We start from the raw sequence: 54,368 nt of genomic DNA on the forward strand, positions 1-54,368 counted from the left end.
GCCAGCGGCGCGGACAGGTCGCCGTAGTCGTGCATGCTGACGTACAGCCAGTAAAGACCGATGCTGAAATACACCGTGGCGTACCACCAGCCGCGCAGCAAGGCCTGACGGGCGCCTGCGCTGTGCAGTGTGACGCGTGCGAGCACGGCCAGCGTCAGGATCTGCACTAGCGCCAGTACGCTGTCGGGCAGCGGGTCGGGGGCGAAGGTCAGGGCCTGTGCCGCGCCCGCCAGCGTCACGACGACCGGCAGGGTCACGTTCCGGCGCGACGCCACGGCGTTCATGCGGCGGGCGTGTCGGATGCCGGAGGGCGCGCCTGAGGCATGCGGCGGGCACGCAGCCACAGGGCACGGCGCGCGTCGGCGCGGATGACGTCGATGCGCAGCTCGCCGTAGGTGGCGCTGTCGCCGCGCTTGGGAATGCGTCCGAGCTGGCCGCCCAGCCATCCGCCGACACTGTCGTACTCGTCGTCGGGCAGGTCGGTGTGAAAGGTTTCGTTGAAGTGGTCGATCTGGGTCGAGGCCATCAGGCGCCACTGGTTCTCGCCTTCGGGGAAGATGGATTCTTCCTCGTCGTCGTCGAATTCGTCTTCGATGTCGCCGACGATTTCCTCGAGCACGTCTTCCATGGTGACCAGGCCCGAGATGCCGCCGTGCTCGTCGATGACGATGGCCTGGTGGATGCTGCCCTGCTGGAAGTCGTGCAGCAGCACGTTCAGGCGCTTGGCCTCGGGGATGAACATGGCCGGGCGCAGCAGCGCGCGGATGTCGAGATCGGCTTCGAGCATGCAGCGCAGCAGATCCTTGGCCAGCAGGATGCCCAGGATATTGTCGCGGTCGTCTTCGTAGACCGGAAAGCGCGAGTGGCCGGTCTCGATAATGGTGGCCACCAATTGCGGCAGGGGCTGCGCGATGTCGAGCAGGTCCATGCGCGGACGCGGCACCATGATGTCGGCCACAGTACGTTCGGAGACCGCCAGGGCGCCCTTGATCATGCTGTAGGCTTCGGCGTCGAGCAGGTTGCGCTCATGGGCCGCTTCGAGAAAGGATTTGATGCCTTCGCGGTCTTCGGGCTCGCGGCGCACGAGCGCCAGTACGCGGTCGATCAGGGATTTGCCGGAGGCTTTGGCGGGACGCGCGGTCGCGTCGGCAGCAGGGTAGGGGTCTGACATCGTCCGGAGGACAAGTTGCGGAGCGGACAGCATAACCGAAGGAGGTTGCCGGCTTGTGTCCGTGTTTATGCGAGGGTGTAGGGATCGGCGATGCCCATGCGCGCCAGGGCCTGGATTTCCAGCGCTTCCATGCGCCTCGCATCGCGTGTGTTCAGGTGATCGTAACCCAGGGCGTGCAGAACGCCGTGAACGGTCAGGTGCGCGGCATGGTGCAGAAAGGGCTTGCGCTGTTCGCGCGCCTCGCGCGCCAGCACCGGCGCGCAGATGATGATGTCGCCGCGCGCGGTGCCTTGCGGGTCGACGCCGTATTCGAAGGTGAGCACATTGGTAGCGTAGTCGCGCCCGCGAAAGCCGTGGTTGAGTTTGCGGCCTTCGGCCAGGCCGACCAGGCGCAGGCTGAATTCCGCGCGGGCGAATTCGGCCAGGCCGTCGGCCGCCGCCACTTGCAGGGCGTAGCCGGCCCAGCGGCGCAGGCGCCAGCGCGGCAGGCGCGGCTCGGCGGCGGCGTATTGCACGGAAAGCGACAGCGCCACGGTTGCCTGCACGGGCGCGGCGCGCTTACTGCTCATCGGCCGCAGCCTGGTCGTAGGCGTCGACGATGCGCGCCACCAGGGGGTGACGCACCACGTCGCGGCTGGTGAAGCGGGTGGAGGCGATGCCCTGCACGTCTTCCAGCACGTGCAGCGCGTGCGCGAGGCCGCTCTGCTGGCCGCGCGGCAAATCGACTTGCGACGGGTCGCCTGTGATCACCGCCTTGCTGCCGAAGCCGATGCGGGTGAGGAACATCTTCATCTGCTCGGGCGTGGTGTTCTGCGCTTCGTCGAGAATGACGAAAGCGTGATTGAGCGTGCGGCCGCGCATATAGGCCAGCGGCGCGATCTCGATGGTCTGCTTCTCGAACAGCTTCTGCACCTTGTCGAAGCCCATCAGGTCGTAGAGCGCGTCGTACAGCGGGCGCAGATAAGGATCGACCTTTTGCGCCAGGTCGCCGGGCAGAAATCCCAGGCGTTCGCCGGCTTCGACCGCCGGGCGCGTGAGCACGAGACGCTGCACGGTTTCGCGCTCGAGCGCGTCGATGGCGCAGGCCACCGCCAGCCAGGTCTTGCCCGTGCCTGCCGGGCCTACGCCGAAAGTGATGTCGTGCTTGAGGATGTGATTGAGATAGTCGCGCTGGCGCGGCGTACGCGGGCGCAAGTCGCTGCGCCGCGTGCGCAGAGCGAAGCCCAGGTCTTCGCCGGCGGGCGGCAGATCCAAACCGTTGGCGCCACTCGCGCCGGGCCCATGGGAATCGGTCCCGTCGGTCGCGGGCGTTTCGGCCGAGCCGTTGCCCGGTGCCTGCGCCGGGCGGGTGACGCCTATCTCCACCAGGCCGTGTTGTATGTCGTCGATGGACAGGGCGCGGTGCGTGGCCTGGTCGAAAAAGCGCCGTAGCGCGCGCGCCGCCAGCGCCGCCTGCTCGCCTTCGAAGGTGACGCGGCTGCCGCGGCGCGCCAGGTGCACGCCCATGCCGTCGGCCAGCTGGCGCAGGTTCTCGTCCAGCGGGCCGCACAGGTTGGCCAGGTGCGTGTTGTCGCCGTCCAGGTTGACCACGACGGGCATGGAGCGGGCTTTTTTCGCGGATGCGCGGGCCGTGCTCATCGGGCCGCTTCCACATCGGCCACGCTGGCGCGCAGCGAATTGGGATAGGCATGCGTGATGACAACGTCGACCATCTGGCCGATCAGGCGGGCCGGCCCTGCGAAATTGACGATGCGGTTGTTCTCGGTGCGGCCCATGAGTTCATTGTCGTCGCGGCGCGAGAGGCCTTCGACCAGGATGCGCTGGCGCGTGCCGACCATGCCCTGCGCGATGGCGGCAGCCTGTTCGTTGATGAGTGCCTGCAGGCGCTGCAGGCGCTTGAGTTTCACGTCTTGCGGCGTGTCGTCGTGCAGGTCGGCCGCGGGGGTGCCCGGGCGGCGCGAATAGACGAACGAGAACGACGTATCGAAACCCACGTCTTCGATGAGCTTCATGGTCTTTTCGAAATCTTCTTCGGTCTCGCCGGGAAAGCCCACGATGAAGTCGGAGGACAGCGTCAGGTTGGGCCGCGCGGCGCGCAGCTTGCGCACCACCGACTTGAATTCCAGCGCGGTGTAGCCGCGCTTCATTGCGGACAGCACGCGGTCGCTGCCGGCCTGCACCGGCAGGTGCAGGAAAGACACCAGCTTGGGCAGACGGGCGTAGGCCTCGACCATGCGCTGGGTCATTTCCTTGGGATGCGAGGTGGTGTAGCGGATGCGCTCGAGACCGGGGATCTCGTGCACGTATTCGAGCAGCGTGGCGAAGTCGGCGATCTCGTCCGTGTCGGCCATCTTGCCGCGATAGGCGTTGACGTTCTGGCCCAGCAGCGTGACTTCCTTGACGCCCTGATCGGCCAGGTCGGCCACCTCGACCAGCACGTCGTCGAAGGGGCGAGAAACTTCCTCGCCGCGGGTATAGGGCACCACGCAGAAGCTGCAGTACTTGCTGCAGCCTTCCATGATCGAGACGAAAGCCGTCGAGCCTTCGACGCGCGAGGGCGGCATGTTGTCGAACTTTTCGATTTCGGGAAAGCTGATGTCCACCTGCGAAGCGCCCGAGGCGCGGCGCTTGTCGATGAGCTCGGGCAGTCGGTGCAGGGTCTGCGGGCCGAACACCACGTCGACATAAGGCGCGCGCTTGACGATGGCCTCGCCTTCCTGGCTGGCCACGCAGCCGCCCACGCCGATCACCAGGCTGGGATTGACCTTCTTGAGCTGATTGGCTCGGCCCAGGTCGGAAAAGACTTTTTCCTGGGCTTTCTCGCGCACCGAGCAGGTGTTAAAGAGAATGACATCGGCTTCTTCCGGCGTCTGGGTCACCTCCAGGCCGTGCTCGGCGTGCAGCACGTCGAGCATCTTGTCCGAGTCGTACTCGTTCATCTGGCAGCCGAAGGTGCGGATGTAGACCTTTTTGGGCGCGCCGCCCGAGGCGGTGGATGCGGTGGAAACGATGGGCTCGCCGTGCTTGCCCTGGATGGATTTGGTCTTGTCGCCGGCGCGTTTTGCGGTGGAACCGGCGGCGCCGGGACGCGAGAGGGTGGTTTCTTGCATGATGTGCGCCGTGGCGGGTGTTGATCCCGGGGGCGATAGAAGTAAACCTCTATTTTAACGCGTCGCAGCAGAATGCCGTGCGTCGGCAGCCCCGGCGCTGTCTCGGCTGCGGCACGGCGCCCGCGCGGCGGCAGGCGCCGAGCCGCGCCGGACCTCGGCCGGATCGGCAGGCGGTCACGCCTGTCGCGCGTGTCGGCAGGAAACGACGGTTTAGAAGCTGATCGATCGGCTCGGCGCCGTTTTGTAGTGGGTGGTGTAGAGCGTGGCGCCCACAAAAGTCAGTCCACCGACCAGATTGCCGAGCACGGTCGGAATCTCGTTCCAGATGAAATAGTCTGCGATGGTGAATTTCCCGCCCATCATCAGCGCCAGCGGGAACAAGAACATATTCACCACGGAATGCTCGAACCCCATGTAGAAAAAGACCAGGATGGGCATCCACATTGCGATGACCTTGCCGGACACCTGGGTCGACATCATGGCTGCCACGACGCCGGTCGAGACCATCCAGTTGCACATCATGCCGCGAATAAAGAGCGTTAGCATGCCGGCCCCGCCGTGCGCCGCATAGCCCAGCGTTCTGGCCACACCGATGTCTCCCAGTTTGAGGCCGATGGCGTTGGGCGCTTCGCTGAAACCGAAGGTGGAGATGATGGCCATGAACAGAGCGACCGTCAGCGCCCCGGCAAAATTGCCGACAAAGACGAGAAACCAGTTTCTCAGCACGCCGCCCCAGCTTGCCCCGGGCCGCTTGTCGATGACCGCCAGCGGGGCCAGGGTGAATACGCCCGTCAGCAGATCGAACCCCATGAGATACAGCATGACGAAACCCACGGGAAAGAGCAGCGATCCCACCAGGACGTTGCCGGTATTCACGTTGATCGTGACGGCGAAGGCAGCCGCCAGGGCCAGTATGGCCCCCGCCATGTAGGCGCGGATCAGCGTGTCTCGCGTGGACATTACGAGCTTGGACTCGCCCGCGTCCACCATTTTGGTGACAAATTCGCGAGGTGCTAGGTAGGCCATGAGATCCCCTGGAAAATGGAAGACGCACCGCTTTCGTGTCCAATCCCCCCTGGATTGGTGATCGCGTGCACCGGTTGTGTGCAGTAAGGCGTGACGCGCGGCGGGCAAACGCCCTTCAGGTAATCAATACGTTTTGTAGGGCAGGAACTTTCCGGACAGGGCCATGTGGACCCGATCCCCCTTGGGATCCGGCTCGCGGGTGATATCCATGGAAAAATCGATGGCACTCATGATGCCGTCGCCGAATTCTTCATGAATGAGCTCCTTGATCGAGGTGCCGTAAACGTTCACGATTTCGTACAGCCGATAGATCAGGGGATCGGTCGGTACGCCGGTAGACAGCGAACCCTTGCTGGGCACGACCTGCAGCCATTTCTGGTCGTCCTCGCCGAGGTCGAACAAGCGGGCCAGCGTTTTGGCCTGCTCGGCGGTGGCGGTCATCTGGCCCAGGCATAGTGCGGTGACCCACTCCTTGGAGTGCCCCACAGCTTCGGCGATCTCGCCCCATTTCAGCCCCTTGGATACTTTCGCTGCGATGATTTTCTCGGTAACGGCAAGTCGGCTCATAGAAAGTCCTCCGTGATGAACCCGTCGGCGTGCTCGGCGTCGGGTTATCTCAGATGCGAGCAAAAACGATGCCAGCGCGGTCGATGGCCGGCGGATCCGGATTTTGCGCAGAGGGAACTGCGATGGCCGCGGACGGGCTCGGTGCGTGATCAGCGCGCCTGCGCGGCGATGTCCTGGCCTTTCCTGGCTTTTTCCAGCAGAAATTCGATGCAGGTGCGCACCGCCCGGGTCTGGTGCCGGTTGGGCATGTACATGAGATACATGCGCATGCCGAAGATGCTGAGGCGGTATTCGTCCAGCGTGGTCGCGACCTCGCCCGTGGCTATCTTGTCGCGCACCACGTAGTCGGGCACCAGGCCCACGCCCAGGCTGGCCAGGATGCCCTGACGCAGAAAGGGGAAGTGCTCGGAGATCAGCGTCGGTTCGAGCATGATCTCCTGACGCGCTTGCCCCTGGTAGGCCGACAGGCGCAAGTGCCGGCCGATGACGCCGGCGGTGATCACCGGCGAGTCACGCAGCGCCTGGAGGGTGCGCGGCAGCCCGTGCTGGCGGGCATAGTCCCGCGAGGCGCAGGCCACATAGCGCATTTCGCCCAGGCTGCGCGCGATCAGAGAGGGGGGCGGTTCGGAGATGACGCGGATGGCGATGTCCACTTCGTCGCGCAGGTTGTCGGCCCGGTTCTCGAACAGCACGTCCAGTACGATGCCGGGATAGCTGCGTTTGAATTCGATGAGCCAGTCGCTCATCACCATCTGCCCGTAGCCGCTGGGTACGCTGATGCCCACGCGGCCCTGTAGGCCCTGGCTGAGGTCTGCGATGGTTTCGCGCGCGGCGCGCATCTCGTTCTGGATGGACAGGCCGTGCTGGTACAGGCGCATGCCCACCTCCGTCGGCTCGACGCGGCGGGTGGTGCGATGCACGAGCTGCACGCCCGCGGCCTTTTCCAGTTGAGCGAGGTGATAGCTGACGTTGGCGCGCGTCATTTTCAGCTTGCGCGCGGCTTGGCTCAGGTTGCCGCTGTCGATGATCTCCACCAGCAGGGTCAAGGCAGCGAGGTCCATGGTATTTGTCAAATAATTTTGTACGGATTGTCAATATTTCATGGAATTGTAAAGTCTATTTATCGTTGGCAAAATTTCTTGCCAAGACAAAATCCAGAATCAAGGCCGCGCGATGTCCGGCACGGTCAGCCCAACTACGGAGACGCGCAAGCCATGTCCACCCCCGATACCGATTCCGTGGTCACCACCCGCCGCGAAGGCGACGTGCTGGTGGTCGCCATCGACAATCCTCCCGTCAATGCGCTGGGCGTGGCCGTGCGCCGCGGCTTGAAAGACGCGATCGAGCGGGCCGGCGCGGATGCCGCGGTGAAGGCCGTGCTCATCGTGGGCGCGGGCAAGGCTTTCATCGCCGGCGCCGATATCCGCGAATTCGGCAAACCGCCGCAGCCGCCGTCGCTGCCCGAGGTGTGCAACCTGATCGAGGCCTGCGCCAAGCCCGTGGTGGTCGCAATACATGGTCCTGCACTCGGGGGCGGACTGGAGGTCGCCATGTCCGCGCACTATCGCCTGGCGTTGCCCGCGGCCAGGCTGGGCCTGCCCGAAGTGACGCTGGGGCTGCTGCCCGGCGCGGGCGGCACCCAGCGCGCGCCGCGCCTGATGGGCGTGAAGGCGGCCACCGAACTCATGCTGAGCGGCAAGCCCCTGTCGGGCAAGGCTGCGCAGGCCGCCGGCCTGATCGATCGGCTGGCCGAGGGCGAGGATTCCGTGCAGGCGGGCCTGGCCTATGTGCGCGAGCTGCTGGCAAATCAGGCGCCGGTGCGTCGCACCCGCGATCTGGCCATTGCCGACACGGCGGCCGCGCTGGCCGAACTGGACGCGCTGGCCGCCGAGACCGCCAGAAAATCGCGCGGCCTGTTCTCGCCGCTGAAGATCGTCGAGTGCGTGCGCAATGCCGTCGAGCAGCCTTTCGACGAAGGCCTGGCCCGCGAGCGCGCCCTGTTCCTGCAGTGCGTGGACAGCCCGCAGCGCGCCGGCCTCGTCCATGCCTTCTTCGCCGAACGCGAGACGGCCAAGGTGCCCGAGTCCAAAGCCGCGCAGCCGCGCGTCGTCAATACGGTCGCCGTGATCGGCGGGGGCACCATGGGCGCGGGCATCGCGGTGTCCGTCCTGGATGCCGGACTGCCCGTGACCATGATCGAACGCGATGCCGAATCCCTTGCGCGCGGCCGCGCCAACGTGGAAAAAGTCTATGACGGCCTCATCGCCAAAGGCCGCATGACGCCCGACGCCAAGGCGGCTGTCATGGCGCGCTATGCGGGCAGCACGTCCTACGACGACATCGCAGGCATCGATCTGGTAATCGAGGCCGTGTTCGAGGACCTGCACGTGAAGCAGGCCGTGTTCGAGGAGCTGGACCGCGTCTGCAAGCCGGGCGCGGTGCTGGCGACCAACACCTCGTATCTGGACATCGACGCCATCGCGGGCGCGACGTCGCGCCCGCAGGACGTGGTCGGCCTGCATTTCTTCAGCCCGGCCAACATCATGAAGCTGCTGGAGATCGTGGTGCCGGCCAAGGTGTCGGCCGACGTGGTCGCCACGGCCTTCGAGCTGGCCAGGAAGCTCAAGAAAACCCCGGTGCGCGCGGGCGTGTGCGACGGTTTCATCGGCAATCGCATTCTGGCCGTGTACCGCCAGGCTGCCGACTACATCATGGAAGACGGTGCCACGCCTTACGAGGTGGACGAAGCCGTGCGCGACTTCGGCTTCGCCATGGGGCCCTATCAGGTGGTCGATCTGGCGGGCGGCGACATCGGCTGGGCCACGCGCAAGCGCCGCGCCGCCACGCGCGACCCTAGAGCGCGCTATGTGGAAATATCCGACCGCCTCTGCGAGCGCGGCTGGTTCGGCCAGAAGACCCGGCGCGGCTATTACCTGTACCCCGAGGGCGCGCGCGCGGGCCAGCCTGATCCCGAGGTGCTGGCCATCGTCGAAGCCGAGCGCGCGAAAAAAGGCATCGCGCCGCGCAAGTTCACGCAGAGCGAGATCATGCGCCGCTATATGGCCGCCATGATCAACGAAGGCGCCAACGTCGTGCATGAAGGCATTGCCTTGCGGCCGCTGGATGTGGACGTGGTGTACCTGTCGGGTTACGGCTTTCCGCGGCATCGCGGGGGGCCGATGAAATACGCCGACATGGTGGGGCTGGACCAGGTGCTCGCCGATATCCGCGAGTTCGCCAAGGAAGACGCCCTGTTCTGGAAGCCGTCGCCGCTCATCGAGAAGCTGGTGGCCGAGGGCAGAAACTTCGATAGTCTCAACAAGGGGGCATGATGCGCCAAGCCGTCATCGTATCGACCGCACGCACACCGCTGACCAAGGCGCACCGCGGCGAATTCAACATCACGTCGGGCCCCGCGCTCGCCTCGTTCGCCGTGCGCGCCGCGGTGGACCGCGCGGGCATCGACCCGGAATGGATCGAGGACGCGATCCTGGGCTGCGGCTATCCTGAGGGCATCACCGGCCGCAACGTTGCCCGCCAGGCGATCATTCGTTCGGGCCTGCCGGTGTCGATCGCGGGCGCCACGATCAACCGCTTCTGCGCGTCGGGCCTGCAGGCGATCGCCATGGCTGCCGGACACATCGTGGGCAACGGCGCGGACGCCATGATCGCGGGCGGCGTCGAAAGCATCTCCGGCATTCGCACGCGGGAGGACGGCGCCACCGGCCTGGATCCGTGGATCGTCGAGCACAAGCCCGAACTGTATATGGCGATGATCGACACCGCCGATATTGTGGCGCATCGCTACGGCATCAGCCGCGAGGCGCAGGACCGCTTTTCGCTCGAGAGCCAGCGCAGGACCGAGGCGGCGCAGCTGGCCGGCCGCCATGCCGACGAAATCGTTCCCGTCACGACCGTCATGGCCGTCACCGACAAGGAAACCGGCGCCGTCAGTCAACGCGAAGTGACGGTCGGGGGCGACACCTGCAACCGCCCGGGCACGACTTACGAGGCGCTCGCCAAACTCGCTGCGGTCAAAGGGCCGGGCCAGTTCGTCACCGCCGGCAATGCCTCGCAGCTGTCCGACGGCGCATCGGCCTGCGTGCTGATGGAGGCCAGGCAAGCCGAGCGCGCCGGCCTGGCGCCGCTGGGCGCGTTCCGCGGTTTTGCCGTGGCCGGCTGCGAGCCCGACGAAATGGGCATCGGTCCGGTGTTCGCAGTGCCCAAACTGCTCGAACGCCATGGCCTGAAGGTCGAAGACATCGATTTGTGGGAACTCAACGAGGCCTTCGCCTCGCAAGCGATCTACTGTCAGCAGCGTCTGGGCATTCCATCCGAGCGTCTGAACGTGAACGGCGGCGCGATCGCCATCGGCCATCCCTTCGGCATGACGGGTGCTCGACTGGCGGGGCACCTGCTGCTGGAAGGTTGCCGCCGCAAGGCCAGATGGGGCGTCGCCACGATGTGCATCGCCGGCGGCATGGGCGCGGCCGGGTTGTTCGAAATTTTTTGAAGGTGGGCTAATGGATCTGCAATTCACGGCCGAAGAGTCGGCTTTCCGCGACGAGGTCCGGGCCTTTCTGAAGGCCGAGCTGCCCGCCGCGCTGGCCCGCAAGGTCAGGCACAACTTGCATCTGTCCAAAGAAGACATGGAAGGCTGGCACGCCGTGCTGAACGAGCGCGGCTGGCTGGCGAATCACTGGCCTGTGCAGTACGGCGGACCGGGCTGGGGCGCGGTTCAGCGGTTCATCTTCGAGAACGAATGCGCGCTGGCCGACGCCCCGCGCCTGGTGCCGTTCGGCATCAATATGCTCGGCCCGGTGCTTATCAAGTACGGCAGCGAAGCGCAGAAGCAGCGCTGGCTGCCGCGCATTCTCGACGGCCGCGACTGGTGGTGCCAGGGTTATTCGGAGCCGGGCTCGGGCTCGGACCTGGCTTCGGTCAAGACCACGGCGGTGCGCGATGGTGATCACTACCTCGTCAACGGCCAGAAGACCTGGACTACGCTGGGGCAGCACGCCAACATGATCTTCTGCCTGGTGCGCACCGACAAGAACGTCAAACCCCAGCAGGGCATCAGCTTCCTGCTGGTGGACATGAAGACGCCGGGCGTGGAGGTGCGTCCCATCATCACGCTCGACGGCGAACACGAAGTCAACGAGGTGTTCTTCACCGACGTAAAGGTGCCCGTCGAAAATCTGGTCGGCGAAGAAAACAAGGGCTGGACTTACGCCAAGTATCTGCTGACCTATGAGCGCACCAATATCGCGGGCGTGGGTTTTTCGGTGGCGGGGCTGGAGCGGCTCAAGATCGCGGCCGATCGCATGCAGTACCGGGGCAGGCCGTTGTCGCAGGACCCGCTCTTCGCGGCCCGCATGGCCCGGGTCGAGATCGATCTGGAGAACCTGAAGACCACCAACTTGCGGGTGATTGCCGCGGCGGCCGATGCCGCGGCGGCCGGCGGCGGCGCGCCTGGCGCGGAAAGCTCCATGCTCAAGATCAAGGGCACGGAAATACGGCAGGAGATCTTTTCGCTGATGCGCCGCGCCATGGGGCCGTACGCCGCGCCCTATATCGAAGCAGCCCGCGATCCGGACTACGGCGAACCGCCGGTGGGGCCGCAGGAGGCCGTCTCGGCGGCTGCGGCCTATTTCAATCATCGCAAATTGTCCATCTTCGGCGGCTCCAACGAAATCCAGAAGAACATCATCTCCAAGATGATCCTGGGCTTGTGAGGCAAGGGATACGTTGTCATGAACTTTGAACACACCGAAGACCGCCGCATGCTGGCGGACACGCTGAACCGATTCGTTTCCGAGCAGTACGGCATCGAGGCCCGCAACGAGATCGCCTACGGCGCTTTGGGCCATCGTCCCGCGCTGTATGCGCAGTTCGCCGAGATCGGCGCCATCGGCGCGCTGTTCCCCGAAGAAGAGGGCGGGTTCGGCGGCAAGGGCTTCGACATCAGCGTCGTGTTCGAATGCCTGGGCCGCGGCTTGGTGGCCGAACCCATCCTGGGAGCGCTGGTGGTCGGTCAGGCCTTGATCCTGGCTGGCACGCCTGCGCAGAAAGCCGGGCTGGCGGGCATCGTGGCCGGCCGCTGCATTGCGGCCCTGGCTCACGACGAACCGGGCAGCCACTACGAGCTGGAGAACGTCTCGACCGCGGCGCGCAAGGATGGCGACGGCTGGATCATCAATGGCAGCAAGGGCGTGGTGCCCTTCGGCGAGAAGGCCGATCTGCTGCTGGTGTCGGCGCGCACGGCCGGGCGCGCGGGCGAGGCGGCCGGCATCAGCCTGTTCCTGGTGCCCGGCGACGCCGCCGGACTGACCGCGCGCGGCTACAACCGATTCGAAGGCGGCCGCGCGGCCGAGCTGACCTTCAACGATGTCAGGGTCGGCGCCGACGCGCTGCTGGGCAGGGAAGGCGAAGGCGTCGCCGTGCTGGAGCGCATCAGCGGCTATGCGGTCCTGGCCTTATGCGCCGAAGCGGTGGGCGCGATGGATGTGGCCAAGGACCAGACGCTGGAGTACCTGCGCACACGCAAGCAGTTCGGCGTGCCCATAGGCAGCTTCCAGGCTTTGCAGCACCGCATGGCCGAGCTGCTGCTGGAGGTCGAACAGGCCCGCTCCGCCGTGATCAACGCGGCGGCCGCCCTCGATCAGGACGATCGCGTGACGCGCGAACGCGCCCTGTCGGCGGCCAAGTACAGCACGGGCAGGATCGGCGCCCTGGTGGCCGAAGAAAGCATCCAGCTGCACGGCGGCATCGGCATGACCTGGGAGTTGCCCATGGCGCACTACGCCAAACGTCTGGTCATGATCGATCATCAGTTCGGCGACGAAGATCATCATCTGGCCCGCTACATCGAACTGGGCCGGCCGGCATGAGCGCCGAAGGGCAAGTGCTGATTTCGCGCCGCGAGGGCGCCGTCCAGGTGCTGAGCAACAACAATCCGCGGGCCCGCAACGCATTGTCGCCCGAGCTCTATGCGGCGCTTGCCCGGGCGCTCGCAGATGCCGCGGCCGATCCCGGCGTGGGCGCCGTGGTGCTCACCGGCGAGGGCGGGCACTTCTGCTCCGGCGGCGATCTGCGCCAGCTGGCCGGGCGGCGCGAACTTCCTCTCGAGGCGCGCCGCGCCAGGATCGAAGGGCTGCACGATCTCATCCGTGCTCTGGGCGATTTTCCCAAGCCGGTGATCGCGGCGGTGGAGGGCGCGGCAGCGGGAGCCGGCCTGTCGCTGGCGCTGGCCTGCGACATGCTGGTGGCGGCGCGCGACGCGGTGTTTTCCGTGGCTTACGTGAAGGTAGGGCTGACGCCGGACGGCGGCGCCACGGCCTTCCTGGCCGAGCATCTGTCGCGCCAGGTGCTCACCGAGCTGTGCCTGACGGGCGAACGCGTCAGCGGCGAGCGCATGCACGCGCTGGGCGCGGTGAACCGGCTGGCCGAGCCGGGCCAGGCGCTGGCACAGGCGCTTGCGCTGGCCGGACGCGTGGCCGCCGGGCCGGAGCAGGCCATGACGCGCATCAAGGCGCTGTGCCGTTCGGCCTACGCCAATACACTGGCGCGGCAGCTCGATGCTGAGGCCGAATGCATGGTGCGTTCGCAAGGCACCGAAGAGTCGCGCGAGGGCATCGGCGCCTTCCTGGAAAAGCGGCCGCCTGACTATGCCGGGCTGCGCGGTCGCGGCGGCTGAGCGGGACAGCGAGGAGACAAGACACAATGAATGCCGGAGCAGACGACATGTCGCGGCAGGGCAATATGGATTTGCCGCTCGAGGGCGTGCGCGTGCTGGATCTGTCGCGCGTTTTTGCCGGGCCGCTGTGCGGCCAGGTGCTGGCCGACTTCGGCGCCGACGTGATCAAGGTGGAGCACCCCGGCCGCGGCGACGACACGCGCGACTGGGGCATGCGCATCGGCAAGACCGAGACCACCTACTACTCGGCCATGAACCGCAACAAGCGCTCGGTCACGCTGGACCTGCAATCGCAGGAGGGCGCGCGGCTCGTGCGCGAGATGCTGCCGCGGTTCGACGTGGTGATCCACAATTTCAAGCATGGCGGGGCCGAGAAACTGGGGCTGGGCTACGAGCAGCTCAAGGCGGTCAAGCCGGATCTGATCTATTGCGCCATCGCCGGCTACGACATCTCCGGTCCGCAGGCTGCGCGGCCCGGCTACGATCTGGTCATCCAGGGCGAGACGGGGCTCATGGCGATCAACGGCGAGGCCGAGCAGCCGCCGTTGAAATTCGGCGTCGCCATCGTCGACATGATGACGGGCATGTACGCCGCACAGGCCGTGCTGGCGGCGTTGTTTCGCCGCGAACGCACGGGCCGGGGGCGCCTGATCGAGATGGCGCTGTACGACTGCGGGATCATGATCTCCAGTTATTACGCGCTGGACGCCATGCTGCTGGGCCGCGACCCCAGGCGCTACGGTAACGCCCACCCATCGATCGTGCCCTACGGCATGTTCGAATCGGCCGACGGTCCGCTCATCATCACCGTGGGCAACAACGCGCAGTTCGACAAGTTCTGCCGGCAGGTGCTGATGCGACCCGACATCGTCGAGGATCCGCGCTACGCCACCAACGTCGAACGGGGCAGGAACCGGGTGGCGCTGCTTGCCATGCTGACGGATCTGCTCAAGACCTACCCGCGCGACCTGCTGCTGCAGCGCATGCAGGCCGCGGGCATACCTTGCGGCAAGGTGCTGGGTCTGCACGAGGCGCTGACCAGCGAGGCCACGCGCCATGGCGGGCTGCTGCGCGAGATGCCGCATCCCGTGGCCGGCAAGATGCATACATTCGCGCCGCCCTATCGCCTTGACGGACAGCGCCTGCCTGTGCGCAATGCCCCGCCTATCCTGGGCGAGGGCACGCGCGACGTGCTGCGCGACCTGTTGAACCTGACCGACGCCGAACTGGCCGCCTTGCGCGACCGGGGCGTGCCGACCTTGCCCGACGCGTCTGCCGCCTCCGACTGAGGCGCGTCGAACGCTATACCGAGGAAGAACGCTCATGCCCCGAATGCCCGCCGCATTCCAGAATCTGAGGCTGCCGGTCATCGGTTCGCCGCTTTTCATCATCAGCACGCCTGCGCTGTTGATCGCCCAGTGCAAGGCCGGCATCGTCGGCGCCATGCCCGCGCTCAACGCCCGGCCCAGCTCGCAGCTCGACGACTGGCTGGCCGAGATCGGCGCCAGCCTGGACGGCGGCGAGCCCTATGCCGTCAACCTGATCGCGCACAAGAGCAATGCCCGCCTGGAGGAAGACCTGGCGGTATGCGAGAAGCACAAGGTACCCGTCATCATCACCAGCCTGGGCGCACGCGAGGAAATCAACCGCGCCGTGCACGCCTGGGGCGGCGTGACCTTGCACGACGTGATTCACAACGCGTTTGCGCACAAGGCTGTCGAGAAGGGCGCCGACGGGCTGATCGCCGTGGCGGCGGGCGCGGGCGGTCATGCGGGCACGCGCAGTCCTTTCGCGCTGGTGCAAGAGATTCGCCAGTGGTTCGACGGTCCGCTGGCGCTGTCAGGCGCCATCGCCACCGGCGACGCCATTCTGGCCGCGCAGGCCATGGGCGCCGAGCTGGACTATATCGGCTAGCCATTCATCGCCACGCGCGATGCCAATGCCTCGGACGCCTACAAACAGGCGATCGTGGACGCGACGTCCGACGACATCGTCTACAGCAATCTGTTCACCGGGGTGCACGGCAATTACCTGGCCGCCTCGATACGCAACGCCGGCCTGGATCCGCACGATCTGCCGTCGGATGCGCGCGACTATGCGGCCGGCGCGCCCAGGCCGTGGAAAGATATCTGGGGTTCGGGGCAAGGGGTGGGCGTCGTGGGCCGCGTGGCGCCCGCCGCCGCGTTCATCGACGGGCTGGCCGCGCAGTACCAGGCGGCCCGAGCGCGATTGCTGGGCTCATGACCGGAACCGGTTCGGCAAAAAAATCGGGGGCTCCGCGGAGCCCCCGATTTTTCGGCTGCCATGATCGGCAGGCACGTCGATCAGGAGAGCAATTCGCTTTCGTCCTTTTTGACCTGCTTGATCAGGTCCTCTCGCTTGACGCCCATCCACATGGCCAGGGCCGCGGCCACGAAGACCGACGAGTAGATGCCGAACCAGATGCCGATGGTCAGCGCCAGGGCGAAGTAGTGCAGGGTGGGGCCGCCCAGGAACAACATGGAGAGCACCATGATCTGCGTACAGGCGTGGGTGATGACGGTGCGGGAGATCGTCTGCGTGATGGCGCTGTTGATCACTTCGCGCACCGTCGCCTTGCGCATCTTGCGGAAGTTCTCGCGGATCCGGTCCATGATCACCACGGACTCGTTCACCGAATAGCCCAGCACCGCCAGCACGCCGGCCAGGACGGACAGCGAGAACTCCCACTGGAAGAAGGCGAAGAAGCCCAGGATGATGACCACGTCGTGCAGGTTGGCCAGCACCCCGGCCACGGCGAATTTCCACTCGAAGCGGAAGGCCAGGTAGACGACGATGCCGGCCACCACGACCAGCAGCGCCATCAGGCCGTTGTGGAACAGTTCTTTGCCCACCTGCGGACCGACGAACTCGACGCTGCGCAACTGCACCGACGCATCGGCGGCCTTGAGCGCGCCCAGCACGGCGTCGCTTTGCGCCGACGACGTCTGGCCGTGCACCAGCGGCAGGCGGATCATCACGTCGCGCGAGGTGCCGAAGCTCTGAACCTGGAAGTCGTTGGGGTTGTAGCCCAGCTTGGTCATGGCGCCGCGCACCTCTTCGAGCTGGACGGTTTGCGCGTAGTGGACTTCCATCACCGTGCCGCCGGTGAATTCGATGGACAGGTGAAAGCCCCGCGTCGCGATGAAGAACACCGCCGCCAGGAACGTGACCAGGCTGATGATGTTCAGCACCAGCGCGTGGCGCATGAAGGGGATGCTGCGATGAATCCGGAAAAATTCCATGGTTTTCTCATTCGGGGGGCTCGACGTCCCCCGCGGGCATCAATCTGGTTGGATCACTGTTTTGCGGTGGTTTTCTTGGCAGGTGCCTTGCCGTCGCCGGCCTTGCCCTCGACGGGCTTCCAGACCGTGCCGATCGAGATCCGGGTCAGTTTGCGTTGGCGGCCATACCAGAAGTTGGCCAGGGCGCGCACGCCCACCACCGCCGAGAACATCGACGTGACGATGCCCAGGCAGTGCACCACCGCGAAACCGCGTACCGGGCCCGAGCCGAAGGCCAGCAGCGCCAGGCCCACGATCAGCGTGGTGATGTTCGAGTCGAGGATGGTGCCCCAGGCGCGCTCGAAGCCCTGGGAGATGGCCTGTTGCGGCGTGGCACCGTTGCGCAGCTCTTCGCGTATGCGCTCGTTGATCAGTACGTTCGAGTCGATGGCCATGCCCAGCGTGAGCGCGATGGCCGCAATGCCGGGCAAGGTCAGCGTGGCCTGCAGCATCGATAGCACCGCCAGCAGCAGCAGCAGGTTGAACGACAGGCCCAGTGTCGAGAACAGGCCGAACACGTGGTAGTAAATGAGGATGAAGATCGCGATCGCGATGAAGCCGTAGAGCGTGGAGTGGAACCCCTTGGCGATGTTGTCGGCGCCCAGGCTGGGGCCGATGGTGCGCTCTTCGATGATGCTCATGGGCGCGGCGAGCGAGCCGGCGCGCAGCAGCAGCGCCGTGTCGGCGGCCTCTTCGGCCGTCATGCTGCCCGAGATCTGCACCTGGCCGCCGTCGATTTCGGTGCGGATGACCGGCGCGGTGACGACCTCGCCCTTGCCGTTTTCGAACAGCAGGATGGCCATGCGCTTGCCGATATTGTCGCGCGTGACGTCGCGGAAGATGCGCGTGCCCTTGTCGTCCAGCGTGAGGTTCACGGCGGGCTGCTGGGTCTGTTGATCTCTGCCTGCCTGCGCGTTCTGCAGGTTCTGGCCGGTGAGGATGACCTGGCGGCGCACCAGGATCGGACGGCCGTCGCGATCGGTGTAGCGCTCGAGGCCGAAGGGCACGGTGCCGCTGGCAAGCGCGGCCATGGCCGAAGCCGAGTCGTCGACCATGCGGATCTGCAGCGTGGCGGTGCGGCCCAGCATTTCCTTGGCCTTGGCGATGTCCTGCACGCCGGGCAGTTCGACCACGATGCGGTCCGAGCCCTGCTGCTGGATGACGGGTTCGGCCACGCCCAGCTCGTTGATGCGGTTATGCAGCGTGGCGATGTTCTGGGTGATGGCCGAGTTCTGCACCTGGGTGATGGCCGACGAGGACAGTTCTCCGGTCAGCAGGAACTTGCCGGCATCTTCGCTGGTGCTCAGCTGCAGGTCGGGCATGCGGCTGCGCAGGTCGTCGCGTGCCCTGCTGCGGTCGTCCGCGCTGGCGAAGGTCGCGGTGACGGACTGGCCGGTGCGTTCGACGTTGGTCACGGCGATCTTGTTGTCGCGCAGGGCGCTGCGGATGTCGCCGGCCAGCGCGTCGTAGCGCGCGGTCAGCGCACCCTTCATGTCGACCTGCAGCAGGAAGTGCACGCCGCCGCGCAGATCCAGGCCCAGGTACATGGGGCGGGGCTCGAAGAAGCCGAGCGAGCGCATCCAGGGAGGCGAGGCGGGAATCAGGTTGAGCGCGACGGTGTAGTGCGGGTCGGTGCGGTCGGTGTTGAGCGCATGATCCAGGGCGTCGCGCGCGGCCAGTTGCTGGTCGGTATTGGCATAGCGCACGCGGATGGTGCCGAGCGTGCCGCTTTGCGCGTAGTAGATGCTGACCGGCGGCAGTTTGGCGGCATCGAGGACTTGCCGGATCTGTTCCACCATGTCCGGCGTGACCTTGATGACGGCCTTGGCGCTGGACACCTGCACGGCAGGCGCTTCGCCGTAGAAATTGGGCAGCGTGTAGATCAGGCCGATCACGAGCGCGGCGAGCACCGTGATGTATTTCCAGAGAGGGTAGCGGTTCATTGCCAGCAGGGAGAATTGAGCGGCGCTTCGGGCCGGATGGCAAAGCCGCCGCGAAAAGGCGCGGCGGCGTTCGGTTTGCGGACCGTGACCGGGTCGGCGGTTCGGATCCGGTTCTTACAGGGCCTTGATGGTGCCTTTGGGCAGCACGCCGGTGACGGCGCTCTTTTGCAGGACGACTTCGATCGGCTTGTCGGCCAGTTCGGCCACTTCGGCGGTGATGTGGGTGTCGGTGACCTTGGTGACCTTGCCCAGCAGGCCGCCCGCGGTGACGATCTCGTCGCCCTTGGCCAGGGCCGAGATCATATTGCGGGTTTCTTTCTGGCGCTTCATCTGCGGACGGATCATCAGGAAATAGAGGATCACGAACATCAGCAGAATGGGCAGCATGCTCATGAGCGAATTGCCAGTGCCGGCGGCCTGGCCCAGGATGAGCGTTGCGGTGTTGAGGACGGACATGTCGGTGACTCCGGGTTGAATGTTTCTATTGTCTCTGTGCGTTCTGCTTTGTGGTCTGTCCCCCCGCGTCGGGTTTGGACAGAGCAAGCCGACTAGTATAGCGGGTCGATGTTTCGGATCCGGGCCCGCAATCTGGGGGACGGATCTCGCCGCGGAAAGAACCTAATCCCCTACGCCGCGGGCCCGGTCGGCGGCAAACTGTTCGCGCCAGGCCTGGAAGCGGCCTTCGGCGATGGCCTCGCGCATCTGGCCCATCAGGTCCAGGTAGAAGTGCAGGTTATGTAGCGTGTTGAGCCGGGCGCCGGAGATTTCGTTGGCGCGCTGCAGATGATGCAGGTAGGCGCGTGAAAAATGGGCGCAGGTGTGGCAGCGGCAGGTGGGGTCGAGCGGGCGCGTGTCGTCGCGGTAGCGGGCGTTGCGGATCTTGAGGTCGCCGTGGCGGGTGAATAGCCAGCCGTTGCGGGCGTTGCGGGTGGGCATGACGCAGTCGAACATGTCGACGCCGCGCGCCACGCCTTCCACCAGGTCTTCGGGCGTGCCCACGCCCATCAGGTAGCGCGGGCGGTCGGTCGGCAGGCGCGGCGTGACGTGCGCGAGGATGCGCATCATGTCTTCCTTGGGCTCGCCCACCGACAGGCCGCCGATGGCATAGCCGTGAAAGCCGATGTCCGCCAGGCCCGCCAGCGACTCGTCGCGCAGGGTTTCGAACATGCCGCCCTGCACGATGCCGAACAGCGCGTTGGGATTGCCCAGGCGTTCGAATTCGTCGCGCGAGCGGCGCGCCCAGCGCAGCGACATGCGCATCGACCTGGCGGCTTCGTCCACCGTGGCCGGCCGGCCCTTGATCTCGTAGGGCGTGCATTCGTCGAAGACCATGGCGATGTCGGAATTGAGCGACTTCTGGATGCGCATGGATTCCTCGGGCGTGAGAAAGAGCCGCGCGCCGTCGATGGGCGAGGCGAACTTGACGCCTTCTTCCGTGATCTTGCGCATGCCCTGCAGGCTGAAAACCTGAAAGCCCCCCGAATCGGTGAGGATAGGCTTGTTCCATTGCATGAAGCCGTGCAGGCCGCCGTGCTTGTCCAGCACCTGGGTGCCGGGGCGCAGCCACAGGTGGAAGGTATTGCCCAGCACGATCTGCGCGCCGATGTCCTTCAGTTCGTGCGGAAGCATGCCCTTGACGCTGCCGTACGTGCCCACCGGCATGAAGATGGGCGTTTCGACCACGCCGTGGTTCAGGGTCATGCGGCCGCGGCGCGCAGCGCCGTCGGTGGCCAGGAGTTCGAAGTTCAATCCGGTCATGTCAGCCTTCGCGCGGCCGCGAACATAGGGAGCGTAGAGGTTGTCATGTCAATTTTTGGCTGCAGGTTCGATGAACATGGCGTCTCCATAGCTGAAGAAGCGATATTTGCTGGCCACGGCATGGGCATAGGCGCGGCGGATGGGTTCGATGCCCGCCAGCGCCGATACGAGCATGAGCAGGGTCGATTGCGGCAGGTGGAAGTTGGTGAGCAGGGCGTCGACGACCCGGTATCGGTATCCCGGCGTGATAAACAGGCGCGTGTCGCCCTGTTCCGCCGCCAGGGGGCCATCGGGGTTCGCCGCGGCAGCCGATTCCAGAGCACGGACGCTGGTGGTGCCCACGGCGATCACGCGGCCGCCGTTCGCGCGCGCTTCGGCGATGGCATCCACGGCAGCCTGCGGCACGGTGTACCACTCGGAATGCATGATGTGGTCGGCCACGTTGTCCACGCGCACGGGCTGGAAGGTGCCGGCGCCGACGTGCAACGTGACGAAGGCGCGGCGCACGCCCTGGGACGCAAGCTGATCGAGCATGGCCTGATCGAAGTGCAGGCCGGCTGTGGGCGCGGCCACGGCCCCGGGCTGGCGGGCGTAGACGGTCTGGTAGCGGCTGTCGTCGTCGGACTGCGCGCTGTGCGCGATGTAGGGCGGCAGCGGCGTGGCGCCGTGGGCATCGAGCAGATCGAGCACCGGTTCGGGAAACTGCAGGTCGAAGAGTTCGCCCTGGCGGCCCAGCACTTGCACGTCGAAGGCGTCCGCCAGGCGCAGGGTCATGCCGGGGCCGGGGGATTTGCTGGCGCGCACGTGGGCCAGAGCCCGTGCGGGCTCGACGATGCGTTCGACCAGCACCTCGACTTTGCCGCCGGTGGACTTCTGGCCCAGCAGGCGCGCCTTGATGACGCGGGTGTCGTTGAAGACGAGCAGGTCGTGTTCGCGTACCAGGGCGGCGAGGTCGGGGAATTGCAGGTCGTGCAATTGGCTCTTGCCGTCCAGGTGCAGCAGGCGGCTGCCGCGCCGCTCGGCGGCCGGATGCTGGGCGATGAGCTCGTCGGGAAGGTGGTAGTCGAAGTCGGCCAGGGTGAAGGCTGGCGGTTGGGGAGAGGGCACGCTGGGATCGGATAAGGCTGAGTAACCCATTATTTTAAGCTGCGTTTGGGTATGCTTCTGGGCTGCTGTTCGACCTGCGGTGTTTCTTGATGCTGCTGTGATTGGTTTTTAAGGCGTATCGGGGCCGTGGACGTAAAGCGCTCAGGCTTCGAATTGACGGGTTTGGCCGCCGCAAGGGGAGGACCCCCAAGCCCTCCAAAGGGCGCTTGCCTTGGGGCGGCCCGGCGGCAGGCCGCGGCCGACGTTTCATCGGAACTGCCTCGTCGCTTAGGCGCCTGAGCGCTTTACGCCCGCGATGCGGATACGCACGGTGGCCTCGATTGTTCGATTAATTAATACGTAGCTATGCAAAGAACTTGGCATAAATCATGGTGGGTTGCGGGTGTCGTGGCCTTGTGCGCGGCGCGCGCGTCTGCGCAGGCGCTGCCTGCCGATCTGGCCTCGGCCTGGCATCAGACGGGCCTGCCCGAAAGCGACATGTCGCTGGTCGTGCAGGAAATCGGCGGGCCGCGGCTGGCGACGATCAATGCCGATACGCCGCGCAACCCGGCGTCGGTGATGAAGCTGGTGACGACCTGGGCGGCCCTGTCCGAGTTGGGACCCACCTACAAGTGGACGACCGAATTGTTGAGCGACTCGGGCGCGTCGGTCGTCAACGGGGTGTTGTCCGGGCCCTTGTACGTGCGGGCCGCGGGCGATCCGGACTTGATGCTGCAGGACTTGTGGACCTTGCTGCGCGATCTGCGGCTGCAGGGGGTGAAGCAGATCGGCGATGTGGTGGTGGACCGCAGCATCTTCGGCAACGTGGCGACCGATCCGGGCGCCTTCGACAATGCGCCGGACCGGGCCTACAACGCCAGCCCGGATGCGTTCATGGTGGGTTTCGGCGCGCAGCGCCTGATGTTCACGGCCGACGCGGCCACGCATGCGTGGCGGGTGGTGATGGATCCGCCGCTGCCCAACGTGAAGCTGGAGGGCAAGTTGAACTGGAGCGACACCGGCTGCCATGGGCCTTATGAGGTCTACACCACGCCGGAGGCGAAGCCTCAGGGTACGACCTTCAAGTTGTCGGGCACGCTGCCCGGCGCCTGCGGCGATTTCAGCCTGTATCGCCTGGCATTGACGCAGCCTGCCCAGACGGCCGGCGTGTTCCGCGAGTTGTGGAAAGAGCTGGGCGGCAGAATGACGGGGCAGGTGCGCGACGGCGCGGCGCCGGCCGACGGCACCGTGCTGGCCAGCCACGATTCGCCGGAGCTGGGCGACGTGATCCGCATCATCAATAAACACAGCAACAATGTCATGGCGCGCACGCTGCTGCTGACGCTGGGCGCAGAGCGCGGCCTGCGGCCTGCCACGGTGGCCAGCAGCGATGCGGTGGCGGTGCGCGCGCTGGCCGCGCAGGGCCTGCCCATGACCGGCCTGGTGCTGGACAATGGCGCGGGCCTGGCGCGCGATGCGCGTGTGTCGGCCGGCGATCTGGCCGCGCTGCTGAGCACCGCCTGGAAGTCGCCCTACATGCCCGAGTTCGTGTCCTCGCTGGCCATCCTGGGCGAAGACGGCACGGTGAAAAAGCGCCTGCGTCACGGCGAGGCGACGGGCCGCGCGCACCTGAAGACCGGCACCTTGCGCGATGTGCGCGCCATGGCGGGCTACGTGATGGGCGCGAGCGGCAAGCGCTACATCGTCGTCTTCCTGCTCAATAACGAAAAGGCCGACGAGAAGGCCGGCGCGCTACGATATTTCGACAACGCGCTCGTGGCCTGGCTGGCCCGGCGTTGAGCGCCCGTTCGCTTTCCGATCTTCAAGAGAACCTCATGCCCGTACATGAAATCCGTCATCCGCTGATCCGCCACAAGCTGGGCATCATGCGCCGCGCCGACCTCAGCACCAAAAGCTTTCGCGAACTGGCCGGAGAAATCGGCGCGCTGCTGACCTACGAGGCCTGCAAAGACCTGCCCTTGTGCGCGGCCGATATCGAAGGCTGGTGCGGCACCGTGCAAGTGGAAAAGCTCGCCGGCAAGAAAATCACCGTGGTCCCCATTCTGCGCGCCGGCTTGGGCATGCTCGACGGCGTGCTGACCCTGATCCCCGGCGCCAAGGTCAGCGTGGTGGGCGTGGCCCGCAACGAAGAAACGTTGCAGGCCCACACTTACCTGGAAAAGCTGGTGGGCGAGATCGAACAGCGCGTCGCCCTCATCGTCGACCCCATGCTGGCTACCGGCGGCTCGATGCTGGCGACCGTGGACATGCTCAAGCGCGCCGGCTGCCGCGACATCCGCGCATTGGTGCTGGTGGCCGTGCCCGAAGGCATCGAGCGGGTGCTCGAGGCGCACCCCGACGTGCAGATCTACACCGCCTCCATAGACCAGCGCTTGAACGAGCACGGCTACATCATCCCCGGCCTGGGCGACGCCGGCGACCGGATCTTCGGCACGAAGCAGAAGCCGGAATAATAAAAATAGTGGTGTCCGGTAAAGAGTAGCCCCGGCGCCCGCGGAACGGGATAAGAACTCAAACTACCAAGCCATCGTTCAAGTCAGATGGCTGCCATACCAATGCAGCTTCCGGCTCAACCCGGCCACCTCACCCACGATCAGCAACGCCGGCGCATGCACCGAATGCCGCTGCGCCAGCGCAGGCAGATCCTTCAGCACTCCCGAGACCACCCGCTGCTCCGGCCGGCTGCCGTTTTCCACCAGCGCCACCGGCGTATCGGCGGCCCGGCCGTGTGCGATCAGCCGCTGCGACAGCAGATCCAGTTGCTTCACGCCCATATAGAAAGCCAAGGTCTGCTGCCCGCGCGCCAGGCCGTCCCAGTCCAGCGCATCCTCGTCCTCGCGGCAATGCGCGGTCACCAGTTGCACCGACTGCGCATGATCGCGATGCGTGAGCGGAATGCCGGCATACGCCGCGCAAGCCAGCGCCGCAGTGATGCCGGGTACCACTTCGTACGGCACGTCGTGTGCGCGCAGGTATTCCAGTTCTTCGCCGCCTCGGCCGAAGATGAATGCGTCGCCTCCCTTAAGTCGCACCACATGCCGACCGGCGCGGGCATGCTCGGCCATGAGGGCATGGATGCGGGCCTGCGTGACCTCGTGGTTCTCGCCCAGCTGCTTGCCCACGGCAATGCGCTCGGCATCGCGGCGCGCCAGCGACAGCACGGCGTCGCTGACCAGGCGGTCGTACAAAATCACGTCGGCTTCGTTCAAGGCGCGCAAGGCCTTGAGCGTCAGCAGGCCCGGATCGCCGGGGCCCGCACCCACCAGCACGACACGGCCTGTAGATGCTGCCTGCGGCTCACCGAGCGCCCGGTTCAGCGCAGTTTCGGCGGCGTCGGGCTGCCGGCTGCGCAGCAGGCTCGCGACGGGGCCGTCGAGCAGCCAGTCGTAGAAGCGACGGCGCGCGCCCAAATCGGGCAGGGCGCTGCGGATGCGCGTGCGATAGCGGGCGGCCAGTTCGGCCAGCGGCCCCAGCGCATGATCCAGCAAGGTTTCGATCCGCTCGCGCAGGCGGCGTGCCAGCACCGGCGCGACGCCGGAGGACGAAATCGCCACGACCAGCGGCGAGCGGTCGACGATGGAAGGCACCTGGAACGACGACAACTGCGGGTCGTCGACGACGTTGCAGAAAAGTTGGCGAGCTTGGGCGGCGGCGTTCACGGCCGCGTTGACGGCACGGTCGTCGGTGGCCGCGATGACCAGCCAGGCGCCGTCCAGCCAGGCCGGCTCGAAACTGCCGCGCAGGAGGCGTAGGCGACCGTCGGCGGCCAAATGCGCCAGCGCGGGGTCGAACTCGGGAGCGCCGACCGTTACCTGGGCGCCGGCTTCCAGTAGCGACTGGGCCTTGCGGGTGGCGACGGCGCCGCCGCCTACGACCAGAGTGCGCCGGCCTTGCAGATCGGCAAAAAGAGGAAAGAGCGTCATGAAAACTGCCGTGGAGAGTCGGGCGATGAGTTGCTGTGCCACAGCATAAGGGGGGTGTCGATATTCTTACAACGGAGGTTTTGTTGAATGAATATGCCTGGAAGTCATTTGCGCGATGCGACCATCCAACGTTGTTGCGCACGGCTACCGGGGGGCCGGACGACAGGCGGCGCGCCGGTTTGCCGGGTGTAGTATGGGTCGGTTAACGCATCCGGCCTGTGTTTCCTCGAGATGAGCAGACCTCGAACGCGGCGCGGGTGCCATTCGTCAGGAGCAAGCTGTGACGCCATATGGCAAATGGATTTTCAGGTCGGTCATCGCGGCGGCGCTGGCGACGGGCGTTGCGGCGGCCCATGCTGGCGTCTGCGATGCCGCCTTTATGCACGATGGCGGCGCGGCGCGTTTCTCCGGCCAGGGACCGATGACCCTGTCCGCCGACTTGGCGTTTTCCGGCGTGTCGAGGATGGGCGTTGGCCAATGCCGGGCGCGCGTGCAGGGCACGGCAAGCTTCGTCTATATGGGCATCCCCACCGGCGCGCAGCGGCTTGACTATCTCATGACGGTCCGAGGCGGCCAGGCGTCTTTCGTGCGCTACGACAAGGCGGGTGAGGCGCCGTCGCGCGACGGCCAGTTCGACTTGCGCATGCTGGGCCTGTTCTCCTATGACAAGGTGCGCGAGAGCCAGCACTTGCCGGGCGCGTCGTACCGCGTGAACATCGGCTCCGATTCGCCCGTGGGCCGGCAGCCGGCCATTACCGTGCACATCGGCGCCAAGACCGTCGGGGCCGCGCGCGAAATGGACACGCCGCGCGGCAGCCAGTCCTGCATGCCCATCACGTATTCGCGATCCACCGATCCGGTCAAACTGTCGTTCAACGGGCTCGTGCTGCCCATCCAGGGCGTGCGTAGCACCGTGACCGACTGGTTTTGCCCCAAGCTCGACCTGGTGGTGCGGCAGGACATCGCGCAAGACAACGCGCGATCCAGCGTGACGCTCACCCAACTGCATTGAGCCTTCGTAGCAAGTCGTAGCAATCGCGGTCTGGGCCCCTCTGGCGCCGTTTGGCGCCGCTGGTATCATGATTTGGCCTATAAGCTTTCAAGGAGCTGGACATGACTGCGACCCGAGCTGAAGAATTCAAGGAAAGACTGATCGATACCGCCAAGACCAGCCTGGACGACGCCGAAGAGCTGTTGCGCGAAGCCGCCAGCACCACCGGCGAAAAGGCCGCCGAGCTGCGCGAGCGGGCCATGGCCGCGCTCAAGCGCACTCGCGACTCGCTCTACGATGCGCAGGATGCCGTGATTCAGAAAGGGCGCCACGCTGCCCGGCTGACCGACAACTACGTGCATGACAAGCCCTGGCAAGCCATCGGGATCGCGGCCGGCGCCGCGCTCGTGATCGGCATGCTGATCAGCCGCCGCTGACCGCAGCGCGTCGATCGCATGACCCTGCGCCAATCTCTGGGAGGCCTGCCCGCCAGCCTGCTGGGGCTGATGCGCACGCGGCTGGAACTGCTGTCGCTCGAGGCCGCCGAAGAGAAATCGCGGCTGATCGTGCTTCTGGGCATGGCGGCGGCAGCGCTGCTGTGCCTGACTCTGGCGCTGCTGGTTTTCACCGCCACGATTGCAGTGGCCTTCTGGCCCACCGAGCACCGCTATCTTGCCCTGGCCTGTCTGGGCGGTCTCTACACCGTGATCGGCGTAGCCTTGCTCTACAAGGTGCGGCGAGAGCTGGCCGATCGCCCGGCGCCGTTTGCCGCGACGCTCGACGTGCTCGAGCGCGACGTGGCTGCGCTCGAACGGGCCGGCCGTGCCGACCCGTCAGCCGAGCCGCAGGCCTGATATGAGTCGCTTTTCGTCTTCAGCCGACCGGCAGGCGCGCATCGAACAGCTGCGCACCCGAGCTGCCCTCGAACGCGAAACGCTGGCCGGGCAATTGGCCGGAATCTCCCGGGCCTGGCGTCCGGGCCTGCTGCTGCGAGCGGCGTTCGCCGGCCTCAATCTGGGCAAAAAGGGCGGATGGGGCGCCTTGCCGGCCCAGGTGATGGGCCTGGTCAAACGCCACCCGGTGCTGGGTTCGGCGCTTTCCTCCCTCTTGCTGGGCAAGCTAGGCAGCCAGAGCATCGTGCGCGCCGCCACGATAGGCCTGGCCGGCTGGGAGCTCTATAAAGCCTGGCGCGGCGGGCGCAAGGACGGCATCAAAGTCCCAGCGTCTCCCACATCGCATCCACCCGCTTCTTCACCTGCTCATCCATCCGAATAGGCGTGCCCCACTCGCGGGTCGTTTCGCCGGGCCACTTGTTCGTCGCGTCCAGCCCCATCTTGCCGCCCAACCCCGATATCGGCGAGGCGAAATCCAGATAGTCGATGGGAGTGTTCTCCACCAGTGTCGTGTCGCGCACCGGATCCATGCGGGTCGTCATGGCCCAGACCACTTCCTTCCAGTCGCGCACGTTCACGTCTTCGTCCACCACCACGATGAATTTGGTGTACATGAACTGCCGCAGAATGCTCCACAGCCCGAACATCACCCGTTTGGCGTGGCCGGGATACTGCTTGCGGATCGACACCACCGCCAGTCGGTAGCTGCAGCCTTCGGGGGGCAGATAAAAATCGACGATTTCGGGGAGTTGCCTGCGCAGCAAGGGCACGAACACCTCGTTCAGCGCCACGCCCAGCACGGCGGGCTCGTCGGGCGGCTTGCCGGTATAGGTGGAGTGGTAGAGGGGGTTGCGCCGCATGGTGACGCGCTCCACCGTGAACACCGGGAACCAGTCCTGTTCGTTGTAATAACCGGTGTGGTCGCCGTAAGGGCCTTCCAGTGCCATCTCGTAGCCGGTATCGGGCGGGGGCGGCGCGCCTTCGGGCGCTCGCGCGGCCGCGGTGCCCGCGTGGCCGGCCGGCAGAATGTGGCCTTCGAGCACGATCTCGGCATAGGCCGGCACCGACAGTTCGCTGCCCAGGGCCTTGGCCGTTTCGGTGCGCGAGCCGCGCAAGAGGCCGGCGAACTGGTATTCGGACAGGCTGTCGGGCACCGGCGTGACGGCGCCCAGAATGGTGGCCGGGTCGGCGCCCAGAGCCACGGCGATGGGGAAGGGCTTGCCCGGATAGGCTTGGGCGTGGTCGCGGAAATCCAGCGCGCCGCCGCGATGCGACAGCCAGCGCATGATGAGCTTGTTGGGGCCGATGGGCTGCTGCCGGTAGATGCCCAGGTTCTGCCGCTTGGCATTGGGGCCGCGGGTGATCACCAGGCCCCAGGTGAGTAGCGGGGCCACGTCGCCGGGCCAGCAGGTCTGGATGGGCAGGCGCGACAGGTCTACGTCCGAGCCTTCCCAGACGATCTCCTGGCAAGCCGGGCTGCGGACGGTTTTGGGGCTCATATCCCACAGCGCCGCTTTGAGCATGGACACCTTGGCGAAGGCATCGCGAAGGCCCTTGGGCGCCTCGGGTTCGCGTAGCGACGCCAGCAATTCGCCTACCTCGCGCAAGGCGCCGACGTCTTCGGCGCCCATGCCCCATGCGACGCGCCGGGGCGTGCCGAACAGATTGGCCAGCACCGGCATGCCGGCTTTGGCGCCGCCGTGCTGCGCGTTCTCGAACAGCAGGGCCGGACCGCCCGCGCGCAGCACACGGTCACCGATCTCGGTCATTTCGAGGCGGGTGGAAACCGGAGCGGCGATGCGCTTGAGCTCCTGGCGGCTCTCCAGCTGGGAGATAAAATCCCGTAGATCTTTGTATTTCACAAATGCCTTATGAATCAGTGACTTGTATGTAGAACAAGTGGCGGTTTCAGCGCTTTTCAGTTTAGCAGTGTTGTTTCTGGATGTGAGTTTCGAATCGTTCCCGCTCCCAGGGGAAGACGGGGGAAAAGCAGAGGTGTCCCCCTATAAATTCTGGTAGATATGGTTACATTTGACTCGATGCTTTGTGGTTAACATGCGCCCTCACTTCACTTCTACGCAGGAGGTCTCATGACTGATGCGTCAATGGCCGGCCTGTTCAGGCGCCTGGCCCAAGGAGTGCACCACCAGCTGGCTGAATGGCTGCGCATTAGTTCCGTCTACCTCGGCATTGCGGTCATCGTAACGGTCAGCATGGGATTTGCCTTGCCCGGTCTGCGCGACCAGGCGCTACAGGTGCACAGAGCCTTGCTGACTGCCCTTGCCCCCGAATCTGCCACGCAGATTGCGGCGGACGACGTTGTTCCCGCTGAAAACGGCAGCCCCACGACCGTGGCCTTGGCTGTACCCGATGTTTCAGCCAGCACTGCCACCACGCTGCCCGGTTCGGTGCGGCGCGTCGCTGCCCGTCCGGCCGGCGTGGCATCGCTCATCCCTTCGGGTGTGCAGGTGCAGTCGCTGCGCAGCTACATCTCGCGCAAGTACAAGGTGGCCTATAACGCGACCGAGACGCTGGTCGACACGGCCTTCCGGGTGGCCCACGAGAAAAAACTCGATCCGCTCCTGGTCCTGGCGGTCATTGCCGTCGAGTCCAGCTACAACCCCATGGCCGAGAGTTCCGTAGGTGCCCAGGGGCTCATGCAGGTGATGCCCCGCATCCACAAAGACAAGTTCATCAGCTTGGCCGATCAGGGCAAGGGCAAGGCCAATCCGCTGGATCCGGTGTCCAACATCATCGTGGGTTCGACCATTCTGCGCGACTGCATCAACCAGCGCGGTTCCGTGTCGGCCGGTCTGGCCTGCTACGAGGGTACGTCGGTGGACGACGGCTATGCCGAGCGCGTCCAGGCCGAGCGCCGCCGTCTGGCCCTGGCCTCGGGCATGGCCCTGAGCCGCAACGATTGATTCCGCGCATCGGGTGCAAAAAGGGCGGCCCTGGGCCGCCCTTTTTATCTTGGTCGCTGCTGCGGCTGCCTGCCCATTTAGAGCAGCTTGCCGATACGATGCACCGCGTCCTGCAGCGCCTCCATGCCCACGCAGTATGAAAAGCGCATGGTGTGCTGCCCGTGCGGCGCCGGACCGTAATCCGCGCCCGGCAGGGCCGAGACGCCCGCCTCGCGCAGGAGGCGATAGGCGAAATCCACGCTGTTCTCGCCCAGCTTGCCGATGTCCGCATAGACATAGAAGGCGCCGTCGGGCTTGACCGGCACGTCGATGCCCAGCTTTTCGAGCGCGGGCACGAGAAAATCGCGACGCTGGCGGAAAGCCTCGCGGCGCGCTTCGTAGATCGCCATGGCCTCGGGTTCGAAGCAGGCCAGGGCGGCATGCTGTGCCAGGGTGGGGGCGCAGATGGCCAGCGCGGCGCCGACCCGCTCGAGCAGATCGACCATGCGTTCGGGCACGATCATCCAGCCCAGCCGCCAGCCCGTCATGTGGAAGTACTTGGAGAAACTGTTGATGACGATCAGATCGTCGTCCAGCGTCAGGGCCGACTTGACCCGGCCTTCGTAGGAAAGCCCCAGGTAGATCTCGTCCATGAGCACGTAGCCGCGGCGCGCGCGCACCTCGGCCAGCAGTTCTGCCAGCACGTCCGGCGCAATGCTGGTGCCGGTGGGGTTGCTGGGCGAGGCGACCAGCACGCCACGAGTGTCGGGTCCCCAGTGATCGCGGATGTCCTGGGCCGTCATCTGGAAGCGATGGGCCGCCGTGGTGGGGACGAGTTTCGGGCGGCCGCCGGCCGCCACGATGAAATTGCCGTTGGCCGGATAGCAGGGGTCGGGCAGCAGGACTTCCGCGCCGCTGTCGACCAGCACGGCGCAGGCCAGCATGAGGGCGCCGGAGCCGCCTGACGTGACGATGACGCGAGCAGGGTCGACGCGGGCGTCGAAGTGCTCCGCGTAGTAGCGGGCGATGGCCTCGCGCAGCGCCGGGATGCCTGCCGGCGCGCTGTAGGCGCTCATGCCGGCGCTGGAGGCACGCGCCAGCGCCTCGACGACGCTGGGCGGGGCGGTGAAGTCCGGTTCGCCGATGCCCATGTTGATGATGGACTTTCCGGACGCGGCCAGGGCCAGGGCTTCTTTGAATAACGAAACAGCGTGAAACGTGGGAAATGACAGGGCGCGGTCGGCGAGCTGGGACATGAAAAACACACGTGAGGCGTAGCGGAGAAAGCCATTGTAGTCATGGCTCGAGACGCGCAGCCGGCGCGGACGGCGACGCCGCAACGAAAATTCTTCGCGCCGCGCCATGCGGGCTCGCTGCCCGCCGGTGATGTTTTCGTTCTGAGCCTGTCCGGCGGCGAAAAGTGTGGCGCGAGCGCATACCTTTTTTTGCGGACTCGGTGTATTGTCCGAGTGCCGCTGACGTAGCGGCGCACATCGGTACATCGATCTGCAAGGAGGCTTGGCATGACGAAGAACGGCCAATCTACCCTCTTGCGGCAATTGCGCAAGGGCGGTGCCATCAACGGCGATGGCCTGGACAAGCAGGACATGGTCGCCGCCACGCAGGAGCTGGGGCTGTCCTTGCTGGTCGCCGATTGCGACCGCGCCCGCAGCCGCTCCGCGGTGCTGCGCGCCATCGCCAAGGCGGTAGATTTCCCGGAATTTTTCGGCGGCGACATGGACGCGCTCTACGACTGTCTATGCGATACCGTGCTCGACAGCAAGACGAGCATCGTTCTGTGGCTGTATCGGCTGCATTCGGGCGATCCGGCTTTGGCCGAAGACGCCGCCCTGATCGACGGCGTGTGCGCCGACGCGGTCCAGTTCGCCAGCGAGAACGGCCGCGTGTTCTCCTATGTAATCGAGCACGCCGGCGAGCATCCCGAGGCCGAGCCCGGCGTGGCGGCTGCGCCCTACGGCGAAAGCTAGGGCCAGTGCGTGGCTCCTTTTAGCGTTGACAGGCCCTAAGCCGGCGGCTACCAGCCCAACAAGGCGGTAGACGCCGCGATCAGCGCCACGCCCGCCGTTTCGGTGCGCAGCACCCGCGGGCCGAAGCGCACCGCCTGCACGCCGGCGCGCCGCGCTGCCTGCAGTTCTTCCTCCGACCAACCGCCTTCGGGGCCCACCAGCAGGCTGAGCTCGGCTTGCGCCCGGCCGGCCAGCGGCGCGAGCGCCTCGGGCAGCCCGGCTTCGGCTTCGGGATGGCACAGCAGGCGCACGCCGGATGCAGGCTGCGCCAGGTAGTCCTCCAGCGATCGGGGGGCGGCGATGTGCATGAGCCGGTTGCGGCCGCACTGCTCGGCCGATGCCTGAGCGATGCGCCGCCAATGCGCAAGGCGCTTTTCGGTCCGTTCCGCGGAGAGCTGCACCACGCTGCGCCGGGCCTGGATGGGCGCCAGCGCCGCGACGCCCAGTTCCACGGCTTTTTCCACTACCCAGTCCATCTTGTCGCCGCCGGGCAGGCCTTGCACCAGTGTGATTCGCCCGGGCAACTCGGCCTCACGCGCGTCGAAGCCGCCCAGCTCGGCCCAGACCTCTTTGCCTTGCATGCGCAGCACGGCGGGGTATTGGCCGCCCGTTCCGTCGAACAGCGCGATGGCGGCGCCGTCGCGCAGCCGCAGCACCCGCGCGGCATGATGCGCGAGCGCATCGGGCAGGAGAAGGCGCGTGTCTGACGGGGCGATCGGGGCAGGATAGAAGAAACGGGGCATGGGGCCGAAAACGGATCGGTCGTGGCGAGTCCGGCAACGATAACAGGCCGCCGGGACGCGGGCGCGGCGGGTGGTAAAATCGTGAGCTTTCCTGTGCCTGGATCCAAGCGTCCCGGGAGAAGTCTTCCATGGGCGCCCCAGGGGGCGTTTTCGGTCCCGGCGGTCCGGCTTTCACTTCTACGATTCTCGTTTCGTATTTTCCCCTCATGAGCCTGCCCACATCCTCCGCCATGGCCGACGCCATCCGCATTCTTGCCATCGACGCCGTGCAACAAGCCACTAGCGGACACCCGGGCGCGCCCATGGGCATGGCCGAGATCGCCCAGGCGCTCTGGACCAAGCACCTGCGGCACAATCCGGCCGATCCGTCCTGGCCCAATCGCGACCGCTTCGTGCTGTCCAACGGCCACGGCTCGATGCTGCTGTATGCGCTGCTGCACCTGACCGGCTACGACCTGCCGCTCGAAGAGCTGCAGCGTTTTCGCCAACTGCACTCCAAGACGCCGGGTCACCCCGAGGTGGGCGTCACGCCTGGCGTGGAAACCACCACCGGCCCGCTCGGGCAGGGCCTGGGCAACGCTGTGGGCATGGCGCTGGCCGAGTCGCTGCTGGCCGCGGAGTTCAACCGCCCCGGCCACAAGATCGTCGATCATCACACCTATGTTTTCGTCGGCGACGGCTGCCTGATGGAAGGCATCTCGCACGAGGTCTGCTCGCTGGCCGGCACGCTCAAGCTGTCCAAGCTCGTCGCCTTTTACGACGACAACGGCATTTCCATCGACGGCCACGTGCAGCACTGGTTCGCCGACGACACCGCCCTGCGCTTCGAAGCCTATGGCTGGAACGTCATCCGCAACGTCGACGGCCACAGCGTCGCCGCGGTCCAAGCCGCCGTCGCGGCGGCCAAGTCTCAGTCGCTCAAGCCCACCCTCATCATGTGCCGCACCGTCATCGGCAAAGGGTCGCCCAACAAGGCAGGCACGCACGACGTGCACGGCGCCGCGCTGGGCGAGGCCGAGGTCGCCGCGACCCGCGCCGCGCTGGGCTGGCAAGGCGGCCCCTTCCAGGTTCCGCAAGCGGTCTACGACGCCTGGAACGCCCGCGATGCCGGCCTGCGCATGCAGACCGAATGGCAGATGGATTTCGACAAGTACGCCATCGCGCATCCTACCGAGGCTGCCGAATTTTTGCGCCGCATGAAGGGCGAACTGCCTCCCGGTTTTATCGAGCGCGTACAGGCCTTCGTCAAGCAGACCGACGCCAAGGCCGAGACCGTGGCGTCGCGCAAGGCCTCGCAATACGCCATCGCCGAACTGGTCAATCTGCTGCCCGAGATGCTGGGCGGCTCGGCCGACCTGACCGGCTCCAACCTCACCGACTGGAAGGGCGTGCAGCCGGTGCGCGCCTCCGACGCCGGCGGCGTGGCCTTCGGCCGCCACATCAACTACGGCGTGCGCGAGTTCGGCATGGCCGCCATCATGAACGGCGTGGCGCTGCATGGCGGCTACCTGCCTTTCGGCGGCACCTTTCTGACCTTCTCCGATTATTCGCGCAACGCCATTCGCATGGCTGCGCTGATGAAGCAGCGCGTGGTGCATGTCTTCACCCACGATTCCATCGGCCTGGGCGAAGACGGCCCCACGCACCAGTCCATCGAGCACGCGGCCAGCCTGCGCCTCATCCCCAACCTGTCGGTCTGGCGTCCTTGCGACACGGTCGAAACCGCCGTGGCCTGGGAGGCCGCGGTACGGCGCCCCGTCAGCACCGGCATGACCGTGCGCGACGGCGGTCCCACGGCGCTGCTGCTGTCGCGCCAGAATCTGCCTTTCGTGCCGCGCGACGACAAGACGCGCGCCGCGATCGCGCGCGGCGGCTACGTGCTGCGCGACGGCAATGGCCCCATGGCCGTCCTCATCGCTACCGGCTCCGAGGTCGGCATCGCGCTGGACGCGCAGGAGCGCCTGCGCCTGGAAGGCCTGGCCGTGCGTGTGGTGTCCATGCCCAGCACCGACGTCTTCGACAAACAAAGCGCCGATTGGAAGCGCTCCGTGCTGCCCGACGGCCTGCCGCGCGTGGCCATCGAAGCCGGCTGCACCTCGGGCTGGTACAAGTACGTGGGCCTGGATGGCGCCGTCGTCGGCATCGACCGCTATGGCGAGTCCGCGCCTGCCGGCGCCCTGTTCAAATTCTTCGGGCTGACCGCCGAGAAGGTGGCCGAGACCGTCAAACGGCTTTTGCAATCCCGCAAGTAATCCCTATTCCCTTCAACAGGAGCCTGTTATGACCATCCGTGTCGCCATCAACGGCTACGGCCGCATCGGCCGCAACGTGCTGCGAGCCCACTACGAGTCGGGCAAGAAGCACGATCTGGAGATCGTCGCCATCAACGACCTGGGCGATCCCAAGACCAACGCCCACCTGACGCAGTACGACACGGCGCACGGCCGCTTCCCGGGCGAAGTCTCGGTCGACGGCGACTTCATGGTCGTTAACGGCGACAAGATCCGCGTATTGGCCAACCGCAACCCGGCCGAGCTGCCCTGGGGCGATCTGGGCGTGGACGTGGTGATGGAATGCACGGGCTTTTTCACCTCCAAAGAGAAGGCCGGCGCGCATCTGAAGGGCGGCGCCAAGAAAGTGCTGATCTCGGCCCCCGGCGGCAAGGACGTGGACGCCACCGTGGTGTACGGCGTCAACCAGCAGGTGCTGACCTCGGCCATGACGGTCGTGTCCAACGCCTCCTGCACCACCAACTGCCTGGCCCCGCTGGTCAAGCCGCTGCACGACAAGCTGGGCATCGAGAACGGTCTCATGACCACGGTGCACGCCTACACCAACGACCAGGTGCTGACCGACGTCTATCACGAAGACCTGCGCCGCGCGCGCTCGGCCACGCACAACATGATCCCCACCAAGACCGGCGCCGCCGCCGCGGTGGGCCTGGTGATGCCCGAGCTGAACGGCAAGCTGGACGGCTTTGCCATCCGCGTGCCCACCATCAATGTGTCGATCGTCGACCTGTCCTTCATCGCCAAGCGCGACACGACGGTCGACGAGGTCAATGCGATTCTCAAGGCTGCCGCGGACGGCGAGCTCAAGGGCATCCTGGCCTACAACACCGCGCCGCTGGTTTCCAGCGACTTCAACCACAACCCGGCCTCCAGCTCGTTCGACGCGACGCTGACCAAGGTGTCGGGCCGTCTGGTGAAGGTGTCGTCCTGGTACGACAACGAGTGGGGCTTCTCGAACCGCATGCTGGATACGGCTTGCGCGTTGATGGCGGCCAAGTAAGGGCCCTGGGCTTTATCGGGCCTTGAGTACAGGATGGCCGAGGCTTCATGCGTCGGCCATTTTTCTTAATCCGCCGAGGCTGCCCTGCGCAATTCCGATGCTCGCCCGGTGGGCTGTGCTTCGGATTCCTCCGGGGTCCTCGGCTCCGTCGTCGACCGATGGCGGATTCGAGTGATGGCTATGTCTAAAGTTCAAACCCTTACCGCGCTGGCGAAGTCCGGCGCCCTGTCCGGCAAGCGCGTCTTCATCCGCGCCGATCTGAACGTGCCGTTCGACGACGCGGGCAATATCTCGGAAGACACGCGCATCCGCGCTTCGGTGCCCGGCATCGAACTGGCCTTGAAGGCCGGCGCGGCGGTGATGGTCACCTCGCATCTGGGGCGCCCCACCGAAGGCACGCTGGGGCCCGATGACACGCTGGCGCCGGTGGGCAAGCGCCTGTCCGAGCTGCTGGGCAAACCGGTGCGGCTGGTGCAGAACTGGGTCGACGGCGGCGTCGATCATATCGGGGTCGCGCCGGGCGAGGTGGTGCTGCTGGAGAACTGCCGCGTCAACCAGGGCGAGAAGAAGAACGATGAAGCGCTGTCGCGCAAGATGGCCGCGCTGTGCGATGTGTATGTGAACGATGCCTTCGGCACGGCGCACCGCGCCGAGGCCACCACGCACGGCATCGCGCGCTTCGCGCCCATTGCCTGCGCCGGCCCGCTGCTCGAAGCCGAGCTCGATGCGCTGGGCCGTGCGCTGCACGATCCCAAGCGCCCGCTGGTGGCCATCGTCGGCGGTTCCAAGGTCTCGACCAAGCTGTCGATCCTGCAGTCGCTGGCCGGCAAGGTCGATCAGCTCGTGGTGGGCGGCGGCATCGCCAATACCTTCATGCTGGCCGCAGGCCTGCCCATCGGCAAGTCGCTGGCCGAGCCCGATCAGATCGAGCAGGCCCGCGCCGTCATCGACATGATGAAAGCGCGCGGCGCCGCGGTGCCGATTCCGGTGGACGTGGTGTGCGGCAAGCAGTTCAGCCCTGACGCCGCGGCGGTCACCAAGGCGGCCGACGCGGTCGAGTCCGACGACATGATCTTCGACATCGGTCCCAAGACGGCGCAGGCGCTGGCCGACATCATCGCCAAGGCAGGCACCATCGTGTGGAACGGCCCGGTGGGCGTGTTCGAGTTCGATCAGTTCGCGCACGGCACCGAGACGGTCTCCAGGGCCATCGGCGAGGCCGCGGGCTTTTCGATTGCGGGCGGCGGCGATACGCTGGCCGCCATCGCCAAGTACGGCATCGGCGAGCAGGTAGGCTACATCTCCACCGGCGGCGGTGCGTTCCTGGAGTTCCTGGAAGGCAAGGCGCTGCCGGCCGTGGCCATCTTGCAGGAGCGCGCGGCCTGACGGTTTCGTTTGCCGCGTATGCATGAGCCAAAAGCGACCTCACGGTCGCTTTTTTGATGTGACGCATGAAATTGAGACAGGTTGCACAATTTCAGTATCGCGCTCAGGGCCCCTTTGCTATGCTGACCTTACTATTTGTTTAAAAAATGCCGACCATGCCTGAGAAAGTCAACAGAGCTCAGGCTAAGCAAGAGAAACCTCCTATGCCTCAAGACGCGGGTTACGGCGGTTTGGAGATTGCCGCTTCGGACCAACTGCTGGATATGGATCAGCTGTATGGCAGCGCGCGGGCATCCGAGATGGCGGCATTGTGCGATGCGATCAAAGCCGGCCTGGACGATATCGTCGCCGAGTTCTATCAGCAACTTGGCCAGCTCTCCACCGCGAGCATGTTCATACGATGCCTGTCGGAATCCGAGCGTGTCCATCTCAAGCTGCAGCAAGGCCGCAATCTGCTGTTGCTGGCGTCTCCCGATCTCGGTGCGCAGGCTCATCGCACCGTCAGCATGAAGGTCGGGCGCATGCACGAGATCATGGGCCTGCCGCAGCGGGACCTGGCCTACGGCCTGGAGATTCTTCAGGCCGTGATAGGTCGTCACATCGATGCGGTGATCCACCGTCATGCGTTGCACATACTCTATGCTCGCCTGAGTCGATATCTGACGTGGCAACTCGAGGGCGGCCGGGCTGTACGCAAAGGCCGGCAGCATGCATTGCTGGCGTTGACGCAGCTCGCCTGGGACGCCAGGGGACACGCAGATCTGATCTCGCAGGCGGCGGTGATACTGGGCGGGCTCGATGGCGCGGTCGGATGTTCATTTGGCCGCCCTGATCAACAGGGGATCTTTCGCTTCGAGTCGCTGTCGGGCGATCGAATCAAGGGATACCTGGCAGACCTGGAGTCCCGGCAGTCGACCGTCATCATGCTGGGCGAGCTGCCCCAGGGCCGAGGGCCCACGGGCCGGGCCTGGGAAAGCGGACAAATCGAGCGCTGCATCAACATCGAGACCGACGAGCGCATGGAGCCTTGGCGCGATATCGGCCGGCGCCACGGTATTCGCTCAAGTCTGGCCGTTCCGCTATGTCCGCCGGATCGCACGCCGACCACCATTTTGACGCTTTACAGCGAATTTCCGGGAGCCCATGCCGCGCCCGAACACGAGAGCTTCATCACTCAGGTTCAGGCCTTGCTGACGTTCGCCATCTCGCGTCTGGAAAAAGGTCCTGGGTTGATGCATGCGTTGCCGTGGTCCAAGCGGCAACGGTGGGCAAGCCTGATCGGCACCGCTTCGCTGGAGATGCACTACCAGCCCATTCGAATGCTGAATTCGGGCGAAGTGCGGCGCGTCGAGGCGCTGGTCCGCTTGCGTGACAACGACGAACTTCTGTTGCCGGGCATGTTTTTCCCGGCCCTGTCCCGTGAAGATTTCCTCCTGATGTATGCCCGCGGCCTGGAGCAAGTTCTCGCGCAGCAGAACCGCTGGCTGGACCAGGGCCTGGCGCTTCAGGTCGCGGTCAATCTCCCGTCGCAGGCCATCGGCGACGACCGATACCTCGAGGTCACCCGGCGGCTACTGCAGGAGTACGGCCCCCGTCCTTATCGCCTCGCGCTCGAGGTTCTCGAGACGGAAGATTTTCCTTCCAACGTCTGCGCCGCGGAGATACTGGAGAGCTTTCGCGCGCTCAAGATCGTGTTGGCCGAGGATGATCTGGGTTCCGGCCACAGCAGCCTGGCCAGGCTGCGCACGGTGCCTTTCGATGTCGTCAAGATCGACCGCAGCATCCTGCAGGGATTGGAGCACGGTCCCATCGATACATTGGGCACGGTCTATCAGCTCACGGAGCTGTGCCATGCATTGGGCAAACTGGTGGTCGTGGAAGGGGTTGAACATGAAGACCTGATCGAGGCGCTTGCGCTGCTGGGCGTCGATGCGGCGCAGGGCTATGCGATTGCCCGGCCCATGACGGCTCCCGCACTCGCGGAATGGATGGCTGCGCATCGCGTCTGCCGTCCGGCCGATCCGCCCAGCCAGGCGTCTCTTGTCATGCTGGCCAGACTGCTGCTGTGGGAATCGCATTTGCGTCTGCTGATCAATCGTCCCCAGTCTCTTATCTATCAAGTCACGCCCGAGATGCGGCCTGTATTGCCGTTCCCTTCCGTTGATGCCGCACTGCAACTGGCGATGCTGGACGCTGCCGTCCATCACGGCATGAACGGAGGTCACTATGCGCAGGCCAGACAGAATCTGATCGCCGCCATTGGCGCACGACGCTGACGCCTACACGGATCTTCAGCGTAGGCGCTTGGCAACCGGGTGAAGGTGACGCTGCAAACCTATGCCTGTATGGCAAAGAAAGGTCCTGCAAGCAAAGCGGTATTGCCCTTTTTCTAGGGCACCTGCAGCACGAGCTGAGAAAAATCGCAGCAGGCCTGGCACAGCCTGGCCACCTCGCCGAGAAAGTCGGCAGGCTGCGATGACGGGTACATGGCGACATAGTGGATCTTGGGCAGGGCCGGTGTCGTCCTGGCCAGATGCAGGACGCCCTGGCCCGTCAGATGCGACAGGCATGCCTTGGGCAGGTAGCTCACGCCCAGTCCCGATACGGTCAGGCCGATCTGCGCCACCAGGTTGCTGCATACCACCGTTCTGGGCGTGTCGATGCCGTGGGTGCGAAACCACTGGCTATACGAAATGCCCATGCCGGAATCCTTGCCCTGGACGATGACCGTCTGCTGCGCGATCTCGTTCAGCGCGAAGACGCGCTTGATCGGCATGACGCCGTCGCCATACATCCAGGCGTTTTCGACCTTGCCCACCGAGGTGACTGAAAAGCGCGGATCGGTGAAGACGTCGGGAACGATGATGAGGTCGATCGTGCGTTCGGCGAGCCGCTCGTACAGGGTGCGGCTCAGGCCCACCTCCGGCTCGATCTCAAGCTTGGGAAAACGCTTGCGCAGGCGGTCGGCTAGGATCGGCAGCCAGGTCAGCGCCGTCAGTTCCGTCACGCCCAGACGCAGCCGGTGGAATATGGCCTCCTGGGCGCCGAGCTGCGCCAGCAGGCCGTCGCGCACGGTCAGCAACTGCCGTGCCGATTGCAGGATTTCCTCGCCCTTGAGCGTCAGGCAGGCGGTGCGGCGGCTGCGGTCGAATATCTCCAGCTCGAAACGGCTCTCGAGCTCTTGAATGCGCTTGGAGATAGCCGATTGCGTCGTGTTCAGGCGCAGGGCGGCAGCCTCGAAACTACCCAGTTCCGCGATCCAGTACAGCGCTTCGACCTGTTTTAGCGTGATCACGTTGACGGGCTCCTGCCGCGATGCGGCCCTTGTGTCTGAAAAAACAGGGACATTCTATACATGAATAAAAGCGATGATAAAAGAAATAGAAAATTCGCTTTTGGAAATGAATCAAGATCAGTACGCTTGCGATGAATCAAAACCGGCATGCCTTGCGACGGTGGCGCGCAAGGCATGCGCATTTTCAGATGGAGCAAGTGAGATGGCGATCGGTTTTAGGGTGCTGCCGCGCGAGCAGTGCGTGAGCGCGGACATGGTGGAGCGCTTCAAGGCTATTCCCGTGGCCAACATCAGCGATTCGATGGCGCGCATGAGCGCGGGCGGCCCGCGGCTGCGTCCCATGCACGCGGGCGACAGGCTGGCGGGCGTCGCGCTGACGGTGAAAACCCGCCCTGGCGACAATCTCATGGTGCACAAGGCGCTTAACATGGCCGCGCCCGGCGACGTCATCGTGGTCGACGCCGGCGGCGACTTGACCAACGCGATCATCGGCGAGCTGATGGCGGCCATGGCGATCAAGCGCCAAGTCGCCGGATTCGTGATCAATGGCGCGATCCGCGATGCCGGCGCGATCCAGATCGGGCATCTTCCCGTCTATGCGGCCGGCGTTACGCATCGCGGTCCCTACAAGGACGGCCCGGGCGAAATCAATGTTCCGATCTCGCTCGACGGCATGATCGTCCATCCGGGCGACTTGATCTGCGGCGACGAGGACGGCGTGGTGTGCGTGTCCATCGACGAGGCGCAGACCGTGTATCGACTGGCAAAGGCCAAGCACGACGCCGAAGCGGGCCAGATGACGGAGATCCACGAAGGCCGCGACGACCGGTCCTGGGTCGAGGCGGCGCTGGCGCGCACCGGCTGCGAAATCCGGATCTGAAGCCGGGCCGCATGCCTACATTCTTTCAACCAAGGGGTAGATAAAATCATGTTCAAACGACACGGCATCAAAGAAGCCATTTCCGCACTCTCATTCGCCGGCATCGCCGCCCTGGCGTGGGTCAATCCGGCCAGCGCCAAGAACGATGCCGACGGCTTTCTGATCAACACCGCGATATCCAAGGCCGAGCCCAACGCGGCCGCGATCGCTGCGCTGCCCAGCGACATCAAGGAAAAAGGCTACCTGACCATCGGCGGCGAAACCACGCTGCCGCCATATCTTTTCCGCCAGGACGACGGCATCACCGGCATCGAATCGAGCTTCATGCAGGCCCTGGGCCAGGCACTCAACCTGAAGATCAAGCTGATCAACACCGACTTCGGCTCCATGGTGATCGGCCTGACCTCCGGCCGTCTGGACGTGGCCATGTCCGATTTTTCGGACACGCCTGAACGCGAAAAGCAGGTCACCTTCATCGACTACACCAAGACCGGCCAGCAGTTCATCGTGGCCAAGGGCAATCCCAAGAAGATCCATTCCGTGGCGGACCTGTGCGGCGTCATCGCGGGCGGTCCCGCCGGCAGCCTGTCGCTGGCTATCGCCAAAAAACAGTCCGATGCTTGCACGCAGGCGGGCAAGCCGGCCGTGGACGTGCAGAGCTACCCCTCGGCCAGCGCTTCCGACCTGGCATTGCGCACCGGACGCATCGACACGATGGGCATCGACTACGCGATCGCGGCCAATATCGTCGCCGCCTCGGAAGGCAAGACGGAGCTGACCGGGGATCTCTTCGAGGCCGGCTACCACGGCGCGGCCGTGAGCAAGAACAACGAGCAGCTCTCCAAGGCCTTGCTGCTCGCATTCCAGGGTATCGCCAAGCAGGGGATCGACGCGCAGATCCTCAAGCACTACGGCGTTCCGCAAATGCACATGGATGCCCCGCAGATCAATGCGAAGGCCGGCGAGCAATAAGGCAGCGCATTCGAGTCATCGCCGCTGCGCGGGCGGGGGCCTGCCGAGGCGCCCCCGCCCGGCACCGCGGTACAAGCTACGCTCGACGTATTGAGCGAGCGCAAGGAATTCATCCATGGAAAATCAAGACGACCGTAAGCGTCCCCTGCGCATTGTCCGCGGCAGGCATCCGGTTCAGATCGCTATCGGGGTGCTGGTCTCGATATTTCTGTTTTCGTTCATCTTGCGCATCGCCGACAACGAAAACATGCAATGGCCCATGGTGGGCCACTACCTCTTCGACAAGCATGTGCTGTCCGGCGTGCGCGTGACGCTACTGGTGACCATCGTCTGCCAGGCCCTGGCGATCGTGATCGGCATAGTGGTCGCGATCATGAGGCTGTCCAAGAGCCGCATCTTCTCGGCCATCGCGAACGGCTACCTGTGGTTCTTCCGCGGCACGCCGCTGCTGGTGCAGCTGATCTTCTGGTACAACCTGGCCGCGCTGTTTCCGGTCCTGTTCCTGGGCGTGCCCTTCACCGGCCTGGGCGTCATGCTCAAGACCAATGCCGTGATCTCGGGGTTCACCGCCGCCATCGTCGGTTTTTCGCTGCACGACGGCGCCTATATGGCCGAGATCGTGCGCGCCGGCATCATGTCGGTCGACCCTGGGCAGCGCGAAGCGGCGATCACCACGGGTATGACCGAAGCCCAGGCCATGCGCCGGATCATCCTGCCTCAGGCGATGCGCGTCATCGTGCCGCCCACGGGCAATCAGGCGATCAACCTACTGAAGGCGACCGCGCTGGTGGCCTTCATCTCCGGCGGCGACCTGCTGAGCAATGTGCAGGACATCTACGCGGTCAATTACGCGGTCATGCCGCTGCTGGTCGTGGCCACGCTCTGGTATCTGGCGCTCGTCACCGTCGCGACGCTGGGGCAGTACTACCTCGAGCGCGCCATCGGCAAAGGGTATGCCCGCCGCACCGGCGGCAAGAGCAGCCTCAAGATGAACGTGGACATGGATATCGCATGATGAGGACCGAATCTGAAACCCCGGTTGTCGAGATCGTCGAAGTCAAGAAGAAATTCGGCGACAAGACCGTGCTCGACGGCATCAATCTGGATGTCATGAAAGGCGAGGTGGTCGCCATCCTCGGTCCCTCCGGCTCCGGCAAATCCACGCTGCTGCGCTGCGTGAACCACCTGGAAGAAATGACCAGCGGCTCGATCAAGGTGTGCGGCGAGTACATCGGCTACGAGCGCATCGGCGACACCCTCAGAGAAGTTTTCGGCAAGCGCCTGGCCAGGCAGCGGCAGAAAGTGGGCATGGTGTTCCAGCACTCCAATCTGTACCCCCACAAGACCGCGCTGGAAAACGTCGTAGAAGGGCCGATCCACGTGCTCAAGACGCCCAAAGACAAGGCCCTGGCACGCGGGCGCGAGCTGCTGCGGCGCGTCGGCCTGGCCGAGCGCATGGACGCCTATCCCGCGGAATTGTCCGGCGGCCAGAAGCAGCGGGTCGCGATCGCCAGAACGCTGGCGATGGATCCGGAAGTCATTCTGTTCGACGAGCCGACGTCCGCCCTGGACCCCGAGCTGGTCAACGAAGTGCTCAATGTGATGAAAGAGGTGGCTTCACTGGGCATATCCATGCTGGTGGTGACGCACGAAGTCGGCTTCGCGCGCGAGGTATGCAACCGCGTGGTCTTCATGGCCGACGGCAATATCGTGGAAGAAGGCCCCGCGCACCAGGTCATCGATGCGCCCCGGGAACAGAGAACCCGGGAATTCCTCGGCGTCGTGCCCAGGAAAGCAATGGAGAAGTGAATTGAATCAAGCCTTACCCTCGTTTTCGTCGGATGCGGTGCTGCGTATCCGCGGCCAGTCGCTGCGCGGCAAGAACCTGATCTCGGGCGTCACCGACAAAGTTTCGCTCGCTATCGGCGAGCCCGACTTCGATACGCCCAGCGTGATCGTCGACGCGCAGATCGAGGCGCTGCGCGCCGGCTATACCCATTACTCCCCGCAAGAAGGCCGCACCGAGCTTGTCGACGCGATCTTGAAGACGGCGGTCGCGGTGGCCGGCAAGAACTTCTCGTCAGAGAACATCCTCGTCACACACGGAGGCGCGGCGGGCCTGACCGCTTCGATACAAGGCCTGCTCAACCCCGGCGACGTGGTGCTGCTGGAAGACCCGACCTATTCCCTCTACCTGGACGGGATCAACATGGCCGGCGCCAGCGTGAAGCGCTTCGCCAGGGGGGAGGACGGCGCCTTCGATTTCGACCGCATCGACCAGGATGCCAAGGGGGCAAAGCTCATCATTCTGTGCCACCCGTCGAATCCGACCGGCGCCGTGATCAGCCGCGGCGAATGGGCGTCGTTCGCCGACATCGTCAAGCGCAACGGCCTTTTTCTGCTGTGCGACGAGGCCTACGAAGGGCTCACTTACGGCGATTCGGCCTTCGTCTCGGCGCTCGATATCGACGGCCTGGGCGAGCATCTGCTGGTCAGCCGCACCTTTTCGAAGAAGTACGCCATGACCGGATGGCGGCTCGGCTATCTCGTCGGCGATCCGCGGCTGATCGCCTCCGCTTCCACGGTGCACCGCACGTTCAACGGCGCCATCAATTCGGCCAACCAGATCGCCGGCGCGACCGCGCTGCGCGAGGCAGGCCAGGAAGCGGAAACGATGCGGCGCAGCTTCGACAAGCGGCGCGACCTCATGCAAACGTGCCTCCTGAAGATTCCCTCCATCCGGTTCAGGCGTCCTGACGGAGCCTTCTATTTCTGGCTGCAGTATCCCGCCAGGCTGGGGTCTTCGCTGGAAGTGGCCGCCCAGGCCGCGCAGGCCGGCGTCATGGTCCGGCGCGGCGAGGAGTTCGGCGGCAGCGGCAAGCATGCTCTGCGGCTGTCGTACGCGACCGACGAAGCCTCGATCGTGGAAGGCGTCGCACGATTGGGCCGCGCGTTGGCCGGGTGACTGGCCAGGGCGTTCGAGGCGGCGCCTACCGGTAGGGCTGGCGCCGTTTTTTCCCGCAACGTTACTGGCAACTGCCCTTTATCGTTTCCTCGGCCTGCCGCATGGTGGTCTGCGCCGAGGCGAGCTCCTGCTGCCCTTGCTGGCGGCGGGTCGAATCGCTCGTCCTGGCCAGGCAATAACGGATGATCTGCGCGAATCTGGCGTTCAGGACATAGGCCGCCTTGGCCGAATTGCAGACTCCAGTGGCCGTCCGGCCGAGTTGCTGCGCCCAGGCCGTGACGCGATTGGCTCCCGCCGAAGGTGCGCCGCCCGGAGGCTGGCACATATCGTTCGTAATGGATGGGGCGGCGGGAAACTCTCCCGCGTATTTGATGTTGCCTGCTCCGGCGGCCGGGCCGGTCAGATTGGCCGACCCTGTCTGGCTGGTTCGGCCGGATGCGGCGCTTGGGCCGGACGGGCTGCTGCCGTTGCCGGCGACATCGCCATAGGTGGCCAGCTTTTGCGCGAGATCCCGGTTTTCCTTGTCGGCAAGGCTTTGCACGAGCGCGACCATGTTGCCGCCGAATTTTTTGCCGGCCAGAAGCTTCGCGTAGGCGTTGTGCCAATCCCGCCGATTGCGTTCGAAGGCGACATAATGGGGGTCGCCGTCATCGGGGCCGCCTTTGCAATTCGCCTGTCGGCAGCGGTTGCGTGTCGCGGCGTCGGCCTGCGCAGTCAATTTCGCGACGAGCGCAATCCTCGCTTTGATCTCTTTCTGCAGGTCCGCCGGCGCGCCTGCCGCCACCAGCTCGGTTCCGGCCGTCGAATTGGGAATCCAGGAGGCCTGCCGCAGCCAGACCTGCGCGGCGCGATGCAGCATCGATGAATCGGACGTGGCCAGCGCCTGCCGGATGACCGCCGCGACGCCATAGTCGGCGTCGAATGCACTGTCGGCGTTGAGTTCGGCGAGGCTCAGAAAGGCCTGCGACATAGCCTTGGCCTGTTCGGGGTATTTCCCCTTGGTGGCCGGGTCGTTCAATTCCCGGACGAGAGAGCCGATATTGTTGATGTAGAAGGTATCCCGCACCCGGCAGGTGGACTCGACGCCGGTTATTTTTTTCACGGCCTCGTTCAGCGACGAGAGATTCTCGCTCCGGTTCGGATCGAAATCCTGAGGAATGGAGCGCGTGGCGGCCTGCGTGTATTCGTACAAGGCCCGTCCGCAATCGCCGCGTTCCATGGCTTTGTCGCCATCGCCCATCCATCCGCCCGGACCGCTGTAATCCGCGCAACCCGCCGCGCAGAGAACCATCGCGACAGCCAGGAAAAGCCGGACTGTCTTCGCATGCCGCGTCATCTTCATTCGAGTATCCCCGGTTTGACTCGTGTTTCGGCAGCCCGCGTCGATGGCGGGCTTGCCCAGAACCGCGAACGACACGTTACCCAGGCGTTTTTGGCCCGTCATCCTCAAATCTGAGGATGACGGGAACGCTGACGCGTCGTGCTTGCATTTCCTTAAGCGAGAAAATATTCTGTTACCTTACAAAAAACATAACACGGGAACGCGTTCGTGGGCGCTCAGGTTTCCATCGATCCGATGTTGCTGGACGACATCTATGCCGCCGCGCTGGGAGAGCAGTCGTGGGAATCCGCTCTGGGCAAAATAAGAGTTTTGCTGGGCCAGCGCAGCGCCACGCTTCTTACGCTCGACCATGTTTCCCTGGCATCGGAGATAAACGCCGTCGTCGGCGATGACGCCGCCTGGGTGGGCGAGGTTTCCCAGGCCTACAACACCGAGTTCTATCGCTACGACCCCATTGCCGAGGCGCTCACGCCGGACTGGAAGCCAGGGGCCTGGTTCGAGGATGCGCAGTTGTTGACCCGGCAGCAAAAGTCGCGGCACGTCTTCTACCAGGATTTCATGCGTCCCTACGGGCTGGGCAGCATCTCGGGCATGTTCATCGATCGCAGCGAGCACAGCAGCGCATTTCTAAGCGTCCAGGGCGGCCCCGAGTCCGGCGGCTTGTCCGAGGCGCAGCGCCGCCAGATCCAGGCCGTTTACCCTCATGTGCGCCGGGCGCTGCGCATGCAGATGCGCCTGCGCGAACAGGAAACCCGCGCCGCCATCGCCGAGTCGGCGCTCGCCGCGATGACGGCGCCGGTCTTCATCCTGAACGACATGCGCCGATTGCTGTGGGCCAACGGCGCAGCCGAAGCGCTGTTGTCGCGCGAACCTGCCCTGCGCTTCGTGCAGGGCAGGTTCGTGGCCGCGGGCTGCGCCGACGATGCGCAGTGGCAGGCCGCGTGCCGGCAAGGAGGTCTGCTGCTGCGCCGCGCCGACGGTGCGCCGCTGCCGTTGACGCTTTTTCCCATTGCGCAGCAGTCGCGGTTGATGCGCGCCTGGCACGGCCGCCTGTTCATGATGACTGCCGCCGATCCGCGCAAGCCCGAGGGCCAGGCCAAACGCTTGCAGTGTCTTTTCGGCCTCACGCCCAGCGAGGCCGAGTTGACGCTGTTGATCTGCAACGACGGGCTGTCGCCGCAGGAGTGCGCCGACCTGCGTGGCGTTGCCTTGAGCACGGTGCGTTCGCAGATCAAGGCGATCTACACAAAAACCGGCGCAACCCGCACGGCGCAGTTGGCTGCGTTGGTGATGCAGACCTAGCCGTCGTGTCCGAATGCCTCGCGCGCCGCTCGCGCGGCGGGCAGACGCGGTTCGATTACCAACGGCCGGACGGCGCGACGAAGCGCTTCTTCGCCGCTTTCCATGCATCGCGGCCGCCGCGGTACCAGTACACGTTGGTGTAGCCCAGCTTGATCGCATGCAGCGAGGCGTTGTACGACAGCCAGCAGCGCGAGCTGTGGCAATAGAAGACGATCGGCCTGGTCTTGTCCCCGCCGGTCTGGGAGTCCAGCGCCTTGGAGAACCTGTCCATATCCGTCCCCAGCAGCCGGCCCTCGCCGGCGCCGTCCATGACGACGGCGCCGGGCACGGTCTTCTTGGCGGCATAGGCGACGAAGACGCCAGGTTTGGGGTTGCCCTCGAGCATCTGCGCCAATTGATCTGTCGAGACGACCTTGCCGCCGGGGATCGAGGTCGGCGTGGGTTCGCCGTAGTGATTCATCTTGGGGTACGAGGTGGCCAAGACACCGAAGTCCCTGAACTCGTCCGCATAGCCGTTAGCGTCCTGGGCATGGGCGGCGCCGGTGCTCAGCGCGAACATCAGCGCGGCGGCATGCAGGCCAGCCAGCAGAAAGCGCTTTTTCATTTGATGCTCCTTTTTTTACAAAAGACGAGAAACCTGTACCGCGAGCGGCGCGGCGCCGCGCGGGCTTGACGGCAGTTAAGCAAGTTCGAGCCAGGGCCGCATCCCCAAAATTAGGGATGACCGGAATCGAATCGTGGCGAAAAAACGCCCTGCCCCCAATTCGAAGGGGCAGGGCGTATGGCCCGCGGATCGGCGAGTCGGCGGCCGAACCCGCCGCCAGGCTCAGGCGGCCTTCTTCCTGCGGCGGACCGCCTTGGTCGGCGCCGCATCCGCGGCATCGGTCATCACGATCGACAAGGGCGAGAGCTGCAAGTCGTTGCCGCCCGGAATGCGTGCGCCGGCATTTCTCTCGGCATGGCGCGCCGCCGCCTCGAATACGCTCTCCATTTCGCGCAAGCTGGTCTCGGCCCGTTTGCTGAACGGTTGCGCGGCCTGCAGCACTTCTTTCATCGAGGCCAGCATCGAGCGGATGTCCTCGGCCGTGGCCTTGGACAGCATCGTGGGCATGGCCCGCAGCGAGCCGGCCGGGTCCAGATGCATCACCATGGCCTGTTCGCGCATCAGTTCCTTGAAGCGCTCGAGCGTGGCCACGGACTGGCCGTCCTTGGTGCGCAGGCGCCGGATGACCGCGAAGCTGCGCTCGTCCAGGGCGCCTTCCGAGCCGATCACATACAGCAGCATACGGATTGCGGCGCGATGCAGGCCGCCCACCGTCACCCGCTTCTGCAGCTCGGCCTTGCGCCGGGTCAGAAAGTCGCGGTGTTCGGGAGAAACGCCGGGATGCTGGCGCGCCGGGCCGTCTTTGGCGCCCAGGCCGGACCAGGCTCGCACCAGCGGTGAACCGTAGAGGTTCATGAACAGGCGTTCCTGAGATGAATCGCGCAGTTCCTGATAGATATTCAGACCGGTCTCGATCCAGTCCGACATCATGTTTTGCGCCAGCAGGAAGGGGTTGTCCTCTGGCACGGGCTCGCGCTGCTCGCGTACCGCTTCGGCCAACTGGGCTATCGGCGCAATCACCGGGTTCTGATCGGAGATCAATTCATAAGGCAGGCGCAGCGGATGCATATGCTGCATCCATTCGGCTGCCTGCGGCGTGACGGCGGCTTGAACCCAAGGCTGCACGAAGTTGCGGTACAGACCCAGGTTCAGCTGCGAGATGCGCGAGGCCACGGCGAAGCGCTGGTCGTCTTCGGGGATCTGCTCGACGATGGCGCGTATGTCGTCCAAGGCTCGGGGCTCGACCGTCATCACATAGTCGCCCGCGGTTTCGGCGTTGGGCGTGTCGGGCGTGCGCTCTTCGAATTCGGCCTGGTAGATGCCGGGCGGCAGCACGTCGATCATGTCGACGTTGCTGGCGAATTCCTGGTGTTCTTTGCGGGCCACGTTGCCCGATACGAAGATGCCCAGGTGGCCGATGCTCTCGTGCACGGCGTAGACGATGGTTTGCCCGTGGGCCTGGATCTCGGCTTCGTTCTGGTAAAGATCGGTGATCCAGCCCAGCGCCTGGGGCGGCGGCGTGATGTTGTCGCCCTTGGAGCAGAACACGATGATGGGAGACTGGATGTTGCGCAGGTCGATGCGGATGCCGTCGGACGTCACCAGCCCGGCGGTGGCCAGGCGGTTGCCGACGAACAGATTGTCGACGATGTATTGGATCTCGGGCCCGTTCAGGTACACGTGGCCGCCCCACCATTTCTCGAAGCCCAGATAACGCTTGGCCTCGGTATCGATATTTGCGTAGAGCGTGTATTGCTTGGTCCAGAGGGTGTTGGCAGGGTTCAGATGCTCGAAGTTCTGCACCAGCCAGGCGCCGTCGAAGGTGCCATGGCCCAGGTCGCTGGCCATTGCGGTGAGCCAGCTGCCGCCCAGCAGGCCGCCCGCATAGCGCATGGGGTTCTTGCCGCGCCAGCCCGCCCAGTACGACAGCGGCGCGCCGGCGATGATGATGGGGCCGAACAGCTCGGGCCGCATGGCCGCGGTCATCATGATCTGCCAGCCCGCCTGGCAATTGCCCACCACGACCGGCTTGCCCTCGGCCTGAGGGTGCAGCGCGATGATTTCCTCCAGGAACCGCGCCTCGGCGTGCATGACGTCTTCCACCGTTTGCGTGGCGGTGGGGTGCGGCAAGAAACTGGCGAAATAGCAGGGATGGCCGGCGCGTATGGCTACGCCGATCTCGCTTTCCGGCTTGAATCCGCCGATGCCCGGACCGTGGCCGGCGCGCGGATCCACCACCAGGAAGGGGCGCTTGATCGGGTCTATCGCCACGTCTTTGGGTGGAAGAATGCGCAGCAGGCTGTAGTTGACCGGGCGTTCGAAAGTGCGGCCGTTCAGCACGACTTCCGAGTCCATGGACAGCACATGCGGCGCTTTTTTTGCGATGTGCTTGCGGTATTGGTTGCCACGCTGACGCATCACGTCGGTGTACAGCACGCCGCGCTGCCAGGCGTCGACGCCGTATTGCCAGGCGGACAGCAAGGGGGTCAGGGCGGGGTAGAAGGGCGTTTGCGGCAAGGCAGACGCGCGGGGGGCTGGAATGGCCATGACAGTCTCCTGGTTGGACGGCCGGACCGGGAGGGGCCGACATTCAGGGCGTTCATGGATTACACAGCAGTTCATGTTGCAATGCAACATGAGCGGCGGATTGAGGTAGGTTTTGCCGTGCCGCATGGGCGACACGGAAGTGGTCAGGCGGCGATTTTCTTTTGCCAGAACATGGCTCTGCCGGCTTCTTCCTGTAATTGGTAGCCTTCGTAGCCCATTTTCTCGTAAAGCTTCTTGGCCGGAATATTGCCTTCCAGCACCTCCAGCGTCAGCTTGCAGCAGCCCAGAGCCCGGGCGCGATCTTCCAGCGCAGCCATCAGGCGCTGAGCGATGCCCTGTCCGCGAAAGCGCGCCGACACCATGAAGTCGTGCAGGTTCAGGAGCGGCTTGCAGGCAAAAGTGGAGAAGCCCTCCAGATAGATGGCCAGGCCGGCCGGCTGGCCGTCTACCCGGGCCACCAGCGCATGAGCCCAGGGGCGTGCTGCCAGCGAGGCGGCGAGATTTTCGCGGGTATGGGCGGACAGAGGCTCGCCGCCGCCCATATCGCCGCTGGCGTATTCGTTCAGCAGCTCGACGACGGCTCGGCCGTGTTCGGGGTTCTTGAAATCGACGTCGATGATGTCCAGCATGGCGTTTCCTGAAATGTTTCCCAAGATTTTATGATGGGGTTATGAACGCTACCACTACACCCGCTTCGGCGCGCATCGAGCGCCGCCACCCCGACGAACTCATCGTCGGCCTGGTCTCCATTTCCGACCGCGCATCGAGCGGCGTTTACGCCGATCAGGGCCTGCCGGCCTTGAAAGAATGGCTAGGCACCGCGCTCGCCTCGCCCTGGCAAGCCGCAGAGCGGCTGATTCCCGACGAGGCGGCCGGCATCACCGCCACGCTCGTCGACCTGGTCGATCGTTGCGGCTGCGACCTGGTGCTCACCACGGGCGGCACCGGTCCGGCGCGGCGCGACGTGACCCCCGAAGCCACGCTGGCCGCCGGCACCCGCGAAATGCCGGGTTTCGGCGAACAGATGCGCCAGATCAGCCTGAAGTTCGTGCCCACGGCCATTCTGTCGCGCCAGGTGGCGGTGATCCGCGAGACCGCTGCCAGCCACGCGGCGCTCATCATCAATCTGCCGGGCCAGCCCAAGGCCATTCGCGAGACGCTCGAGGGCCTGCGCGGCGAAGACGGCGGCGTGCTGGTTCCCGGCATATTTGCCGCCGTGCCGTATTGCATCGATCTGATCGGTGGGCCTTATGCCGAGACCCGGCCCGAGGTAGTCAAGGCCTTCCGGCCCAAGTCGGCGGTGCGCGGCGCGCAAGGCAACTAAGAGGGGCGGGCGGCTAGGCCGCCTTCTTCTGCTCGTCCAGATTGATCTGGGCGCAGAGCGTGCCGTACAGGCGCTCGGCGTAGCTCAGGGCGTGGGTGGTCTGCTGGTGCAGACGCTGCTGCTCGTCCAGGCACCGATCGTATTTGGCGCGCGCCTGAACGTAGGTGAGCCCGGTATTGCGCAGACTGTTGATAAAGGGAATGCGCGAACGGCGCAACTGGCGCAGGCCTCGCTCGCCCCGCTCGAAAGAACGCCGCGCCGAAGCCAGGCGGTCGGCCGCCTGACGCAGTGCTTCGCTCGGGAGAATGGGAGAGGGTGTTGCCATGACAGGGATTCTATCCGGCTCGGGGCATGCGTCATAGGCCGGGAATCGGCCGGAAATTCCCCCTAAATCGCCGCGACGGCCTGAGCCGTCCTGCCGAAAGCGGCCCGCAACGTATGCTCACAAAAAAGCCCCCTGCGTTGCGTCTGCGCGCTTGATCAGCGCATTTTTTACCTTTCGGCGGGGCAGCGGCAAAAACATTTCTTCCGCCGCCCGGTAAAATCTTGGGTTAATCGCGGATTCGCTTTCTCATTCATTAAAAATACCCGATCCAGGAGATCCCCCATGGCCCTCGTTTCCATGCGCCAGCTGCTCGACCATGCGGCAGAGCACGGCTACGGCATTCCCGCCTTCAACGTCAACAACCTGGAGCAGGTCCAGGCCATCATGGAGGCCGCCGCCGAAACCGACAGCCCGGTGATCATGCAGGCCTCGGCCGGCGCGCGCAAATACGCGGGCGAGGGCTTTCTCAAGTTGCTCATCCAGGCCGCCGTCGATACGTATCCCCATATTCCCGTCGTCATGCACCAGGATCACGGCCAGTCGCCCGACGTGTGCCAGGGTGCCATCAACCTGGGTTTTTCCAGCGTGATGATGGACGGCTCGCTGATGGCCGACGGCAAGACGGTCGCCAGCTACGAATACAACGTCGAAGTCACCCGCAAGGTGGTCGACATGGCCCACAAGGCCGGCATCACCGTCGAGGGCGAGCTGGGCGTGCTGGGTTCGCTCGAAACCATGAAGGGCGACAAGGAAGACGGCCACGGCGCCGAAGGCACCATGACGCGCGAGCAACTGCTGACCGACGTCGAGCAGGCTGCCGACTTCGTCAAGCAGACCCAGTGCGACGCGCTGGCCATCGCCATCGGTACTTCGCACGGCGCCTACAAGTTCTCGCGCAAGCCCACCGGCGACATCCTGGCCATCGACCGCATCAAGGAAATCCACGCCCGCATCCCCAATACCCACCTGGTGATG

Annotated in this window: 48 protein-coding genes and 2 pseudogenes; 27 read left to right on the forward strand and 23 right to left on the reverse strand. The window is 65.2% G+C overall.

Going from position 1 to position 54,368, the window contains the following annotated elements:
- The 8 genes and pseudogenes from ACTHJ1_RS11240 to ACTHJ1_RS11275 all read right to left on the reverse strand — a co-directional run.
- Positions 1-284: pseudogene (locus ACTHJ1_RS11240) on the reverse strand (apolipoprotein N-acyltransferase); the annotation flags it as partial.
- Positions 281-1,171: an HlyC/CorC family transporter gene (locus ACTHJ1_RS11245; protein ID WP_440192142.1), complete on the reverse strand. Its 891-nt coding sequence runs from the start codon at positions 1,169-1,171 to the stop codon at positions 281-283. The gene ACTHJ1_RS11245 and the pseudogene ACTHJ1_RS11240, both read right to left, overlap by 4 nt.
- A gap of 65 nt (positions 1,172-1,236) precedes the next feature.
- On the reverse strand, positions 1,237-1,740 hold the full coding sequence (gene ybeY, locus ACTHJ1_RS11250; protein WP_440192145.1) for an rRNA maturation RNase YbeY: 504 nt from the start codon (positions 1,738-1,740) through the stop codon (positions 1,237-1,239).
- A complete protein-coding gene (locus ACTHJ1_RS11255) occupies positions 1,730-2,809 on the reverse strand; it encodes a PhoH family protein (protein ID WP_440192148.1) in 1,080 nt (359 codons plus the stop codon). The genes ybeY and ACTHJ1_RS11255 overlap by 11 nt, the downstream gene beginning before the upstream one ends.
- Entirely contained in the window at positions 2,806-4,281 is a 1,476-nt protein-coding gene (miaB, locus tag ACTHJ1_RS11260; protein ID WP_440192150.1) for a tRNA (N6-isopentenyl adenosine(37)-C2)-methylthiotransferase MiaB, read from the reverse strand. The genes ACTHJ1_RS11255 and miaB overlap by 4 nt, the downstream gene beginning before the upstream one ends.
- A gap of 210 nt (positions 4,282-4,491) precedes the next feature.
- Positions 4,492-5,307 (reverse strand): formate/nitrite transporter family protein, encoded by an 816-nt coding sequence (locus ACTHJ1_RS11265; protein WP_440192153.1) that lies wholly within the window; start codon positions 5,305-5,307, stop codon positions 4,492-4,494.
- Positions 5,308-5,430: 123 nt separating this feature from the next.
- Positions 5,431-5,874, reverse strand: coding sequence for a cyanase (gene cynS / locus ACTHJ1_RS11270; protein ID WP_440192156.1), 444 nt, complete (start codon positions 5,872-5,874; stop codon positions 5,431-5,433).
- A 149-nt stretch (positions 5,875-6,023) separates the two neighbouring features.
- Positions 6,024-6,935, reverse strand: coding sequence for a LysR family transcriptional regulator (locus ACTHJ1_RS11275; RefSeq protein ID WP_440192159.1), 912 nt, complete (start codon positions 6,933-6,935; stop codon positions 6,024-6,026).
- Between the two features lie 153 nt (positions 6,936-7,088).
- Here ACTHJ1_RS11275 and ACTHJ1_RS11280 point away from each other — a divergent pair, with 153 nt between their 5' ends.
- The 7 genes and pseudogenes from ACTHJ1_RS11280 to ACTHJ1_RS11310 all read left to right on the forward strand — a co-directional run bounded on the left by ACTHJ1_RS11280 (position 7,089) and on the right by ACTHJ1_RS11310 (position 15,814).
- Entirely contained in the window at positions 7,089-9,206 is a 2,118-nt protein-coding gene (locus ACTHJ1_RS11280) for a 3-hydroxyacyl-CoA dehydrogenase NAD-binding domain-containing protein (RefSeq protein WP_440192162.1), read from the forward strand.
- Positions 9,206-10,387, forward strand: coding sequence for an acetyl-CoA C-acyltransferase (locus tag ACTHJ1_RS11285; RefSeq protein WP_440192284.1), 1,182 nt, complete (start codon positions 9,206-9,208; stop codon positions 10,385-10,387). The genes ACTHJ1_RS11280 and ACTHJ1_RS11285 overlap by 1 nt, the downstream gene beginning before the upstream one ends.
- A gap of 10 nt (positions 10,388-10,397) precedes the next feature.
- A complete protein-coding gene (locus ACTHJ1_RS11290; protein ID WP_440192165.1) occupies positions 10,398-11,609 on the forward strand; it encodes an acyl-CoA dehydrogenase family protein in 1,212 nt (403 codons plus the stop codon).
- Between the two features lie 18 nt (positions 11,610-11,627).
- A complete protein-coding gene (locus ACTHJ1_RS11295; protein ID WP_440192168.1) occupies positions 11,628-12,764 on the forward strand; it encodes an acyl-CoA dehydrogenase family protein in 1,137 nt (378 codons plus the stop codon).
- Positions 12,761-13,570 (forward strand): oxepin-CoA hydrolase, alternative type, encoded by an 810-nt coding sequence (locus tag ACTHJ1_RS11300; RefSeq protein ID WP_440192171.1) that lies wholly within the window; start codon positions 12,761-12,763, stop codon positions 13,568-13,570. Before ACTHJ1_RS11295 ends, ACTHJ1_RS11300 begins: the two co-directional genes overlap by 4 nt.
- 26 nt (positions 13,571-13,596) lie before the next feature.
- Positions 13,597-14,859 (forward strand): CaiB/BaiF CoA transferase family protein, encoded by a 1,263-nt coding sequence (locus tag ACTHJ1_RS11305; protein ID WP_440192174.1) that lies wholly within the window; start codon positions 13,597-13,599, stop codon positions 14,857-14,859.
- A gap of 34 nt (positions 14,860-14,893) precedes the next feature.
- Positions 14,894-15,814 (forward strand): annotated as a pseudogene (locus ACTHJ1_RS11310) (NAD(P)H-dependent flavin oxidoreductase).
- A gap of 80 nt (positions 15,815-15,894) precedes the next feature.
- Here ACTHJ1_RS11310 and secF read toward each other — a convergent pair.
- The 5 genes from secF to queA all read right to left on the reverse strand — a co-directional run bounded on the left by secF (position 15,895) and on the right by queA (position 21,710).
- Positions 15,895-16,833 carry a protein translocase subunit SecF gene (secF, locus tag ACTHJ1_RS11315; protein WP_440192177.1) on the reverse strand — a complete coding sequence of 313 codons (939 nt, stop codon included), beginning with the start codon at positions 16,831-16,833 and terminating at the stop codon, positions 15,895-15,897.
- Positions 16,834-16,886: 53 nt separating this feature from the next.
- Positions 16,887-18,815 (reverse strand): protein translocase subunit SecD, encoded by a 1,929-nt coding sequence (secD, locus tag ACTHJ1_RS11320; protein ID WP_440192180.1) that lies wholly within the window; start codon positions 18,813-18,815, stop codon positions 16,887-16,889.
- A 114-nt stretch (positions 18,816-18,929) separates the two neighbouring features.
- Positions 18,930-19,271: a preprotein translocase subunit YajC gene (gene yajC / locus ACTHJ1_RS11325; RefSeq protein ID WP_440192183.1), complete on the reverse strand. Its 342-nt coding sequence runs from the start codon at positions 19,269-19,271 to the stop codon at positions 18,930-18,932.
- Between the two features lie 162 nt (positions 19,272-19,433).
- Complete coding sequence (tgt, locus tag ACTHJ1_RS11330; RefSeq protein ID WP_440192186.1) at positions 19,434-20,573, reverse strand: tRNA guanosine(34) transglycosylase Tgt; 1,140 nt, start codon at positions 20,571-20,573, stop codon at positions 19,434-19,436.
- 48 nt (positions 20,574-20,621) lie between these two features.
- Positions 20,622-21,710 (reverse strand): tRNA preQ1(34) S-adenosylmethionine ribosyltransferase-isomerase QueA, encoded by a 1,089-nt coding sequence (gene queA, locus ACTHJ1_RS11335; protein ID WP_440192189.1) that lies wholly within the window; start codon positions 21,708-21,710, stop codon positions 20,622-20,624.
- Positions 21,711-22,025: 315 nt separating this feature from the next.
- Here queA and dacB point away from each other — a divergent pair, with 315 nt between their 5' ends.
- Positions 22,026-23,459: a D-alanyl-D-alanine carboxypeptidase/D-alanyl-D-alanine endopeptidase gene (dacB, locus tag ACTHJ1_RS11340; protein ID WP_440192192.1), complete on the forward strand. Its 1,434-nt coding sequence runs from the start codon at positions 22,026-22,028 to the stop codon at positions 23,457-23,459.
- A gap of 35 nt (positions 23,460-23,494) precedes the next feature.
- Positions 23,495-24,133 carry a uracil phosphoribosyltransferase gene (upp, locus tag ACTHJ1_RS11345; RefSeq protein WP_440192195.1) on the forward strand — a complete coding sequence of 213 codons (639 nt, stop codon included), beginning with the start codon at positions 23,495-23,497 and terminating at the stop codon, positions 24,131-24,133.
- 78 nt (positions 24,134-24,211) lie between these two features.
- On the opposite strand, the gene cysG is transcribed toward upp, so the two are convergent.
- Entirely contained in the window at positions 24,212-25,603 is a 1,392-nt protein-coding gene (cysG, locus tag ACTHJ1_RS11350) for a siroheme synthase CysG (protein WP_440192198.1), read from the reverse strand.
- 280 nt (positions 25,604-25,883) lie between these two features.
- On the opposite strand from cysG, the gene ACTHJ1_RS11355 reads away from it, so the two are divergent.
- The 4 genes from ACTHJ1_RS11355 to ACTHJ1_RS11370 all read left to right on the forward strand — a co-directional run bounded on the left by ACTHJ1_RS11355 (position 25,884) and on the right by ACTHJ1_RS11370 (position 27,869).
- Complete coding sequence (locus tag ACTHJ1_RS11355; RefSeq protein WP_440192201.1) at positions 25,884-26,615, forward strand: hypothetical protein; 732 nt, start codon at positions 25,884-25,886, stop codon at positions 26,613-26,615.
- Between the two features lie 101 nt (positions 26,616-26,716).
- A complete protein-coding gene (locus ACTHJ1_RS11360) occupies positions 26,717-27,031 on the forward strand; it encodes a DUF883 family protein (RefSeq protein ID WP_440192204.1) in 315 nt (104 codons plus the stop codon).
- A gap of 18 nt (positions 27,032-27,049) precedes the next feature.
- A complete protein-coding gene (locus ACTHJ1_RS11365; protein ID WP_440192207.1) occupies positions 27,050-27,448 on the forward strand; it encodes a phage holin family protein in 399 nt (132 codons plus the stop codon).
- A gap of 1 nt (position 27,449) precedes the next feature.
- Positions 27,450-27,869 carry a hypothetical protein gene (locus ACTHJ1_RS11370; RefSeq protein WP_440192210.1) on the forward strand — a complete coding sequence of 140 codons (420 nt, stop codon included), beginning with the start codon at positions 27,450-27,452 and terminating at the stop codon, positions 27,867-27,869.
- On the opposite strand, the gene ACTHJ1_RS11375 is transcribed toward ACTHJ1_RS11370, so the two are convergent.
- On the reverse strand, positions 27,805-29,349 hold the full coding sequence (locus ACTHJ1_RS11375; protein ID WP_440192213.1) for a UbiD family decarboxylase: 1,545 nt from the start codon (positions 29,347-29,349) through the stop codon (positions 27,805-27,807). The two genes, ACTHJ1_RS11370 and ACTHJ1_RS11375, sit on opposite strands and share 65 nt — an antisense overlap.
- Positions 29,350-29,577: 228 nt before the next feature.
- On the opposite strand from ACTHJ1_RS11375, the gene ACTHJ1_RS11380 reads away from it, so the two are divergent.
- A complete protein-coding gene (locus tag ACTHJ1_RS11380) occupies positions 29,578-30,411 on the forward strand; it encodes a transglycosylase SLT domain-containing protein (RefSeq protein WP_440192216.1) in 834 nt (277 codons plus the stop codon).
- Between the two features lie 77 nt (positions 30,412-30,488).
- On the opposite strand, the gene ACTHJ1_RS11385 is transcribed toward ACTHJ1_RS11380, so the two are convergent.
- The gene (locus ACTHJ1_RS11385) at positions 30,489-31,646 is read right to left on the reverse strand and encodes a pyridoxal phosphate-dependent aminotransferase (protein WP_440192219.1); all 1,158 of its coding nucleotides are present in this window, start codon (positions 31,644-31,646) and stop codon (positions 30,489-30,491) included.
- Between the two features lie 267 nt (positions 31,647-31,913).
- Between ACTHJ1_RS11385 and ACTHJ1_RS11390 the strand changes: the two genes are divergently transcribed.
- Positions 31,914-32,378: a barstar family protein gene (locus ACTHJ1_RS11390; protein ID WP_440192222.1), complete on the forward strand. Its 465-nt coding sequence runs from the start codon at positions 31,914-31,916 to the stop codon at positions 32,376-32,378.
- A 47-nt stretch (positions 32,379-32,425) separates the two neighbouring features.
- Here the strand turns inward: ACTHJ1_RS11390 and ACTHJ1_RS11395 are convergent, their stop codons facing one another.
- Complete coding sequence (locus tag ACTHJ1_RS11395; RefSeq protein ID WP_440192225.1) at positions 32,426-33,160, reverse strand: 16S rRNA (uracil(1498)-N(3))-methyltransferase; 735 nt, start codon at positions 33,158-33,160, stop codon at positions 32,426-32,428.
- Between the two features lie 206 nt (positions 33,161-33,366).
- Between ACTHJ1_RS11395 and tkt the strand changes: the two genes are divergently transcribed.
- The 4 genes from tkt (at position 33,367) to ACTHJ1_RS11415 (ending at position 40,113) form a co-directional block, all read left to right on the forward strand.
- Positions 33,367-35,412, forward strand: coding sequence for a transketolase (gene tkt, locus ACTHJ1_RS11400; RefSeq protein WP_440192228.1), 2,046 nt, complete (start codon positions 33,367-33,369; stop codon positions 35,410-35,412).
- A 28-nt stretch (positions 35,413-35,440) separates the two neighbouring features.
- Positions 35,441-36,451, forward strand: a complete 1,011-nt coding sequence (gene gap, locus ACTHJ1_RS11405; RefSeq protein ID WP_440192233.1) for a type I glyceraldehyde-3-phosphate dehydrogenase — start codon at positions 35,441-35,443, stop codon at positions 36,449-36,451.
- Between the two features lie 180 nt (positions 36,452-36,631).
- On the forward strand, positions 36,632-37,837 hold the full coding sequence (locus ACTHJ1_RS11410) for a phosphoglycerate kinase (RefSeq protein WP_440192236.1): 1,206 nt from the start codon (positions 36,632-36,634) through the stop codon (positions 37,835-37,837).
- A 203-nt stretch (positions 37,838-38,040) separates the two neighbouring features.
- Positions 38,041-40,113, forward strand: coding sequence for an EAL domain-containing protein (locus ACTHJ1_RS11415; RefSeq protein WP_440192239.1), 2,073 nt, complete (start codon positions 38,041-38,043; stop codon positions 40,111-40,113).
- Between the two features lie 113 nt (positions 40,114-40,226).
- On the opposite strand, the gene ACTHJ1_RS11420 is transcribed toward ACTHJ1_RS11415, so the two are convergent.
- Complete coding sequence (locus ACTHJ1_RS11420) at positions 40,227-41,132, reverse strand: LysR family transcriptional regulator (RefSeq protein WP_440192242.1); 906 nt, start codon at positions 41,130-41,132, stop codon at positions 40,227-40,229.
- 202 nt (positions 41,133-41,334) lie between these two features.
- Here ACTHJ1_RS11420 and ACTHJ1_RS11425 point away from each other — a divergent pair, with 202 nt between their 5' ends.
- From ACTHJ1_RS11425 to ACTHJ1_RS11445, 5 genes are all read left to right on the forward strand, one after another.
- Positions 41,335-42,012 (forward strand): RraA family protein, encoded by a 678-nt coding sequence (locus ACTHJ1_RS11425; RefSeq protein WP_440192245.1) that lies wholly within the window; start codon positions 41,335-41,337, stop codon positions 42,010-42,012.
- A 48-nt stretch (positions 42,013-42,060) separates the two neighbouring features.
- Positions 42,061-42,984, forward strand: a complete 924-nt coding sequence (locus ACTHJ1_RS11430) for an ABC transporter substrate-binding protein (protein ID WP_440192248.1) — start codon at positions 42,061-42,063, stop codon at positions 42,982-42,984.
- A 115-nt stretch (positions 42,985-43,099) separates the two neighbouring features.
- Entirely contained in the window at positions 43,100-43,999 is a 900-nt protein-coding gene (locus ACTHJ1_RS11435) for an amino acid ABC transporter permease (protein WP_440192251.1), read from the forward strand.
- Positions 43,996-44,793, forward strand: coding sequence for an amino acid ABC transporter ATP-binding protein (locus ACTHJ1_RS11440; protein ID WP_440192254.1), 798 nt, complete (start codon positions 43,996-43,998; stop codon positions 44,791-44,793). The genes ACTHJ1_RS11435 and ACTHJ1_RS11440 overlap by 4 nt, the downstream gene beginning before the upstream one ends.
- A gap of 1 nt (position 44,794) precedes the next feature.
- Complete coding sequence (locus ACTHJ1_RS11445) at positions 44,795-45,949, forward strand: pyridoxal phosphate-dependent aminotransferase (RefSeq protein WP_440192257.1); 1,155 nt, start codon at positions 44,795-44,797, stop codon at positions 45,947-45,949.
- 61 nt (positions 45,950-46,010) lie between these two features.
- Here the strand turns inward: ACTHJ1_RS11445 and ACTHJ1_RS11450 are convergent, their stop codons facing one another.
- Entirely contained in the window at positions 46,011-47,399 is a 1,389-nt protein-coding gene (locus ACTHJ1_RS11450; RefSeq protein WP_440192260.1) for a hypothetical protein, read from the reverse strand.
- A 99-nt stretch (positions 47,400-47,498) separates the two neighbouring features.
- Here ACTHJ1_RS11450 and ACTHJ1_RS11455 point away from each other — a divergent pair, with 99 nt between their 5' ends.
- Positions 47,499-48,593 (forward strand): helix-turn-helix transcriptional regulator, encoded by a 1,095-nt coding sequence (locus ACTHJ1_RS11455; RefSeq protein ID WP_440192263.1) that lies wholly within the window; start codon positions 47,499-47,501, stop codon positions 48,591-48,593.
- Positions 48,594-48,648: 55 nt separating this feature from the next.
- Here ACTHJ1_RS11455 and ACTHJ1_RS11460 read toward each other — a convergent pair whose 3' ends face one another.
- The 3 genes from ACTHJ1_RS11460 to ACTHJ1_RS11470 all read right to left on the reverse strand — a co-directional run bounded on the left by ACTHJ1_RS11460 (position 48,649) and on the right by ACTHJ1_RS11470 (position 52,373).
- On the reverse strand, positions 48,649-49,197 hold the full coding sequence (locus ACTHJ1_RS11460; protein WP_440192266.1) for a rhodanese-like domain-containing protein: 549 nt from the start codon (positions 49,195-49,197) through the stop codon (positions 48,649-48,651).
- A gap of 222 nt (positions 49,198-49,419) precedes the next feature.
- Positions 49,420-51,744, reverse strand: a complete 2,325-nt coding sequence (locus ACTHJ1_RS11465; RefSeq protein ID WP_440192269.1) for a DUF3141 domain-containing protein — start codon at positions 51,742-51,744, stop codon at positions 49,420-49,422.
- Between the two features lie 143 nt (positions 51,745-51,887).
- Positions 51,888-52,373 (reverse strand): N-acetyltransferase family protein, encoded by a 486-nt coding sequence (locus ACTHJ1_RS11470; RefSeq protein WP_440192272.1) that lies wholly within the window; start codon positions 52,371-52,373, stop codon positions 51,888-51,890.
- 41 nt (positions 52,374-52,414) lie between these two features.
- Here ACTHJ1_RS11470 and mog point away from each other — a divergent pair, with 41 nt between their 5' ends.
- The gene (mog, locus tag ACTHJ1_RS11475) at positions 52,415-53,068 is read left to right on the forward strand and encodes a molybdopterin adenylyltransferase (protein WP_440192275.1); all 654 of its coding nucleotides are present in this window, start codon (positions 52,415-52,417) and stop codon (positions 53,066-53,068) included.
- A gap of 13 nt (positions 53,069-53,081) precedes the next feature.
- On the opposite strand, the gene ACTHJ1_RS11480 is transcribed toward mog, so the two are convergent.
- A complete protein-coding gene (locus tag ACTHJ1_RS11480) occupies positions 53,082-53,393 on the reverse strand; it encodes a hypothetical protein (RefSeq protein WP_440192278.1) in 312 nt (103 codons plus the stop codon).
- A 282-nt stretch (positions 53,394-53,675) separates the two neighbouring features.
- Between ACTHJ1_RS11480 and ACTHJ1_RS11485 the strand changes: the two genes are divergently transcribed.
- On the forward strand, positions 53,676-54,368 hold a 693-nt coding region (locus ACTHJ1_RS11485), incomplete at its 3' end, for a ketose-bisphosphate aldolase (RefSeq protein WP_440192281.1).

This window comes from Bordetella sp., from assembly GCF_051960075.1.
Classification (GTDB): Bacteria; Pseudomonadota; Gammaproteobacteria; order Burkholderiales; family Burkholderiaceae_B; genus Bordetella.

What these genes read in the sequence shown, in the direction of transcription:
- ACTHJ1_RS11465 (WP_440192269.1), bottom strand. Translation starts at nt 51,744, where the DNA reads ATGGCCATTCCAGCCCCCCGCGCGTCTGCCTTGCCGCAAACGCCCTTC.
- upp (WP_440192195.1), top strand. Translation starts at nt 23,495, where the DNA reads ATGCCCGTACATGAAATCCGTCATCCGCTGATCCGCCACAAGCTGGGC.
- ACTHJ1_RS11370 (WP_440192210.1), top strand. Translation starts at nt 27,450, where the DNA reads ATGAGTCGCTTTTCGTCTTCAGCCGACCGGCAGGCGCGCATCGAACAG.
- tkt (WP_440192228.1), top strand. Translation starts at nt 33,367, where the DNA reads ATGAGCCTGCCCACATCCTCCGCCATGGCCGACGCCATCCGCATTCTT.
- ACTHJ1_RS11425 (WP_440192245.1), top strand. Translation starts at nt 41,335, where the DNA reads ATGGCGATCGGTTTTAGGGTGCTGCCGCGCGAGCAGTGCGTGAGCGCG.
- ACTHJ1_RS11295 (WP_440192168.1), top strand. Translation starts at nt 11,628, where the DNA reads ATGAACTTTGAACACACCGAAGACCGCCGCATGCTGGCGGACACGCTG.
- dacB (WP_440192192.1), top strand. Translation starts at nt 22,026, where the DNA reads ATGCAAAGAACTTGGCATAAATCATGGTGGGTTGCGGGTGTCGTGGCC.
- ACTHJ1_RS11365 (WP_440192207.1), top strand. Translation starts at nt 27,050, where the DNA reads ATGACCCTGCGCCAATCTCTGGGAGGCCTGCCCGCCAGCCTGCTGGGG.
- gap (WP_440192233.1), top strand. Translation starts at nt 35,441, where the DNA reads ATGACCATCCGTGTCGCCATCAACGGCTACGGCCGCATCGGCCGCAAC.
- ACTHJ1_RS11380 (WP_440192216.1), top strand. Translation starts at nt 29,578, where the DNA reads ATGACTGATGCGTCAATGGCCGGCCTGTTCAGGCGCCTGGCCCAAGGA.
- ACTHJ1_RS11255 (WP_440192148.1), bottom strand. Translation starts at nt 2,809, where the DNA reads ATGAGCACGGCCCGCGCATCCGCGAAAAAAGCCCGCTCCATGCCCGTC.
- yajC (WP_440192183.1), bottom strand. Translation starts at nt 19,271, where the DNA reads ATGTCCGTCCTCAACACCGCAACGCTCATCCTGGGCCAGGCCGCCGGC.
- ACTHJ1_RS11300 (WP_440192171.1), top strand. Translation starts at nt 12,761, where the DNA reads ATGAGCGCCGAAGGGCAAGTGCTGATTTCGCGCCGCGAGGGCGCCGTC.
- ACTHJ1_RS11470 (WP_440192272.1), bottom strand. Translation starts at nt 52,373, where the DNA reads ATGCTGGACATCATCGACGTCGATTTCAAGAACCCCGAACACGGCCGA.
- mog (WP_440192275.1), top strand. Translation starts at nt 52,415, where the DNA reads ATGAACGCTACCACTACACCCGCTTCGGCGCGCATCGAGCGCCGCCAC.
- ACTHJ1_RS11290 (WP_440192165.1), top strand. Translation starts at nt 10,398, where the DNA reads ATGGATCTGCAATTCACGGCCGAAGAGTCGGCTTTCCGCGACGAGGTC.
- ACTHJ1_RS11480 (WP_440192278.1), bottom strand. Translation starts at nt 53,393, where the DNA reads ATGGCAACACCCTCTCCCATTCTCCCGAGCGAAGCACTGCGTCAGGCG.
- ACTHJ1_RS11440 (WP_440192254.1), top strand. Translation starts at nt 43,996, where the DNA reads ATGATGAGGACCGAATCTGAAACCCCGGTTGTCGAGATCGTCGAAGTC.
- miaB (WP_440192150.1), bottom strand. Translation starts at nt 4,281, where the DNA reads ATGCAAGAAACCACCCTCTCGCGTCCCGGCGCCGCCGGTTCCACCGCA.
- ACTHJ1_RS11460 (WP_440192266.1), bottom strand. Translation starts at nt 49,197, where the DNA reads ATGAAAAAGCGCTTTCTGCTGGCTGGCCTGCATGCCGCCGCGCTGATG.
- ACTHJ1_RS11275 (WP_440192159.1), bottom strand. Translation starts at nt 6,935, where the DNA reads ATGGACCTCGCTGCCTTGACCCTGCTGGTGGAGATCATCGACAGCGGC.
- ACTHJ1_RS11415 (WP_440192239.1), top strand. Translation starts at nt 38,041, where the DNA reads ATGCCTCAAGACGCGGGTTACGGCGGTTTGGAGATTGCCGCTTCGGAC.
- cynS (WP_440192156.1), bottom strand. Translation starts at nt 5,874, where the DNA reads ATGAGCCGACTTGCCGTTACCGAGAAAATCATCGCAGCGAAAGTATCC.
- ACTHJ1_RS11390 (WP_440192222.1), top strand. Translation starts at nt 31,914, where the DNA reads ATGACGAAGAACGGCCAATCTACCCTCTTGCGGCAATTGCGCAAGGGC.
- ACTHJ1_RS11410 (WP_440192236.1), top strand. Translation starts at nt 36,632, where the DNA reads ATGTCTAAAGTTCAAACCCTTACCGCGCTGGCGAAGTCCGGCGCCCTG.
- ACTHJ1_RS11280 (WP_440192162.1), top strand. Translation starts at nt 7,089, where the DNA reads ATGTCCACCCCCGATACCGATTCCGTGGTCACCACCCGCCGCGAAGGC.
- ACTHJ1_RS11305 (WP_440192174.1), top strand. Translation starts at nt 13,597, where the DNA reads ATGAATGCCGGAGCAGACGACATGTCGCGGCAGGGCAATATGGATTTG.
- ACTHJ1_RS11285 (WP_440192284.1), top strand. Translation starts at nt 9,206, where the DNA reads ATGCGCCAAGCCGTCATCGTATCGACCGCACGCACACCGCTGACCAAG.
- ACTHJ1_RS11360 (WP_440192204.1), top strand. Translation starts at nt 26,717, where the DNA reads ATGACTGCGACCCGAGCTGAAGAATTCAAGGAAAGACTGATCGATACC.
- tgt (WP_440192186.1), bottom strand. Translation starts at nt 20,573, where the DNA reads ATGACCGGATTGAACTTCGAACTCCTGGCCACCGACGGCGCTGCGCGC.
- ACTHJ1_RS11395 (WP_440192225.1), bottom strand. Translation starts at nt 33,160, where the DNA reads ATGCCCCGTTTCTTCTATCCTGCCCCGATCGCCCCGTCAGACACGCGC.
- ACTHJ1_RS11265 (WP_440192153.1), bottom strand. Translation starts at nt 5,307, where the DNA reads ATGGCCTACCTAGCACCTCGCGAATTTGTCACCAAAATGGTGGACGCG.
- secF (WP_440192177.1), bottom strand. Translation starts at nt 16,833, where the DNA reads ATGGAATTTTTCCGGATTCATCGCAGCATCCCCTTCATGCGCCACGCG.
- secD (WP_440192180.1), bottom strand. Translation starts at nt 18,815, where the DNA reads ATGAACCGCTACCCTCTCTGGAAATACATCACGGTGCTCGCCGCGCTC.
- cysG (WP_440192198.1), bottom strand. Translation starts at nt 25,603, where the DNA reads ATGACGCTCTTTCCTCTTTTTGCCGATCTGCAAGGCCGGCGCACTCTG.
- ACTHJ1_RS11245 (WP_440192142.1), bottom strand. Translation starts at nt 1,171, where the DNA reads ATGTCAGACCCCTACCCTGCTGCCGACGCGACCGCGCGTCCCGCCAAA.
- ACTHJ1_RS11385 (WP_440192219.1), bottom strand. Translation starts at nt 31,646, where the DNA reads ATGTCCCAGCTCGCCGACCGCGCCCTGTCATTTCCCACGTTTCACGCT.
- ybeY (WP_440192145.1), bottom strand. Translation starts at nt 1,740, where the DNA reads ATGAGCAGTAAGCGCGCCGCGCCCGTGCAGGCAACCGTGGCGCTGTCG.
- ACTHJ1_RS11430 (WP_440192248.1), top strand. Translation starts at nt 42,061, where the DNA reads ATGTTCAAACGACACGGCATCAAAGAAGCCATTTCCGCACTCTCATTC.
- ACTHJ1_RS11435 (WP_440192251.1), top strand. Translation starts at nt 43,100, where the DNA reads ATGGAAAATCAAGACGACCGTAAGCGTCCCCTGCGCATTGTCCGCGGC.
- queA (WP_440192189.1), bottom strand. Translation starts at nt 21,710, where the DNA reads ATGGGTTACTCAGCCTTATCCGATCCCAGCGTGCCCTCTCCCCAACCG.